General features: G+C 67.5%; 53 protein-coding genes, 1 pseudogene and 1 riboswitch (1 of these 55 cut by a window edge). Of the genes and pseudogenes, 29 read left to right on the top strand and 25 right to left on the bottom strand.

The genetic code is table 11. The features are described 5' to 3' along the window. Nucleotides 1-152 carry the final stretch of an acyl-CoA dehydrogenase family protein gene (locus tag AC1D1W_RS07705; protein WP_243181414.1) on the top strand. It extends 982 nt beyond the left edge of the window, so only the last 152 of its 1,134 coding nucleotides appear in the window; its start codon lies off the left edge, out of view; the stop codon is at nt 150-152. Here AC1D1W_RS07705 and AC1D1W_RS07700 read toward each other — a convergent pair. From AC1D1W_RS07700 to AC1D1W_RS07670, 7 genes are read right to left on the bottom strand one after another with little or no spacing between them, the layout of a single operon-like run. Further along, complete coding sequence (locus tag AC1D1W_RS07700; RefSeq protein WP_243181415.1) at nt 149-2,011, bottom strand: sensor domain-containing diguanylate cyclase; 1,863 nt, start codon at nt 2,009-2,011, stop codon at nt 149-151. The genes AC1D1W_RS07705 and AC1D1W_RS07700 overlap by 4 nt on opposite strands. Before the next feature lie 40 nt (nt 2,012-2,051). Next, nucleotides 2,052-2,726: a response regulator gene (locus AC1D1W_RS07695; protein ID WP_243181416.1), complete on the bottom strand. Its 675-nt coding sequence runs from the start codon at nt 2,724-2,726 to the stop codon at nt 2,052-2,054. Then, nucleotides 2,723-5,401, bottom strand: a complete 2,679-nt coding sequence (locus tag AC1D1W_RS07690; RefSeq protein WP_243181417.1) for a DUF4118 domain-containing protein — start codon at nt 5,399-5,401, stop codon at nt 2,723-2,725. The genes AC1D1W_RS07695 and AC1D1W_RS07690 overlap by 4 nt, the downstream gene beginning before the upstream one ends. 12 nt (nt 5,402-5,413) lie before the next feature. Beyond that, nucleotides 5,414-6,043 carry a K(+)-transporting ATPase subunit C gene (gene kdpC, locus AC1D1W_RS07685; RefSeq protein ID WP_476943357.1) on the bottom strand — a complete coding sequence of 210 codons (630 nt, stop codon included), beginning with the start codon at nt 6,041-6,043 and terminating at the stop codon, nt 5,414-5,416. Nucleotides 6,044-6,053: 10 nt separating this feature from the next. Next, on the bottom strand, nt 6,054-8,192 hold the full coding sequence (kdpB, locus tag AC1D1W_RS07680) for a potassium-transporting ATPase subunit KdpB (protein ID WP_476943356.1): 2,139 nt from the start codon (nt 8,190-8,192) through the stop codon (nt 6,054-6,056). After that, entirely contained in the window at nt 8,189-9,856 is a 1,668-nt protein-coding gene (gene kdpA / locus AC1D1W_RS07675) for a potassium-transporting ATPase subunit KdpA (protein ID WP_243181420.1), read from the bottom strand. The genes kdpB and kdpA overlap by 4 nt, the downstream gene beginning before the upstream one ends. Before the next feature lie 7 nt (nt 9,857-9,863). Continuing rightward, a complete protein-coding gene (locus tag AC1D1W_RS07670) occupies nt 9,864-9,962 on the bottom strand; it encodes a potassium-transporting ATPase subunit F (protein ID WP_476943355.1) in 99 nt (32 codons plus the stop codon). Nucleotides 9,963-10,378: 416 nt separating this feature from the next. On the opposite strand from AC1D1W_RS07670, the gene AC1D1W_RS07665 reads away from it, so the two are divergent. Continuing rightward, the gene (locus tag AC1D1W_RS07665; RefSeq protein ID WP_243181421.1) at nt 10,379-12,355 is read left to right on the top strand and encodes an APC family permease; all 1,977 of its coding nucleotides are present in this window, start codon (nt 10,379-10,381) and stop codon (nt 12,353-12,355) included. Nucleotides 12,356-12,569: 214 nt separating this feature from the next. Here AC1D1W_RS07665 and AC1D1W_RS07660 read toward each other — a convergent pair whose 3' ends face one another. The 8 genes from AC1D1W_RS07660 to AC1D1W_RS07625 form a co-directional block, all read right to left on the bottom strand. Then, nucleotides 12,570-12,773, bottom strand: a complete 204-nt coding sequence (locus AC1D1W_RS07660; RefSeq protein ID WP_009357211.1) for a cold-shock protein — start codon at nt 12,771-12,773, stop codon at nt 12,570-12,572. A gap of 147 nt (nt 12,774-12,920) precedes the next feature. Beyond that, on the bottom strand, nt 12,921-13,868 hold the full coding sequence (locus tag AC1D1W_RS07655; RefSeq protein ID WP_476943354.1) for an alpha/beta fold hydrolase: 948 nt from the start codon (nt 13,866-13,868) through the stop codon (nt 12,921-12,923). Nucleotides 13,869-13,955: 87 nt separating this feature from the next. Then, nucleotides 13,956-16,748 carry a PEP/pyruvate-binding domain-containing protein gene (locus tag AC1D1W_RS07650; protein ID WP_476943353.1) on the bottom strand — a complete coding sequence of 931 codons (2,793 nt, stop codon included), beginning with the start codon at nt 16,746-16,748 and terminating at the stop codon, nt 13,956-13,958. 165 nt (nt 16,749-16,913) lie between these two features. After that, a complete protein-coding gene (locus tag AC1D1W_RS07645) occupies nt 16,914-17,231 on the bottom strand; it encodes a hypothetical protein (RefSeq protein ID WP_079552423.1) in 318 nt (105 codons plus the stop codon). A gap of 144 nt (nt 17,232-17,375) precedes the next feature. Beyond that, nucleotides 17,376-18,431, bottom strand: a complete 1,056-nt coding sequence (locus AC1D1W_RS07640; RefSeq protein WP_243181424.1) for a zinc-dependent alcohol dehydrogenase family protein — start codon at nt 18,429-18,431, stop codon at nt 17,376-17,378. 132 nt (nt 18,432-18,563) lie between these two features. Further along, nucleotides 18,564-19,760, bottom strand: a complete 1,197-nt coding sequence (locus AC1D1W_RS07635) for an acetyl-CoA acetyltransferase (RefSeq protein WP_476943352.1) — start codon at nt 19,758-19,760, stop codon at nt 18,564-18,566. Beyond that, nucleotides 19,757-20,437, bottom strand: a complete 681-nt coding sequence (locus tag AC1D1W_RS07630) for a CoA transferase subunit B (protein WP_459383705.1) — start codon at nt 20,435-20,437, stop codon at nt 19,757-19,759. The genes AC1D1W_RS07635 and AC1D1W_RS07630 overlap by 4 nt, the downstream gene beginning before the upstream one ends. Nucleotides 20,438-20,519: 82 nt before the next feature. Further along, nucleotides 20,520-21,266 carry a CoA transferase subunit A gene (locus AC1D1W_RS07625; protein ID WP_459383706.1) on the bottom strand — a complete coding sequence of 249 codons (747 nt, stop codon included), beginning with the start codon at nt 21,264-21,266 and terminating at the stop codon, nt 20,520-20,522. 249 nt (nt 21,267-21,515) lie between these two features. Between AC1D1W_RS07625 and AC1D1W_RS07620 the strand changes: the two genes are divergently transcribed. Next, nucleotides 21,516-22,298 (top strand): IclR family transcriptional regulator, encoded by a 783-nt coding sequence (locus tag AC1D1W_RS07620; protein WP_476943351.1) that lies wholly within the window; start codon nt 21,516-21,518, stop codon nt 22,296-22,298. A gap of 136 nt (nt 22,299-22,434) precedes the next feature. Continuing rightward, nucleotides 22,435-23,340 carry an NADP-dependent oxidoreductase gene (locus AC1D1W_RS07615; protein WP_476943350.1) on the top strand — a complete coding sequence of 302 codons (906 nt, stop codon included), beginning with the start codon at nt 22,435-22,437 and terminating at the stop codon, nt 23,338-23,340. 52 nt (nt 23,341-23,392) lie between these two features. Here AC1D1W_RS07615 and nadE read toward each other — a convergent pair whose 3' ends face one another. Further along, a complete protein-coding gene (gene nadE / locus AC1D1W_RS07610) occupies nt 23,393-24,214 on the bottom strand; it encodes an ammonia-dependent NAD(+) synthetase (protein ID WP_243181429.1) in 822 nt (273 codons plus the stop codon). 128 nt (nt 24,215-24,342) lie between these two features. Further along, nucleotides 24,343-24,516: pseudogene (locus tag AC1D1W_RS07605) on the bottom strand (substrate-binding domain-containing protein); the annotation flags it as partial. Nucleotides 24,517-24,748: 232 nt separating this feature from the next. On the opposite strand from AC1D1W_RS07605, the gene AC1D1W_RS07600 reads away from it, so the two are divergent. The 5 genes from AC1D1W_RS07600 to AC1D1W_RS07580 all read left to right on the top strand — a co-directional run bounded on the left by AC1D1W_RS07600 (nt 24,749) and on the right by AC1D1W_RS07580 (nt 29,389). After that, the gene (locus tag AC1D1W_RS07600) at nt 24,749-25,996 is read left to right on the top strand and encodes an FAD-dependent oxidoreductase (protein ID WP_043436308.1); all 1,248 of its coding nucleotides are present in this window, start codon (nt 24,749-24,751) and stop codon (nt 25,994-25,996) included. A gap of 71 nt (nt 25,997-26,067) precedes the next feature. Further along, a complete protein-coding gene (gene pyrE, locus AC1D1W_RS07595) occupies nt 26,068-26,652 on the top strand; it encodes an orotate phosphoribosyltransferase (protein WP_223914541.1) in 585 nt (194 codons plus the stop codon). Between the two features lie 95 nt (nt 26,653-26,747). Beyond that, a complete protein-coding gene (locus AC1D1W_RS07590) occupies nt 26,748-27,557 on the top strand; it encodes a GAF and ANTAR domain-containing protein (protein ID WP_243181431.1) in 810 nt (269 codons plus the stop codon). Nucleotides 27,558-27,652: 95 nt separating this feature from the next. Beyond that, a complete protein-coding gene (locus tag AC1D1W_RS07585) occupies nt 27,653-28,198 on the top strand; it encodes a hypothetical protein (protein ID WP_243181432.1) in 546 nt (181 codons plus the stop codon). A gap of 162 nt (nt 28,199-28,360) precedes the next feature. Then, on the top strand, nt 28,361-29,389 hold the full coding sequence (locus AC1D1W_RS07580; protein WP_476943370.1) for a thioesterase domain-containing protein: 1,029 nt from the start codon (nt 28,361-28,363) through the stop codon (nt 29,387-29,389). A gap of 23 nt (nt 29,390-29,412) precedes the next feature. On the opposite strand, the gene AC1D1W_RS07575 is transcribed toward AC1D1W_RS07580, so the two are convergent. Next, nucleotides 29,413-30,243 (bottom strand): HAD-IIA family hydrolase, encoded by an 831-nt coding sequence (locus AC1D1W_RS07575; RefSeq protein ID WP_028277432.1) that lies wholly within the window; start codon nt 30,241-30,243, stop codon nt 29,413-29,415. 58 nt (nt 30,244-30,301) lie between these two features. Between AC1D1W_RS07575 and AC1D1W_RS07570 the strand changes: the two genes are divergently transcribed. The 4 genes from AC1D1W_RS07570 (at nt 30,302) to AC1D1W_RS07555 (ending at nt 32,953) form a co-directional block, all read left to right on the top strand. Continuing rightward, on the top strand, nt 30,302-30,979 hold the full coding sequence (locus AC1D1W_RS07570; protein ID WP_028277431.1) for a TrmH family RNA methyltransferase: 678 nt from the start codon (nt 30,302-30,304) through the stop codon (nt 30,977-30,979). Between the two features lie 113 nt (nt 30,980-31,092). After that, a complete protein-coding gene (locus AC1D1W_RS07565; RefSeq protein ID WP_476943349.1) occupies nt 31,093-31,362 on the top strand; it encodes a hypothetical protein in 270 nt (89 codons plus the stop codon). A gap of 143 nt (nt 31,363-31,505) precedes the next feature. Further along, the gene (gene fbaA, locus AC1D1W_RS07560; protein ID WP_018776137.1) at nt 31,506-32,525 is read left to right on the top strand and encodes a class II fructose-bisphosphate aldolase; all 1,020 of its coding nucleotides are present in this window, start codon (nt 31,506-31,508) and stop codon (nt 32,523-32,525) included. Between the two features lie 2 nt (nt 32,526-32,527). Then, on the top strand, nt 32,528-32,953 hold the full coding sequence (locus tag AC1D1W_RS07555; RefSeq protein ID WP_028277429.1) for a DUF3151 domain-containing protein: 426 nt from the start codon (nt 32,528-32,530) through the stop codon (nt 32,951-32,953). Nucleotides 32,954-33,043: 90 nt separating this feature from the next. On the opposite strand, the gene AC1D1W_RS07550 is transcribed toward AC1D1W_RS07555, so the two are convergent. Both AC1D1W_RS07550 and AC1D1W_RS07545 read right to left on the bottom strand, forming a co-directional pair. After that, complete coding sequence (locus AC1D1W_RS07550) at nt 33,044-33,676, bottom strand: uracil-DNA glycosylase family protein (RefSeq protein ID WP_028277428.1); 633 nt, start codon at nt 33,674-33,676, stop codon at nt 33,044-33,046. A gap of 185 nt (nt 33,677-33,861) precedes the next feature. Beyond that, nucleotides 33,862-35,070 carry a cobalamin-independent methionine synthase II family protein gene (locus AC1D1W_RS07545; RefSeq protein WP_476943348.1) on the bottom strand — a complete coding sequence of 403 codons (1,209 nt, stop codon included), beginning with the start codon at nt 35,068-35,070 and terminating at the stop codon, nt 33,862-33,864. A gap of 404 nt (nt 35,071-35,474) precedes the next feature. On the opposite strand from AC1D1W_RS07545, the gene AC1D1W_RS07540 reads away from it, so the two are divergent. Further along, nucleotides 35,475-36,764, top strand: coding sequence for an adenylosuccinate synthase (locus tag AC1D1W_RS07540; RefSeq protein ID WP_223983709.1), 1,290 nt, complete (start codon nt 35,475-35,477; stop codon nt 36,762-36,764). A 156-nt stretch (nt 36,765-36,920) separates the two neighbouring features. Here the strand turns inward: AC1D1W_RS07540 and AC1D1W_RS07535 are convergent, their stop codons facing one another. Further along, a complete protein-coding gene (locus AC1D1W_RS07535) occupies nt 36,921-37,583 on the bottom strand; it encodes a GntR family transcriptional regulator (RefSeq protein ID WP_243181436.1) in 663 nt (220 codons plus the stop codon). 101 nt (nt 37,584-37,684) lie between these two features. Between AC1D1W_RS07535 and AC1D1W_RS07530 the strand changes: the two genes are divergently transcribed. The 4 genes from AC1D1W_RS07530 to AC1D1W_RS07515 all read left to right on the top strand — a co-directional run bounded on the left by AC1D1W_RS07530 (nt 37,685) and on the right by AC1D1W_RS07515 (nt 41,003). Beyond that, the gene (locus AC1D1W_RS07530) at nt 37,685-38,695 is read left to right on the top strand and encodes a 1-aminocyclopropane-1-carboxylate deaminase (RefSeq protein ID WP_476943347.1); all 1,011 of its coding nucleotides are present in this window, start codon (nt 37,685-37,687) and stop codon (nt 38,693-38,695) included. Nucleotides 38,696-39,017: 322 nt separating this feature from the next. Continuing rightward, complete coding sequence (locus AC1D1W_RS07525) at nt 39,018-39,518, top strand: hypothetical protein (protein ID WP_476943346.1); 501 nt, start codon at nt 39,018-39,020, stop codon at nt 39,516-39,518. Nucleotides 39,519-39,648: 130 nt separating this feature from the next. Further along, nucleotides 39,649-40,197, top strand: coding sequence for an RNA polymerase sigma factor (locus AC1D1W_RS07520; RefSeq protein WP_028277422.1), 549 nt, complete (start codon nt 39,649-39,651; stop codon nt 40,195-40,197). Next, nucleotides 40,194-41,003, top strand: coding sequence for a hypothetical protein (locus tag AC1D1W_RS07515; protein WP_476943345.1), 810 nt, complete (start codon nt 40,194-40,196; stop codon nt 41,001-41,003). The genes AC1D1W_RS07520 and AC1D1W_RS07515 overlap by 4 nt, the downstream gene beginning before the upstream one ends. Before the next feature lie 123 nt (nt 41,004-41,126). On the opposite strand, the gene AC1D1W_RS07510 is transcribed toward AC1D1W_RS07515, so the two are convergent. Genes AC1D1W_RS07510 through acs form a run of 4 tightly spaced genes read right to left on the bottom strand, consistent with a single transcriptional unit; the run spans nt 41,127 to nt 46,405 of the window. Beyond that, a complete protein-coding gene (locus AC1D1W_RS07510; protein WP_476943344.1) occupies nt 41,127-41,621 on the bottom strand; it encodes a CoA-binding protein in 495 nt (164 codons plus the stop codon). Then, on the bottom strand, nt 41,621-42,961 hold the full coding sequence (locus AC1D1W_RS07505) for an O-acetylhomoserine aminocarboxypropyltransferase/cysteine synthase family protein (RefSeq protein ID WP_476943343.1): 1,341 nt from the start codon (nt 42,959-42,961) through the stop codon (nt 41,621-41,623). Before AC1D1W_RS07505 ends, AC1D1W_RS07510 begins: the two co-directional genes overlap by 1 nt. Continuing rightward, nucleotides 42,961-44,169, bottom strand: a complete 1,209-nt coding sequence (sfnG, locus tag AC1D1W_RS07500) for a dimethylsulfone monooxygenase SfnG (RefSeq protein ID WP_476943342.1) — start codon at nt 44,167-44,169, stop codon at nt 42,961-42,963. The genes AC1D1W_RS07505 and sfnG overlap by 1 nt, the downstream gene beginning before the upstream one ends. Nucleotides 44,170-44,179: 10 nt before the next feature. Beyond that, complete coding sequence (gene acs, locus AC1D1W_RS07495; RefSeq protein ID WP_476943341.1) at nt 44,180-46,405, bottom strand: acetate--CoA ligase; 2,226 nt, start codon at nt 46,403-46,405, stop codon at nt 44,180-44,182. Nucleotides 46,406-46,713: 308 nt separating this feature from the next. On the opposite strand from acs, the gene AC1D1W_RS07490 reads away from it, so the two are divergent. The 11 genes from AC1D1W_RS07490 (at nt 46,714) to AC1D1W_RS07440 (ending at nt 55,028) form a co-directional block, all read left to right on the top strand. Then, nucleotides 46,714-47,139, top strand: coding sequence for a CoA-binding protein (locus tag AC1D1W_RS07490; RefSeq protein ID WP_028277991.1), 426 nt, complete (start codon nt 46,714-46,716; stop codon nt 47,137-47,139). Nucleotides 47,140-47,236: 97 nt separating this feature from the next. Continuing rightward, a riboswitch (SAM riboswitch) is annotated at nt 47,237-47,327 on the top strand. A gap of 139 nt (nt 47,328-47,466) precedes the next feature. Next, complete coding sequence (locus AC1D1W_RS07485; protein ID WP_308197249.1) at nt 47,467-48,276, top strand: methionine ABC transporter ATP-binding protein; 810 nt, start codon at nt 47,467-47,469, stop codon at nt 48,274-48,276. Then, on the top strand, nt 48,269-48,934 hold the full coding sequence (locus tag AC1D1W_RS07480; RefSeq protein ID WP_018776122.1) for a methionine ABC transporter permease: 666 nt from the start codon (nt 48,269-48,271) through the stop codon (nt 48,932-48,934). Before AC1D1W_RS07485 ends, AC1D1W_RS07480 begins: the two co-directional genes overlap by 8 nt. Before the next feature lie 46 nt (nt 48,935-48,980). Continuing rightward, a complete protein-coding gene (locus AC1D1W_RS07475; protein ID WP_476943340.1) occupies nt 48,981-50,423 on the top strand; it encodes an LLM class flavin-dependent oxidoreductase in 1,443 nt (480 codons plus the stop codon). Nucleotides 50,424-50,455: 32 nt separating this feature from the next. Continuing rightward, on the top strand, nt 50,456-51,325 hold the full coding sequence (locus tag AC1D1W_RS07470) for a MetQ/NlpA family ABC transporter substrate-binding protein (RefSeq protein ID WP_223914529.1): 870 nt from the start codon (nt 50,456-50,458) through the stop codon (nt 51,323-51,325). A 27-nt stretch (nt 51,326-51,352) separates the two neighbouring features. Next, complete coding sequence (locus AC1D1W_RS07465) at nt 51,353-52,645, top strand: acyl-CoA dehydrogenase family protein (RefSeq protein WP_476943339.1); 1,293 nt, start codon at nt 51,353-51,355, stop codon at nt 52,643-52,645. Nucleotides 52,646-52,706: 61 nt separating this feature from the next. Then, nucleotides 52,707-53,117: an MmcQ/YjbR family DNA-binding protein gene (locus tag AC1D1W_RS07460; protein WP_028277995.1), complete on the top strand. Its 411-nt coding sequence runs from the start codon at nt 52,707-52,709 to the stop codon at nt 53,115-53,117. A 3-nt stretch (nt 53,118-53,120) separates the two neighbouring features. Beyond that, nucleotides 53,121-53,666, top strand: a complete 546-nt coding sequence (locus AC1D1W_RS07455; RefSeq protein WP_476943338.1) for a DUF1990 family protein — start codon at nt 53,121-53,123, stop codon at nt 53,664-53,666. Between the two features lie 14 nt (nt 53,667-53,680). Beyond that, nucleotides 53,681-54,283 (top strand): tetratricopeptide repeat protein, encoded by a 603-nt coding sequence (locus AC1D1W_RS07450; RefSeq protein ID WP_243181450.1) that lies wholly within the window; start codon nt 53,681-53,683, stop codon nt 54,281-54,283. Nucleotides 54,284-54,362: 79 nt separating this feature from the next. After that, a complete protein-coding gene (locus tag AC1D1W_RS07445; RefSeq protein WP_079555298.1) occupies nt 54,363-54,680 on the top strand; it encodes a putative quinol monooxygenase in 318 nt (105 codons plus the stop codon). Between the two features lie 54 nt (nt 54,681-54,734). Beyond that, nucleotides 54,735-55,028 (top strand): DUF503 domain-containing protein, encoded by a 294-nt coding sequence (locus AC1D1W_RS07440; protein WP_028277999.1) that lies wholly within the window; start codon nt 54,735-54,737, stop codon nt 55,026-55,028. The last annotated feature ends 221 nt before the right edge of the window (nt 55,029-55,249 follow it).

The raw sequence follows: 55,249 nt of genomic DNA, 5'->3' as shown, positions 1-55,249 counted from the left end.
GGTCCCTCATGGGCGGCAACGGCATCAGCAGCGACTATGAGATGGGCAAGCTCTTCGGCGACGCCGAGATTCTCTATACCTATGAGGGCAGCTACGAAATCAATTCACTGATCGTGGCGCGGGCCGTGACGGGAAAGTCCGCTTTCGTCTAGGCTCCGAGTGTGCCAGCGCCGTCCCGCGCCTGGCCGTTCCGTGCCTGCCCGTTCTGTGCCGGGCTGTTCCGTGCCTGCCCGGCCGGGGCAGGCTGAACCGCCGGGCTGGCGTGGCCGTAGCGGGACGTGCGGTTGCGGCCGCCGTTCTTGGCCTCGTACAGGGCCCGGTCCGCGCAGTCCAGGAGCGAGCCGGCCGCGGCGTCACTGTGCTCGCAGACTCCGGCAGAGATCGTCAGGAAACCCACTTCCCCGAACGGTTCGGACGCGATGGCCTTGCGGGCGCGTTCGGCGGCGCGCAGGGCCTCGGCGCCGTCCGTCGCCGGGAGCAGCCAAACGAACTCCTCGCCGCCGAACCGGGCCACGATCTCCTCGGCGCGGGCGACCGCCCGGAGCCTGGCCGCGACCTCCGCCAGGACCACGTCGCCCGTCAGGTGGCCGTGGGTGTCGTTGACCCTCTTGAAGTGGTCGATATCCAGGACGACGGCACTCAGGCTTGTCCCGCGGCTCAGGGCCAGCTCAACATGCTCGGCGAGGTGCCGTTCCAGGGCCCGCCGGTTGGGCAAGCCACTGAGGGCATCGGTAGTGGCCTGCTGTTCGAGGTCGGTCCGGGCCTCCGTGTTGCCGATGGCGATCTCGACGAGCTCCGCGAACTGGGCCAGCCGCTCCATCATCGCCTCCGTAACCCCGGTGCGCGACTTCGACGTCAGGCTCACGGCGCCCCACAGGCTGCCGCCGACCCGGATCGGCGCCGCCGCCGCGGACTGGAAGCCGCCGGCGCGCATCTGCTCCGCTGCCGGTCCACCTTCCGCCCGGTAGCGAACCAGGGCCGGCTTGCCGGTCACGGCCACCCGGACAGTGGCCGACTCGTCCGTCGGGGCGAAGATCTGCCGCCGGCTCAGCGTCGGCGGCAGCGTCGGCGCCATGGCGACGATTTCCGCCGACGACGCGCCCGTGAAACGGACGACGGCGGCGGAATCGACGTTGAACAGGTCGCGGACAATCGCGGCGACCCGCTCAGAGATGGCAGCGGGGGCCGCGTTGCGGGCAACTTCGGTGGCTATCTCGTGCAAAGCCTCCCAAACCTTTTGTTGCTGCAGGCGCTCGGTGATATCAACCGCCACCACCATGCCGGCCGCGGCCTCGTCGTCGGAGTAGACCGGCCCGGCGTTCAGCCGGTAGGTGCGGTGGCCGATCTGCCGGCTCCAGGACACCTCGCGGCCGGCGAGGGCCGCGAGATAGCGCGGCTCGAGCTCGCTGGCGAGATTGCCCTTGAGCACGTCCTGGATGCGCTGGCCTTCGAGCTCTTCCCTGCGGTAGCCGAAGGTCTCCAGCTCCTGGCCTTCGGCGATCAGGTAGCGCAGCTCGGCGTCGAAGAGGAGGACGAAGACGCCGGGGACGCTCCGCGCCAGGGCGCGGTACCGGTCCATGTCCCGCTGCCGGCGCCGGTCGGCCAGGACACGCTCGGTGATGTCCGTGACCAAGACGAAGAAGCCCTGCACCGCGCCGTCCTGGGTATCGGGGGTGTAGGTCACCTCGGTGAAGCGGGACTGGCCCGCGGCATCCACCAGGGTCCGGTCGAACTGCTGCCGCTTCCCGGCGAGCGCCCCCTCGATGTGCGGCAGGTTGGCCTTCAGGACGGTCTCGCCGAGCACGTCCCGGACATGCATGCCGTGAAGCTGCTGGGGTGCGAAACCGAACCACTCGCAGTAGGCGTCGTTGGCCAGGCGGTTGCGGAGTCCCGTGTCCCAATAGCCCACGAGTGCCGGGATTCCGTTCAGGACAGCCCGCAGCTGCGCCGGAATCTCAGGCAGTGGCGACGGACCGGCATCGTCCCTGTTCAGCGGGCTGCGATTAGTCATTGCCCCAGTATCCATTGCAGGCGGCGGCATCGGAAAACCATCAGGGCATGAACCTGTAGCCGATGCCGGCCTCGGTGAGCAGATGGCGCGGGCTGGCGGTATCCGGCTCCAGCTTGCGCCGCAGCTGCGCCATGTAAACCCGGAGGTAGTTGGTCTCCTTGGCGTAGGCCGGACCCCAGACCCTGGAGAGCAGCTGCTGCTGGGTGATGAGCTTTTCCGGATTGCGGACCAGAACCTCCAGAATCTTCCATTCCGTGGGGGTCAGCCGGACGTCCGCGCCGTCCCTGGTCACCCGGTGCTTGGCCAAGTCCACGGTGAAGGCATCGGTCCTGACCACTGTTTCGCGCTCCGGTTCGACGCTGCGGCGCAGCAGCGCCCGGAGCCGGGCCAGGAGCTCGTCGAGGCCGAACGGTTTGGTGATGTAGTCATCCGCGCCGGCGTCGAGAGCCTCGACTTTGTCTTCGGAGCCGTGCCTGGCGGAGAGCACCAGGACCGGCGCGCTGCTGAACCCGCGCAGCTCCTTGAGGACACGGGTCCCGTCAATGTCAGGCAGGCCGAGGTCCAGGATGATGAGTGAGAGCGGGTTCTGGGTGGCGGCCAGCAGCGCCGAGGTCCCGTCCACGGCGGTGGTGACGGTGTAGCCGTGGGCCTGCAGGGTGATGCGCAGGGCCCGCAACAGGTGCGGGTCGTCGTCGACGACCAGGACGGCCGTCATGCGGTGTCCGGTCCGGACGTAAGGGGCAGCGCATGACCGCGGCGCGCCACCAGCGACCGGGGCTCGAACGGGGCCTGGGCGCGGTGCCCGTCATATGGGGTTCCCGTGGACAACGGAAGCCGGATAATCATCGTCAGCCCTCCGCCCGGTGTGGCTTCTGCGGTCAGGCTGCCACCCATGGCATCCGTGAACCCCTTCGCCACCGCAAGCCCGAGCCCGATCCCGGTGGTTTGCGGGGTGTCGTCGAGCCGCTGGAAGGGCCGGAACATTTCCAGGACGCTCTCCGCCGGGATTCCCCGGCCGTGATCGATGACCCGAAGCTCCCCGGCAGGGCGCCCTTCGAGAGTCGCAGGGCTGAGGCCGCCAGCCGCCCCAACAAGGACGATGTCCGAATCTGGAGCGTATTTCACGGCATTCTCGACGATGTTCGCAATCACCCGTTCCAGCATGCCGGGGTCGGCGTCGACCTCCGGCATGTTCGGAGGCAGGTCCACGCGCACCCGGCCCGCGGTGACGGCGCTCAGGGAACCCGGTATGACCTCGTACCACCGCACGGGTTTGAGCAGGGGATTGACGGCATCCGAGGTGATCCGGGACATGTCCAGCAGATTGCCCACCAGCGCGTCCAACCGGTCCGAACACTCCTCGATCGTTGCCAGCAGTTCGTGTTCCTCTTCCTTGGTGTAATGGACGTCGTCGTGGCGCAGCCCGCCGACGGCAAGCTTGATCCCGGCCAAGGGGGTGCGCAAGTCGTGGGAGACTGCGCGGAGGATGGAGGTCCGCATCGTGTTGCTTTCGGCCAATCGCAGCATCTCCCGCCGGCTGGTCACCAACTGCTGGCGTTCCAGCTGGGCCGCCAGATGAACACCGAACGCGCCGAGGAGACGTCGGTCGCTGGCCGGCAGAATCCGTCCGAAGAGCACCAGGCGCGTGGAAGCGTCGATTTCTTCGACGTTGTCGCCGGTGGCATCGTCCCCTGGCGCGCCGGCGGGCAGGGCCGGAATTTCTCCCACGGCGGCCTGAAGTTGCCATCGCCGGTCTGGTCCTGCGCCGCTGTCGCCGTCCGCGAGGCCGTAGCCAAGGCTGAAAACAGCAGCACCGCGCACCTGGAAGACGCTCAGGGCTTGCTCCAGCAATGCCTGAACCGTGTCATCCGAGCCGACGGCACTGCGCGTCAGGTCACCGAGCGTCGTGGCTTCGGCGCGGGCCCGCGCGGCCTCTTTGGAGCGGCGGGCCGATAGGTCCACCACAACGGCAACGGCGGCTGAGACGCCCACAAACACCAGCAGGGCCAGGAAGTTCTGGGGATCGCTGATGGTGAGGTTGCCCAACGGCGGGGTTGAAAAGTAGTTCACCAGAAGGCTGCTCCACAGTGCGGCCAGGATGGCCGGCCACAATCCGCCGATCAGCGCCACCGCCACTGAACCGGTGAGCTGGACCAGCATGGCCGCGGCCACGTTCCGCTCCGGGTTCAGGAGCGACAGCAAGAGTTGCAGGACCACCGGGAGCAGCACCGCAAAGCCGAACCCGACGGCGACCCGGACCCGGCCCAAGTCGCGCTGCCGTGACGGGCGGGTTCCGCGGCCGCCGAGGGGGTGGGAGACCATATGGACATCGATGTCGCCTGAATCGCGGACTACCCGGGTGCCTACTCCGCCGCCGAGGAGGTTTCCGATCAGCCCGGCGATCTTCTTGTGCCGGGAGATGCCAACGACGATTTGGGTCGCGTTGACGCTGCGGGCGAAGTCCAGCAGGGCGGCGGCCGGATCCTCCCCGGTCACGATGTGGTAGCTGCCGCCCAGGTCCAGGATGAGATGGCGCTGGGCCTCAAGCGCCTGGGGGGATTCGCCGGCAACGCCGTCAGCGGCACGGACGTGGACCGCCAGCAGGTCCCCGCCGTTGACCCGGTTGAGGATGCGGGCCCCCCGGCGGATCAGGACTTCCCCTTCCGGGCCGCCGGTCAGCCCGACGACGATCCGCTCCCGGGCTGGCCAGCTTTCATCGATGCCCTGTTCGGCCCGGTACTTGGCGAGGCCCTCGTCCACCCGGTCGGCCAGCCACAGCAAGGCAAGTTCGCGCAGCGCCGTGAGGTTGCCCAGCCGGAAGTAGTTCGAGAGGGCCGCGTCGATCTTGTCGGCCGCGTAGATCTTGCCGTCGCCCAGGCGCTGGCGGAGCAGCTCGGGGGAGATGTCCACGAGGTGGATCTGATCCGCTCGGCGGACAACGTCGTCCGGCACCGTCTCCGCCTGGCGGACGTCGGTGATGGCGCTGACGACGTCCCCCAAGGACGCCAGATGCTGGATGTTGACCGTGGAGAGAACATTGATGCCGGCGTCGAGGAGCACGGCAACGTCCTGCCAACGCTTGGGATTCCGGCTGCCCGGGACATTGGAATGGGCGTATTCGTCCACAACCGCGGCCCCTGGCGCCCGGACCAGGACCGCGTCAAGATCCATCTCCTCAAACTCCGTGTCCCGGTAGGGCAGCCTCCTGGGCGGGATGACTTCGAGTCCCTCCAGCAGCGCCCGCGTCTCGCTGCGGCCGTGGTCCATGGCGAACGCGACGACGACGTCCTCGCCGCGCTTGCCGAGCCGGTGGGCTTCTTCGAGCATCTCGTAGGTCTTGCCCACACCCGGCGCGGCGCCCAGGAAGATCCGCAGCGTTCCACGTGCCATGCCGTCATTCTCTCACTTGGATTGTGCCGGCTGCGACGGCCGTGCGGCCGCCGCCACGGCGAGGTTGAGGGCAGTCACGTTGACCGACGGCTGGCCGAGAAACGCGACTAACCCACTGCTGGTGTGCTGCTCCACCAGGGAGGCAACGGCGTCGGCGCCCAGGCCGTTCGCTGCCGCCACCCGCGCCGTCTGAACCCTGGCGTACTCGGGTGAAATGTCCGGGTCCAGTCCGGAACCGCTGGCGGTCACGGCGTCGGCGGGCACCGTTGCCGGATCCACGCCTTCAGCCGCGGCGACGGCGGACCGGTTGGCGGTCACGGCCTCGAGCAGTTTCGAATCGTTGGGGCCCAGGTTGGACGGCGAGGACGACGCCGGATCCCACTTCGCAGCTGAAGGGCGGGCGTGGAACCAGCGGGGGTCCTGGACACCGGAATCGTTGGCCGCGGCCTGGACAATCAGGGCGGACGCGGCCGGGGCGCCGGCGCTGTCTTTGAGGATGGAGCCGTTGGCCTGGTACGGGGCGATCAGTTGTCCGGTTCCGAAGACGGCGAGCGGGTACGCAAGGCCGAGGACCAGGGTGGCGAAGAGCAAGAACCGAAGGGCCGTGCCTGCCTGCCGGAGGTAGCCAGCGAGAGTGTTCATAGGGATTTTCCTAGCCGATTCCTGGGATGAGGGAGATCAACAGGTCGATGATCTTGATGCCGATGAAGGGTGCAATCAGGCCGCCGAGCCCGTAGATCAGCAGGTTCCGGGCCAGTGCCTGGTTGGCGGAGACGGCACGGTATTTGACCCCCCGAAGCGCGAGCGGAACCAACGCGATGATGATCAGGGCGTTGAAGATCACCGCGGACAGGATGGCTGAAGACGGGGTGGCCAGGCCCATGATGTTCAGCAGCCCTAGCCCCGGGAAGGCGGCGGCAAAAAGGGCCGGGACGATCGCGAAGTACTTGGCGACGTCGTTGGCGACCGAGAAGGTGGTCAGGGCGCCGCGGGTGATGAGCAGTTGCTTGCCGATGCCGACGATGTTGATGAGTTTGGTGGGGTCGGAGTCGAGGTCCACCATGTTGGCAGCGTCCTTCGCGGCGGGGGTTCCGGAGTTCATGGCGACGCCCACGTCCGCGGCGGCCAGCGCCGGGGCGTCGTTGGTGCCGTCCCCGGTCATGGCCACGAGCCGGCCTGCGGCCTGCTCCTTCTTGATGACCGCGAGCTTGTCCTCCGGGGTTGCTTCGGCCAGAAAGTCATCGACGCCGGCCTCGGCGGCGATCACCTTGGCGGTGATGGGGTTGTCGCCGGTGATCATGACGGTCCGGATGCCCATTTGCCGCAGTTCGGCGAAGCGGGCATGCATGCCGGGTTTGACGACGTCGGCGAGGTGGATGGTTCCAAGGACGTCGGCGCTGCCGTCCTTGCCCACCTGGGCGACCAGGAGAGGTGTGCCGCCCTGGGCCGAGATTTCCGTGACCCGGTGCTCGACCTCCGCCGGGGAGTGCCCGCCGTACTCGGCAACGAAGGCCGCAACCGTGGAGGCGGCGCCCTTGCGGATCTGCCGGCCGTCAAGGTCCAACCCGCTCATGCGCGTGCTGGCGCTGAAGGGGACGACGGCAAAATCGCTGGCGCTGTGTTCAAGGGTGGTCAGATCGGCCCCGGTCACGCCCTTGTCCGCGGCGAGGTCCACGATGGAGCGCCCCTCGGGGGTTTCGTCGGCCAGGCTGCAGACCCGGGCCGCTTCGATGAGTTGGGTCCGGTCCACATGATCGGCGGGGAAGAAATTGACGGCGCGGCGGTTGCCGTAGGTGATGGTTCCGGTCTTGTCCAGCAGCAGGGTGGTGATGTCTCCGGCGGTTTCCACGGCACGGCCGGAGGTGGCGAGCACGTTGTGCTGGACCAGCCGGTCCATGCCGGCGATGCCAATGGCCGGGACAAGGGCCCCGATGGTGGTGGGGATCAGACAGACCAGCAGTGCGACCAGCACGATCGGGGACGGCGTGGCGCCGGCGAGGGCGGCGAACGGTGCCAGTGACATGGTGACGGCCAGGAAGACGATGGTCAGGGACACCAGCAGTACGTGGAGCGCGATTTCGTTGGGAGTCTTCTGCCGCACGGCGCCCTCGACAAGCCTGATCATCCGGTCGATGAAGGTTTGGCCCGGCTCTGCGGTGATGCGGATGACGATCCGGTCCGAGAGGACCTTCGTGCCGCCGGTGACGGAGGACCGGTCTCCGCCGGATTCGCGGATGACCGGGGCTGATTCGCCCGTGATGGTGGATTCGTCGACGCTGGCCAGGCCTTCGATGATTTCGCCGTCCGAGGGAATGACGTCCCCGGCCTCGCAAACCACGACGTCTCCGCGCCGCAACTCCGTCCCCGGCAGGTCCCGGGTGGCGCCGCCGGGCTGCCGGAGCCGGGCCTGGACGCCCTTGCGGCTGGCGCGCAGGCTGTCGGCCTGGGCCTTGCCCCGGCCCTCGGCGATGGATTCGGACAGGGTGCCGAAGAGGACGGTGAGCCACAGCCAGGCCGTCACGGCGATGCCGAACACGGACGGCCGGTACACCGAGATCGCGGTGCACAGGCCGGCCCCGACCAGCACGATGAACATGACCGGGGAATGGATCATCTGCCGCGGGGAGAGTTTCCTGACCGCGAGGGGCAGGGCGGCTATGACGGACGTGAGTGTCAGTTTTGCCGGGGCTTTGGTGTGGTGCTTGTGCTCGCCGGGGGTGCCAAGGGGGTTTCCGTCGGCGTAGGTCAGGGCTTCGGTGTCCGTGGCTAACGCCGTGTGGGACCGGGTCATTTGAGGAGTCCTTCTGCGAGGGGGCCCAGGGCAAGGGCCGGGAAGTAGCTCAGGGCGGTCAGGATTACCGTCACGCCGAGCAGCAGCGAGCCGAACAGCGGGCCGTGGGTGGGGACGGTGCCGGCGGACGTGGGAACCTTGCCCTGACGGGCGAGGAAGCCGGCCAGGGCGATCACCAGGACGATCGGGAGAAAGCGGCCCAGCAGCATCGCCAGGCCCATCATGACCGAAAGGTATGGGCCCGACGTGGTGATGCCGCCGAACGCGGAGCCGTTGTTGTTGGCCCCGGAGGTGAAGGCGTAAAGCGCTTCGCTGAACTGGTGCGGGCCGGTGGCTGGGGCGTTGGCCATGGCGTCCGGCAGCAGGACGGTGATGCCGGCGAGGGCCAGCACCAGGCTCGGGGTGACGAGGATGTACATGGCGGCGAGTTTCATTTCCGTCGGTCCGATCTTCTTGCCCAGGTACTCCGGGGTGCGCCCGACCATGAGGCCGGCGATGAAGACGGAAATGATGGACAGGATCAGCAGGCCGTAGAGCCCGGACCCGGTTCCGCCGGGGGCGACTTCGCCGAGCATCATGTTCACCATGGCCACTCCGCCGGCCAGCGGCGGCAGGGAATCGTGGGCGGTGTTGACGGCGCCGGTGGAGGTCAGGGTGGTGGACGTCGCGAAGATCGCGCTGGGCACGGGGCCGAAGCGCTGTTCGAAGCCTTCGCCGAGGCCACCGGCGGCGGCCGTCGCGGTTCCCTGGCCGGCAGCGACGGCCCAGCCCATCAGCGAAATCGAAGCCAGCCACAGGGTGCCCATCACGGCGACGACCGTGTAGCCCTGCCGCTGGTCGCCCACCATCCGGCCGAAGGCATACGGGAGGGCGGAGGGGATGAGCAGGAGCAGGAACACCTCAAAGAGGCTGATGAAGGCGTTGGGGTTTTCAAACGGGTGGGCGGAGTTCGCGTTAAAGTAGCCGCCGCCGTTGGTCCCGAGCTCCTTGATGGCTTCCTGGGAGGCGACGGGGCCGCCGGGAATGCTCTGCGAAAGGCCCGTGGCCTGGTTGGTGACCTCGGTGGACCAGAAATTCTGCACCACTCCGCCGAGGACCATCACCACTGCCGCGACGAACGCCAGCGGCAGCAGGACCCGGAACGTCGTCCGGGTCAGGTCCACCCAGAAGTTGCCCAGCCGCTGTGTCCGTGTGCGGGCAATGCCCCGGATCAGGGCGACGGCGACCACGATGCCGACGGCGGCGGAGAGGAAGTTCTGCACCGCCAGCAGACACATCTGCACGAAGATGCCTACCGTGGTCTCGGGGACGTAGGTCTGCCAGTTCGTGTTGGTCACAAAGGAAATAGCGGTGTTCATGGCCACCCACGGGTCGACGCCGGGCAGCGAACCGCTGCCGGGCAGGACGCCCTGCAGCCGTTGGAGGCCGAACACGGCCAGGATCGAGACGGCCGAGAACGCTAGAACGCTGCGCAGGTAGACCGGCCAGGTCTGCTCGGTGCCGGCGTCGACCCCGGCCAGCCGGTAGAAGAGGCGCTCGGCCCGGGCTGACGTCGTGCCCTCGAAAACCCGGGCCAGGTAGATGCCCAGAGGCTTGTGCATGGCCGCCAGGACAATGAGTAGCGCCGCCACCTGGACAGCAAAGGACGCAGGGTTGAAGGTCATGATCCGTTCACCACTTTTCCGGATGGATCAGGACGGCCAGCAGGTAGCCGAAGAGGCACAGCCCTGCCAGCAACAGAACGAGCCACATCGCCGCATCGGCGCTCACTTGCCACCCTCCGGCCGGTCATCGGCACTGCCGACCATCCCGGCCAGGACGTGGCCGATCCACATTACGAATCCCATCGACAGCATCAGGATTCCGATCACAGCCAAATCAGCCATTGGGCATTCCTTTCCTCGGTGTCCCCGTTGGGAGACAGCTCCAGTCAAACCCCGTCGCCGGCCCGAACCGGCGGTTTTAACGCTTCCTTGATGGTTGCGGCCTGGATCTTGATGCCGCATTAGCGGTGGCGGGTCCGGCGAGGCCGGCGACGCGCGGGAACCCGGACGGGCACCCGAAGCGCCGGTTTGAGGGCCGCGTTAAGGAACCATCAGGATTGTTCGCCGGACGGTAGCGGCGGCCTCCGGGGCTGGTAGCGTCTCGGACGGAAGCGGCGCGGTGTGCCGCGTGGAAAGGACATCATGACCACCCTCAGCCGGCCCCCGGCAGACCCCTCCGCGCCGCGGCCCGGCGCCGGGGAACACTTCAGGAACTGGCTGCTGTTCGGCCTCCAAGACGCCAAGGGAATCCACCAGGGGCCCGGGGCCGTGAGCGACAGCCACCTGAAAAAGCACTCGTGGTGGCAGGTCATGTGCCTGACCGGCGTGGACTACTTCTCCACCCTGGGCTACCAGCCCGCCATCGCCGCGCTCGCGGCCGGCGTGATTTCGCCGCTGGCCACCCTGGTCCTGGTGGCCGTGACCTTGCTGGGCGCACTGCCCGTGTACCGCCGGGTGGCCGGTGAAAGTCCGCGCGGTGAAGGGTCCATCGCCATGCTGGAGCGGCTGCTGCCACGTTGGGGCGGGAAACTCCTGGTCCTGGTGTTGCTGGGGTTCGCGGCTACCGATTTCATGATCACCATGACGCTTTCTGCCGCGGACGCGACCGCGCACGCGCTCGAGAACCCGTTCGCCCCCGCCTGGATGCAGGGCCAGAACGTCGCGGTCACGCTGTTCCTGCTGGCTCTGCTCGCCGCGGTGTTCCTGCGCGGTTTCAAGGAGGCGATCGGCGTCGCCGTCGTCCTGGTGGGCATTTACCTCGGGCTGAACGTCGTCGTGGTCATCACAACGATCATCGAGGTCCTGCAGCACCCGGTGGCGGTCGATAACTGGTGGCTGGCCCTGACCACCCAGCACGGGAGCCCGCTGATGGTGGTGGGCATCGCGCTGCTCGTGTTCCCCAAGCTGGCCCTGGGCCTGTCCGGCTTCGAGACCGGCGTCGCCGTGATGCCGCAGATCCGCGGCCACGCCACGGACACCGAGGAGAACCCTCAGGGCCGGATCAAGGGTGCGCGCCGGCTGCTGACGACGGCGGCCCTGATCATGAGCGCGTTCCTCGTCACCACGAGCTTCACCACAGTGGTCCTGATCCCGGCGCAGGAGTTCCAGCCCGGCGGGCAGGCGAACGGCCGCGCCCTGGCTTATCTGGCGCACGAATACCTGGGAAACGGATTCGGCACCGTCTACGATCTGAGCACCATCGCCATCCTGTGGTTCGCCGGCGCCTCCGCCATGGCCGGGCTGCTGAACCTCGTGCCGCGCTATCTGCCCCGGTACGGCATGGCTCCGGAATGGGCCCGGGCGGTCAGGCCGCTGGTTTTGGTGTTCACCCTTGTGGGGTTCCTGATCACCTGGCTGTTCGACGCCGACGTCGACGCCCAGGGCGGCGCTTACGCCACCGGTGTCCTGGTTTTGATGACGTCGGCGGCGATTGCCGTGACGCTGTCCGCACGAAGCCACCGGCAGCGCAAGCGCAGCATCGGCTTCGGCATCATCGCCGTCGTGTTCATCTACACCACGGTGGCCAACATCTTCGAGCGGCCCGAAGGCATCCGGATCGCCGCGTTCTTTATCATCGGGATCATCGTGATCTCCCTGCTCTCGCGCATCCGGCGCTCGTTCGAGCTCCATGCCACGCATGTGCGGATGGACACCCCGGCCCTGGAATTCCTGGCCGCCAATGAATCCGGACCCATCGCGATCATCGCCCATGAGCCGCTGCGGCTCACTGCCCAGGCGTACCTGGACAAGCTCACGTCCGCGATCGAGGTCAGCCACCTCCCGCTGGACTCCCAGGCGCTGTTCCTCGAAGTCGTGGTGGACGACTCCTCGGACTTCGAGACCGCGCTCGAGGTCCGCGGGGTCAGCCGGCACGGGTACCAGATCCTGGAGGTCCACGGGCCTGTTGTTCCGAACACGATCGCCTCCGTGCTGCTGCACATCCGCGACGTCACCGGGCTGATGCCGCACATCTACTTCCGCTGGACGGAGGGAAACCCGTTCACCAACCTCCTGCGGTTCCTGGCTTTCGGCGAAGGCGAGATCGCCCCGGTGACGCGCGAAGTGTTGCGCGAGGCCGAGCCGGACGTCACCCGGCGTCCGTGGGTCCACGTCGGCTGACACCACGCCCGGCGGCAGGGGGGGGGCGGCCACCAACGCCTCGAACACCAACGCCTCGAACACAAGCGCCTCGGCCACCAACGCCTCGAACACAAGCGCCTCGAACACCAACGCCTCGAACACAAGCGCCCCTCCGGAGGAATCCTCCGGAGGGGCGTTTGTGGTCTTCGGGGAAAGTGTCCCGGCCAGGCGGCCGGGGCTTTTTCCGGAGTACTTAGAGCGGGCGGATGTTCTCAGCCTGCGGGCCCTTCGGGCCCTGCGTGACGTCGAATTCAACCTTCTGGTTCTCGTCCAGCGAGCGGTAGCCGCTGGTAGCGATTGCCGAGTAGTGGGCGAAAACGTCGGCCGACCCGTCATCCGGGGCAATGAAGCCAAAACCCTTTTCGGCGTTGAACCATTTAACTGTGCCTGTAGCCATGCCTTTATCCTTCTGAAATGCTGCTGATCTCCGGCGGCCAAAAGGCCAACGGCTGCGGAGACATTCGTCCGCTGTCCCCAACGTACGGTGCGACGGGCCGCGGTGCAAGGGTCTGACGGGGGTCTTCGTCTCGGCCGGCCGCTTTCGTCAGGCCGAGACGGTGGCGTCGAAGAGCGCAATCAGGTCCCGGCTGATCTGGTACGGCGAGGTCTCGGACGGGCTGTGGCCCGCGCGGTAGACCGAAATCCGCGCACCGATCGACTGCGCGAAGCTCCGGTGCAACGCCAGCGGCCAGAGGTCGTGTTCGCCGACTGCGACAAGCTTTGGCAGCGTCGCGGCCGCCAGCACCCGCCGCAGATCCGGGGTGTGCTTCATAAGGCCGATGATGTCGACCACCGAGGCGCGGCGCGTGAACGCGAACCGGCTCCTGACGAACCGCAGCCGCTGCGGCGCCACCCGGGCAATATTGCTGCGGATGCCCCAAATCATTATTGCGGTGCCGACCTTGGAGGTGACCCAACAGCTGACCCAGCCTGCCAGGCGCACGTAGCGGAGGCTCTGTCCCGGCTCCGGCGGGCAGCTGATGAGGGTCAGGCTGCGGAACTTTTCTGGCCGCTGGACGAACGCCAGTTGGGCAACCAGCGCCGCGAAGGAATACCCCACGACGTGCACGGCGCCTTGATCGGTGTCCAGCATGGCCAGGAGGTCGTCGCGGAACAGCTCGTAGTCGTAGCAGTTCCGGGGCGGAACGAGGTTTTCGGGCCCGGCCTGGGCGGATTCATACTGCCCGGCGATGTCGCAGCTGAGGACGAAGTAGCCGGCCGCGGCGAGCTCGGGCAGCATGAGGATGAAGTCTTCCTTGGAGCCGGTTGCGCCCGGGATTAGCAGGACGCGCGGCTTCCCGGGGTCTCCGGCAGCGATCGTCGCCAAGGTCCCGCTCGGTGCCTCGAACTGACCGCGCATCACGCCTGCCGGAAGGACGGCCCAGTCGAAGTCGGGCAACGCGGCGTCCCGGCGGGCGGCATCGTCCACCAGCCCCGAACCAAAGCCCTCGGGAACCGGGCCGCCCTGTGCGTTAATGCCGGCAGACGCCATCTATCTAACATAGCCCCCTGCCGGCGGCGTGGCGGAGGTCCCGTTGCAATTCGACGGCCCGGCGCCGGCCGGTCCGGAGGTTCACGCTCAGCCAGCCAGGCTGCCGGCGGCCGTGGCGGGGGAGAGCGGGGAATCCACCTGCCGCACCGTTCCGGCCGATCCGTCCACGGTCACGGTCTCACCGGTCCGCAAACGGGTGGTCGCGTCCGGCACGCCCACCACCGCCGGGATGCCGTATTCGCGGGCCACCACGGCGCCGTGCGAGATCACCCCGCCCATTTCCATCACCAGGGCGCCGGCCGTCATGAACAGCGGCGTCCAGCCGGGGTCGGTGGAGGGCGCCACGAGGATTTCCCCGGGCTCGAGGTGCGCGCCCACCGGATCCAGGATGACCCGGACCATTCCGGTGGCGGTGCCGGCCGACGCCGGTGTCCCGGCGAGGGCGCCGGAAGCGGGGGACTTGGCCATCACGGCCGCCTCCACATCCGTGCCGTCGGAGAGCAGGAGCCGGGGAATCCGGCGCCGGCGCAGTTCGACGTCGTAGATCCGGTGGCGGCCCGCGACGATGCCCTTGAGATCGGCACCCCGCAAACCCACACGGACCTCGTCGAATTCCAGGAAATACACGTCGTCCGCGGCGGCGATCGCACCGGACCGGGCCAGCTCGATGCCGATCGCGTTGAGCTGGCGGTGCATTTCCGCGAGGGCGAGGATGATGTAGAACTTGGGCAGTTCGCGCAGTCCGGACAGCTGGCGGGTCCGGCGCAGGCAGAATTCCACCAGCTGGGCACGGATCCGGCTCCGGACCCTGGTCCGCTCCACCAGGCTGCGGATCCTGGCCTCGGCATGTTCCTCGGCGCGGGCGAACTGCCGGTCGGGCGCTTGCTCGGGGTCGGCCACATGAAGGTAGTTCGAGATCATCCCGAGGATATGGTCCGGCTTCTCCGACCACCGCGGCATGCCAAGGTCGATCTCCGCCACGGCGCGGTGGCCGTAGCGGTCCAGGAACCCGTGCAGGCCGGTCTGTGCCACTGCGGGCAGCGAGCCGGCCTTGTACAGGGCGGCCAGTTCCCTTGGCCCGTGGGCCAGGAACACCTCCCGGGACGCGGCGTTCGCGCCGACGGTGACGGCCAGTTGCCAGAGTTCGAGGTCCATCTCAGTGGTGACATTGTTGGGCAGACCCCGCAACACGGCCTCGAGTTCCCGCGGTGCCGCGATGCCGCGCAGCAGCCTGCGCGCCCCGGCCAGCATGAGGTAACCAACGGACGGTCCGGGCAGCGTCGCCAGGATCAGTCCGTCCACGGTGTTCTCCAGGATGCGCTGGGCGTGATCGAGCCGGCCAAAAGTGGTGGCCGGTTCCGGCAGGACAAGTTCGGATTGAAGGCGATCTCCGTAATCGAAGGCGCGGCGCAGTTCGGCGGACGGCCGCACCGCGGCCCGCAGAAGGGACGGAAGCAGCCGGACCGTCAGGCCCAGGCCGGCCATGGTTCCGGGATCGCGCCCTGCGCTATTGCCCGCTGCGCCGCTGCCGGTCCCCGGCCGCCGGGGGGCCAGCCTGCCCGCCGCGCCGTGCCGTGGCCGCCGGGACGGCCGTTTGCGCACTCCGAACCGCGGGTCATCCAGGAGTGCCGGAAAAACCGCGCCGGACCTGCCGTCCGCCAGCGGAAGCATCCGCAGCAGGTAGCGGCGGCCGTACCTGTTGCGCACCATGGGCGTCACGTCCACATACATCCGCAATCCCGGGTTGACGTACCGCCACGGCCCGTTGCGGTTCCGCATTGAGCCCAGCACGGAGAGCCCCATGGGGGTCAGGGGCCTGGTCAGGCCCTGGAGCAAGGTGCCGCACAGGTAGACGTGGGGGTCGACGTCGGCCCCTGCCTCCGCGCCCAGCGGTTCGGCGGCCGCAGGCTCCGGCAGCGGATACAACGTGGTGATGGGCCGCGACTGGGTCACCCAGATCCTGCCCGCGGCGTCGATCACCCATTCCACATCCTGGGGTGCCCCGAACAGCCCCTGGACGGTATCGCCGAGGGCCGTGAGTTCGCGGATCCGGGCGTCGTCCAGGCTCGGCCGCCGCCGGACTGACGTCCCCTTCGGTGAACGGAGGAGGATGCGTCCCGTGGCCGTATCCACGACGAAATGGTCCGGGTTGACGCTGCCGGAGACCACCGCCTGGCCGGGCCCGGCGCTCGCATCGATGACCGTTTCGGTCCGGGTGCCCGTCACGGGATTGGCGGTGAAGAGCACGCCGGCGCTGGTGGCGGTGATGAGGTCCTGGACGACGACGGCGAGGCCCACCTCACGGTGGCTGATCCCGTTGGCGGCGCGGTAGGCCACGGCCCGTTCGGTCCAGAGTGAGGCCCAGCAGCGCCGGACCGACTCGACCACGGCGTCGGCTCCGGAGATGTTCAGGAAGGAATCCTGCTGGCCGGCGAAGCTGGCGAAGGGCAGGTCCTCGGCGGTGGCGGAGGATCTGACCGCCACTGTGGCCCGGCTGCCGAGCGCGGCATACGCGCCGCGAAGCGCGGCATCGACGTCGGCGGGAATCGGCGCGGTCACGATCATTTCCCGCGCCTGCCGGGCCAGTTCACCCAGATCCGGTCCGGGCCGGGCCAACCCGGGGCGGCCTGGCTGGCGGGAGTCGCCGTCGCCTATGTCGCCTATTTCGCCGTTGTCGCCGTTGTTCGACGGGTGGGGCTGCGCGGCGTCCAGCCGGGCCGCCAGCGCGTCCAGTTCGGCCGGGGCCGCCTTTCGGTAGGCAACCGTGGTGAGGCAGAATCCGCGGGGTACACGGAACCCGGCGGCCGTGAGCTTGCCGAGGTTCAGGGCCTTTCCGCCCACGAGCGGCAGGGGAGCGGAACCCAGTGCGCTGAGATCCATGACGAGACTTTCCGGTGCCCTGCCATCTGCAGAACCCATTTCCTGCTCCCACGTCCTGTCCGCGTCTTCAAGCCATGTGTTCACGCCACGTATTCAAGCCGCGGGCGGCCTCCGGGTCCTGAGTCCGGCGGCGCGGCGGCCCCTCTGCCAAGCGAGCCTGCCGGCCTACTGGCCGGCGTCGGCCTCGCCGGTGTCTTCCCACATAAGATCCAGGTTGCGGAAGACCGGAGGGCCGTCGCACAGGGCGGCCATCTGCGCGGCGAATTCGGAGGTCTCGGGCCGGTTGGAGTTCTCCATGGCCGACTCGTAGGAGTCGAACTCCACGATCGTGAGATAGGTTCCGGGGCGGTCGCGGTCTGCGGTGGCCATGATGCGGCGGAAGGTCGGGGCAGTGGTTCCCTCCGTTCTGGAGGGCCGGCCGAGTTGCTCGATCTCCTCAATGCGGGAGGTCTGAAATTCGATGATCTGCACGAACCTGGCCATGACGGCTCCCTTGACGGCGGCGGATGCTGATGCGCTTCACGCTAGACCCTCGTCCTTGCCCGTGCAAGGGCGGGAGCTAGCAGTACAGCCAGGCCGGCGCGGGCGGCCGCGCGGGTGTCAGCGCGGCCGCCGTCGAGAGCCCGGCTACGGGGTCAGGAGGACCTTGATGGCGCGCCGTTCGTCCATCGCGCGGTAGGCCTCGGGTGCCTCTTCCAGCGGCATGACCGAGTCGAACACGCGGCCCGGATTGATGGTGCCGTTCAGCACGTCCGCCAGCAGTTCCGGGATGTACGTCCGGGCCGGGGCCATGCCGCCGCCGATCGAGATGTTGGTGTCGAACAGAAAGCGCAACGGGGCTTCGGCGCCGCCGGTGGGGACGCCGACAAAGCCGAGGGCGCCGCCCGGGCGGACGCTGTGCAGGGCCTGTTCCATGGATTCCTTGGTCCCCACGCACTCCAGCACGGAGTCGGCCAGGACGCCGCCGAGCAGTTCGCGGACCTTGGCGACGCCCTCGTCCCCGCGTTCGGCGACGATGTCCGTGGCCCCGAATTCGCGGGCGATCGCCTGGCGGTCGGCGTGCCGCGACATGGCGATGATCCGCTCCGCGCCGAGGCGCTTGGCGGCCAGGACGCCGCAGAGCCCGACGGCGCCGTCGCCGACCACCACGACCGTCCGGCCGGGACCGGCCTTGGCCGCGAGTGCTGCGTGGTGGCCTGTGGCCATAACGTCGGAGAGCGTGAGCAGGCTGGCGCGGAGGGCGTCGTCCGGGTCGGTGACGCCCGGGACCTTGACCAGCGTGGACTCGGCGAGCGGTACTCGCACGGCCTGGCCCTGGCCGCCGTCGATCCCGTGGCCGGTGTCATCCTTGCCGCCCCAGCCGGCGAGGTGGTCGCAGGCCACCGTGACGCCGTCGAGGCACTGCGGGCACGCGCCGCAGCTGACCACGAATGGAGCGATCACGAAGTCGCCCACGGCGAGGTCTTTGATGTCGTCGCCGACGCTTTCGACCGTCCCGATGAACTCGTGCCCGATCGCGGACGGCTTGTGGGTGGGCTTGACCCCGCGGTACGGCCAGAGGTCCGAGCCGCAGACGCAGGAGGCGGTGACCTTCACGATGACGTCGGTGGGCAGCTGGAGGGTGGGGTAGCCGCGGTCTTCGACTCGGATGTCGCCGGGACCGTGGATGATGGTGGCGCGCATGGGTGCTCCTCGCATTGTGGTGGATGGGCTGGGAACGAGTTTAGTCCCGTGGCATCCCGGCCACGCAGGCGAGGACAAACAACGCGGGGTCAGATCCGGCCCATTAAGGGCCGTTTCTGACCCCGCGTTGCTTTAGAGGGCTTCGAGCACGCTGACGTAGTTGGCGATGCCCACGCCGCCCATGTTCTGCACCGCGGCCCGGCGCGGGTTGGCCAGCTGCATGTCGCCGGCGGTCCCGGTGAGCTGCATGGCGGCGATGACGTGCTGGGAGACGCCGGTGGCGCCGACGGGGTGGCCCTTGGCCTTGAGCCCGCCCGAGACGTTGACCGGCAGCTTGCCGTCCTTGAAGACCCAGCCTTCCTCGAGCGCCCGGGCGCCCTGGCCGCGTTCGGTCAGCCCCATGGCCTCGTACATGAGCAGTTCGGCGATGGTGAAGCAGTCGTGGACTTCCGCGAAGTCGAGCTCCTCCAGCCCGACGCCGGCCATCCCCAGGGCCCGCTGCCAGGAGGCCCGTGTGGCGGCGAATTCGGTCGGGTCCCGGCGCTCGGCGGGGAAGAAGTCGTTCGCCTGGCCGAAGCCGGCGAGCCGCACCGGGGCCGTGGCGCCGCCGGTAGGGGCGACGGAGAGGACGACGGCGGCGGCGCCGTCAGAGACGGGGGAGCAGTCGGTGCGGCGCAGCGGGTCGGCCACCATCGGGTTCTTGTCCGAGACGGTGCGGCAGAAGTCCTCGCCGAGGTCCTTGCGGAGCTGGGCATAGGGGTTGTCGACGCCGTTGCGGTGGTTCTTCGCCGCGATGGTGCCCAGGACGTCGCCGAGCTTCCCGTTGCTGTCGCCGTAGCGCTTCCCGTAGTGCTTCGCCACCTCGGCGAAGAGGCCGGTGAACCCGGTGGTGGAGGCCTTGCCGGCCATGTCGTAGTCCGCGCCGAGCAGGGCCGCGCCCACGACGTCGGCCCCGGCCTGCGTCATCTTCTCGGCACCGATCACCAGGACGGTCTTCGCGGTGCCGGCCAGCAGGGACTTGGTGCCCTGCTGGAACGCGGCCGAGCCGGAGGCGCAGGCGTTCTCCACCCTGGTGGAGGGCACGTTGGCCAGCTGGTCCGAGACCTGCAGTGCGAGGGAGGACGGGAAGGCCAGCGGCATCATGCCGGAGTTGAACTGGCCGAGGTAAATCTCATCGATCTGGCCGGGCTCGATCCCGGCGTTGCCGATCGCCTCGGTGGCGACCTGCACGATCAGGGACTCCAGGGTTTCTTCGCTCAGCTTGCCGAACCGGCTGTGGCCCCAGCCGGTGAGCAGGACGTCCTTGCCGAACTGGTCTTTGAGGCTCATGCCGTCGCTCCTTCAAATTCGAGCGCGACATCGAAGTCGGCTTCGGTTTTTTCGCGGATTTCCTCCACGGTGACGCCGGGCGCGAGGCGCGTGAGCGTGAGCTTCCGCCCGCCGTCTGCTTTGTGTTCATTCTTCACAAGGTCGAAGACCGCGAGGTCGCTGATGATGCGGTCCACGCAGCTGAGCCCGGTGAGGGGCAGCGTGCATTCCTTGACGATCTTGGCGGTGCCGTCCTTGGCGTTGTGCTCGGTGAGGACCACGACGCGCGGGGTGCCGGCCACGAGGTCCATGGCACCGCCCATGCCCTTGACCATCTTGCCGGGGATGGTCCAGTTGGCGAGGTCTCCGTTCCCGGAGACCTGCATGGCGCCCAGGATCGCGACCTTCACGTGGCCGCCGCGGATCATGCCGAAGGACGTCGCGGAGTCGAAGATGCTGCCGCCGGGCAGGACCGTGACGGTCTGCTTGCCGGCGTTGATCAGGTCCGCGTCTTCCTCGCCCTCGAAGGGGAACGGGCCCATGCCGAGGAGGCCGTTCTCGCTCTGCAGGACAACGCGGACGCCGTCGGGCAGGTTGTTGGCCACCAGCGTGGGGATGCCGATGCCAAGGTTGACGTAGTCGCCGTCGTTCAGTTCTTCGGCCGCGATTGCGGCCATTTCATCTCGGGTCCAGGCCATGGTGGTTCTCCTTGGAAAGTCAGGGTGCTGAGGGTGGGGCGCCAATGCCGGCGCGCCCGGGGTGGGCGGCGCTCGGGCCGGATTAGACGGTGACGGCGGAGGCGGCCTGCGCCGGCTCTGCTTCCGCTGCGGGCCGCGGGCGGACGGTGCGCTGTTCGATGTCCTTGACGCGGCCGCTGGCCTGGACCAGGCGCTGGACGAACACGCCGGGGGTGATGATGTGATTCGGGTCCAGCTGGCCGGGCTCGACGATCACTTCGGCCTCGGCGACGGTCACGGCGCCGGCCGTAGCGACCACGGGGTTGAAGTTCTGCGCGGTGTACCGGTAGATCAGGTTGCCGTCGGTGTCGGCCGTGTGGGCGTGAACCAGGGCGACGTCGGCCTTGATGGCGCGTTCCTGGACATAGGTCTCGCCGTCGAACTCTGCCAGCGGCTTGCCTTCGGCGACGAGGGTGCCCACGCCGGTCTTCGTGTAGAACGCCGGGATGCCGGCGCCGCCGGCGCGCAGCCGCTCAGCAAGGGTGCCCTGTGGGGTGAACTCCACCTCCAACTGGCCGGCGAGGTACTGCTCGGCGAAGAGCTTGTTTTCCCCAACGTAGGACGCGATGACCTTGCGGACCTGGCCGCCTTCGATCAGGACCCCGAGGCCCTTGCCGTCCACGCCCATGTTGTTGGAGACGACCGTCAGGTCCTTCACCCCGGAATCCCGCACCGCCTCGATCAGGTCAGCGGGGATCCCGCTGAGCCCGAAACCGCCGACGGCGAGCGTCATGCCGTCGCGCAGTACGTCCTGCAGAGCGGCCGCTGCCCCGGATTTCACCTTTGACATTGCATCTCCTCATTGAGCTCGTCTTGCTATCCACTCCGGCAATCCACTTTGTGGACTCCTTGCCTGAAGAAGGAGCCTATGGTGTGTCACAGACCACTGTCAACGTGGAGTTTCCCCGCAAATTGGCGGAGTTTATAGTGTGGACGCTACCCTTGGCACCATCCATTATGTGGATACCTGATGGTAAAATCGGGTAAAAGCAACGTGGGTGAAAGCATCACCCAGTTCCGGGCCGACGTGAGGCAAGCAATGAATACAACCCCCGTCCAGGGCGCCCAGGTGGTCAGCCGGGCAGCCGGCCTGCTGCGCCTGGTCGGCCGGAAGCCGGAGGGCTGCCCCCTGGTGGAGCTCGTGCGCGAATCCGGCCTGACGCGGCCCACCGTGCACCGGCTGCTGAGCTCACTCGCGGCCGAGGGGCTGCTGGACCAGGACCCGGGCAGCGGCAACTGGGTCCTGGGTCCTGAGATCCTGCTGCTGGGGTCCGTGGCCTCGGCGCGCTTCCCCCTGGAGGACATCGCGAGGCCGAGCCTGCGCCGCCTGACCGAAGAGACCGGCGAAAGCGCTTTCTTCTCCATCCGCCGCGGCAACGAGACCGTGTGCCTGCTCCGGGAAGAAGGCAGCTTCCCGGTCCGTTCCTTCGTGCTGCACGAGGGGGTGCGGTTCCCGCTGGGCGTCGCCTCCGCAGGCACCGCCATCATGGCCTTCCTGCCGGCACAAGAGCAGGAAGAGCTGCTCGCCAACTGGGCAGCCCACGCCGGCAGCTTTGCGGCCGCGCACACCGCAGCACTGGTCAGGGAGAACCTGGAAGCGACGCGGCAGGCCGGCTATTCGGTCAATCCGGGGCTGGTCCTGGAAGGCAGCTGGGGGATGGGTGCGGCGGTCTTCGACCAGCGGGGCCGCCCCGCCTGGGCGCTGTCCCTGACCGGCATCGAACCGCGCTTCCGGGAGGACCGGCGTCCGCAACTGGGGCGGCTGCTCCTGGAAGAAGCGCACCGGATCTCCACGCTGCTGACCCGCTCGCCAGGCGCCTGACCCTCGTCAAGGGCCCCGGTTCGGCTCAGGCCGCCTCGGACAATTCAACTTGCCGGGCGACTCTTGCGCAGCCGCCGCTTGTGCCAGAAGCTGGCAGCACAGGCCGCATCGCGTCGAGCCGAAGGAGCAAAGCCTCATGAAAGACATCAAGATCTCTTTCGATCACTATGGCAGCCCGGACGTCGTCACCGTTGGCGAGGAGGAACCGCCGGTTCCGGGGGAGAACGAGGTCCAGGTGGGGATCCGCGCCGTCGGCGTCAACCCGATGGACTGGAAAGTCGTTGCCGGCTACCTGGAGCCCTACCTTGCCCTGGACTTCCCTGCAGTTCCCGGCTGTGAGGCGGCAGGAACCGTGACCGCCGTTGGCCCCGGCGTGACCGGCCATGAGGTGGGCGACGACGTGATCTGGAATGGCATTTCCGGGGCCTACCGTGCCGCGGCCAATTTTCCGGCCAGCCAGCTGACGCCAAAGCCCGCGGGCATCGATTTTGAGCAGGCGGCGTGCGTCGCGATAGCTGGCGGCACAGCGTATTCGGCGCTGCTTCAGCTTGGCATTGGCGTGGGGGACACGGTCCTCATCCACGGTGCGGCGGGCGGGGTCGGCTCGGCGGCAGTCCAGATCGCGCGGCACCTCGGCGCCCGGATCATCGGCACCGCTTCAGAGCAGAACCACGACTATTTGCGCGGCCTCGGCGCCGTGCCGGTGGCCTACGGCGAAGGGCTCGTGGAACGCGTCCGCGCACTGGGCACCATCACCGCCGTCCTGGACACCTTTGGCGGGGAGGAGACGACGACGGCGACGGTCCATTTGCTCGGCGGCCACGGCGCCGCGGTGACCACAGTGCCTGGAAAGGCGGCCAACGCGGCCGGAATTGCACCGGTCAGGCTGCTGGACGGACGGGTCGCGGAGGCGGCCCGGCTGTCGGCCGGGGGAAAGCTCCGCTTCAGCATCCAGGAGCGGATTCCCCTCACCGATGCTGCCAGGGCACTGGGCATCAGCCGCGCAGGCCATGTCCGGGGCAAACTCGTGCTGATCCCGTAAGTGGAACCCCGCGGGGCCGCCCGGCAGCCCCGCCCGGGGCTCTCGGCTCAGGCTATTTCCACCAGGTGTCGAAAATCGTCACCGGGACCGTGCGCTTGTGGCGGGTCCGCAGGTACATCGCCTCGATCCGTTCGGACGCGGCATCGGGTACGTCACGGCCCTCGAGGTAGTCATCGATCAGGTCGTAGCCCAGGCCGAGTTCGTCCTCGTCGGTGCGGCCCGGCTTGCCATCCAGCAGATCCGCCGTCGGAACCTTTTCCCAGATCCGGGCCGGTGCGCCGAGTTCCGCCAGCAGGGCGCGGTTCTGGCGCTTGTTAAGGCCGAACAGCGGCAGGATGTCCGCGCCGCCGTCGCCGAACTTGGTGAAGAATCCCGTGACGGACTCGGCGCCGTGATCCGTGCCGATCACCAGGTAGTTGTGCTCGCCGGCCAGGGCGTACTGGGCAATCATCCGGGTCCGGGCCTTGGTGTTGCCCTTGTGGAAATCGGAGATCTCGGTTCCTACGGTCTTCTCGAACTCGTCCTCGAAGCCATCTACTGCGGCCGAGATGTTGAACGTCCATTCGGTCTTGGCGCGCACGAAGTCCAGGGCCGCCTGGGCGTCGTCCTCGTCATGCTGGACGCCGTAGGGCAGGCGCACGGCCACAAAGTTCGCCTCGGTGCCCTCGGCCTCGAGTTCCTCGACCGCCAGCTGGGCCAGCCGCCCGGCCAGGGAGGAGTCCAGGCCGCCCGAGATGCCCAGGACGAAGCCCTTGGTGTGGGTGGCCGTCAAGTATTCCTTCAGGAACGTCACGCGTTTGCGCACCTCCCCGGCAGGGTCGATCCGGGGCTGCACGCCCATTTCCTCGATGATCTTCGCCTGGAGTTCACGCATGCCTCACAGCCTAGTCAGCGGTGTCAACAACGCTCAACTGTTGCAGCCGGACCGGCGGCTGGCGCGCGGATCCGGCGTCGAAATGGCTTCGGTTCCGGACGGCGGCTACGGTTTCGGACCGTTGCGACTTAGATGAGATGGGTGGGCATCACGGACCGGCTTCGTGTGCCACCGCCGGCGAGCGGGTTCAGCTGGGCCAGCAGCATGGACACCGCCATGCGACCGGCCTGCTCGATCGGGGAGGCCATGGTGGACAGCGGCGGATTGCAGAAGTCGGCGCCAAAGATGTCGTCGCAGCCCAGGGCAGGTCGGAGTTCCAGGGCACGTTCAACGAGAACGTCTTCTGCGACTCCTTCGACACCCGGCTCTAAACTGGCGCGGCGGGGCTGCGGGCGCCTAGGTTTCGGCTCGCCGCTACGGTTTCGGGCCGGTGCTGCGCGGATCCCCGCCGCGCCGGTCCGAAGCCGCGGCGCGGGTCCGAAACGTGCGCGAAAAACCCTCCCGCGGCACCCCGCGCAGGCGTAGCGTGGGGCCATGGAGAAGACCGGATGCGCGGTGGTGGGCGGTGGACCTGCGGGGATGATGCTGGGCTTGCTCCTGGCACGCGCCGGGGTGCGGGTGACGGTGTTGGAGAAGCACGCCGATTTTCTGCGCGACTTCCGCGGCGACACCGTGCACCCGTCCACCATCCGGCTCATTGACGAACTTGGGCTCGGCCAGGAGTTCCGCCGGCTGCCGCAGAGCCGCCTGAAGAACGTCGTTTTCCCGGTCCCGGGCGGGCCGTCCGTGACCATGGGTGACTTTGACGCCCTGCCGCCGCCGTACAACTACATCGCCATGATGCCGCAGTGGGATTTCCTGAGCTTCCTCGCCGACGCCGCCGCACAGGAACCGGGGTTTACGCTGCTCATGAGCCACACCGCCACCGGCCTGGTCCGCAACGGGGGCCGCGTCCGCGGAGTCCGCTTCAGGACTCCCGACGGCACGCAGGACGAGCTGCTGGCGGATCTGGTGGTTGCCACGGACGGCCGCCATTCCGCGCTGCGCACTGCGGCCGGGCTGGCGCCAAAGGAGTTCCCGGTGCCCTTCGACACCTGGTGGTTCCGGTTGCCCCGCTATCCCTCCGAAACGGGTGAGGTGGCCGGGCTTGTGCCGGCGTTCGGGCCCGGCGAGGCGCTGCTGGCCCTGTTCCGCAACGACTACTACCAAATGGGCTACCTCGCCGCCAAGGGCGCCGACGCCCGGATCCGTGCGGAAGGCGTTGAGGGCTTCCGACGGCGGGTCGCAGGGCTCCGCCCCGATCTCGCGGACCGGGTGGACGCCATCAAATCCCTCGATGACCTTCACTGGCTGGACGTGCGCCTGAACCGGCTGCGCTCGTGGCACATCAACGGGCTGCTGTTCATCGGGGACGCCGCGCATGCGATGTCCCCGGCCGGCGGCGTCGGAATCAACCTCGCCATCCAGGACGCGGCCGCCGCCGCCGAGTACCTTGCCCCCGCACTGCTCCGGGGCCGGGTAACCACGGCGGACCTTGAGAAAGTGGAACGACGGCGCCGGCTGCCGACCGTCATTGTGCAGACCGTCCAACGGATCATGCAACGCGCGATCTTCGTCCCGGTCATGACCGGGAAGCGGACAAAATTTCCGGCCGCGGCACTCTTCTTCGCCCGGCACGTTCCGGCGTTCCGCAAGATCATTCCCCGCTTCATCGCCTTTGGTCCGCGGCCCGAGCACGCACCGGCCTTCGCGCGGCGTGCCGAACCCCAGCCGCAGCCCTAGCCCTGACCCGGGACCGACATACAGCTCACCGGCTGGGAATCTGCGGCGGACCAGCCACTAAACTGGGAGCCATGACTGCCACCCGTGACTTCGCAGCCGACGCTGCCGCTGCCCGTGCCCGACTCCTGGAACTGATCAAGGAACTGGCCGTAGTCCGCGGCAAGGTCATCCTCTCCAGCGGCGCCGAAGCCGACTACTACATCGACCTGCGCCGCATCACCCTGCACCACGAGGCGTCCAAACTCGTCGGACAGGTCATGCTCTCGCTGATGGAGGACGCCGGGATCGATTTCGAGTGCGCCGGGGGACTCACCATGGGGGCGGATCCGGTGGGCACCGCCGTCATGCATGCCGCCGTCGACGCCGGCCGCCCGGTGGACGCTTTCGTGGTCCGCAAGGCGCAGAAGTCCTACGGCATGGGCCGCCAGGTGGAAGGCCCCTCGGTCGAGGGCCGCAAGGTCCTGGTCCTGGAGGACACCTCAACCACCGGCGGGTCCGCGCTGACCGCCGTCGAGGGCGTCCGCAAGGCCGGCGGCAACGTGGTGGCCGTCGCCGTGATCGTGGACCGCGACACCGGGGCCAAGGAAAAGATCGAGGCCGAAGCCGGTGTTCCGTATCTCTTCGCCTTCGGCAAGGACGAACTCGGCCTTAGCTAGGGGTTCGACGCCGGACGGCAGAGGTGGACGGGGTATGGGCCGTGACCTATCATTTGTCCCATACCCGTCCATCCTTTATCTGGAGAACACGCGCCATGCTCCCGTCCGAAAAGTCCCTGAACAGCGGTGTGAACCGCGGCCCTGAGGGGCAGGGCGCCGACATCTCGGTGGGAACGGTCGACCAGATCCAGAACCTGATCCTGGACAGCGCGGACTTCGAAGAGTTCCTGAACGAACTCGCGCGTTTTTCCGCGCACCAGGTGGCCGGCTCCGGCGACGACGCGCTGTGCGGAATCACCCTGCTCCGGGACCGTAAGGCCGCCACGATCGGGTGGAGCAGCGACTCCGCCCGCGAAGTGGACGAGATCCAGTACTCACTGTCCCAGGGCCCCTGCCTGACCGCCGCCAAGGAGGAACGGGAGGTCTACGTCCCGGACCTCTTCGACGAGGACCGCTGGGGTCCTGACTACGCCTCCGCCGTCGCCTCGCACGGCCTGCGCTCGGTGTTGTCGGTGCCTTTCCACCTCCAGGGCGAAGCCCAGGCGGCCCTGAACCTCTACTCCGATGTCCCGCACAAGTTCGACGGCGACGTCGCGGTCCGGGCCCGCGGCTACACCCGCGAAATCTCCCAGGCGCTGCGGCTGGCAGTCCGGTTCTCGCTGCACACGGACAGTGCCACAAACCTGCGCGCCACGCTTGAATCCCGGACCGTGATCGACATGGCCATCGGGATCGTTATGGCGCAGAACCGTTGCGACCAGGAAACCGCCGTCCGGATCCTCACCGACGCCTCCAGCAACGGCAACGTCAAGCTGCGCGACATCGCCAAATCCCTGGTGCAGTCTGTCGGCGGAACGGCAACCCGGACGCACTACGAGGAGCCGGATAGGCGGCAGGCCGGCTGAACCGGCAGCCGCCTATGACTTGTGTGCGACCACAAGCGCGGATACGCTGAATGCGGTTGAGCCGTCGGCCATAGACATCCTTATTTGGAGTACCTATGGACCAAACACTGCAAGCCCACGTCAAACTCGATGTCGTTTCCGACGTCGTCCGGATTAGTGTCCGGGGGAGCCTCACACAGGCCTCCCGCCCCTCCCTGATGCACATTATCCAGCGCGTCCGCCGCATGGGAATCATCTCGCACATCCGCGTTGACCTCGGCCTGGCCGCATTCGTGGAATCAGTGGCGCTGGCCGGCCTGCGCAACGACCTCAACGCGATCGACGGCGGGGCCTCCGGTTCGGAGGTCGCCGGCATGCCGGCTCCCGGCGGAGTCTCCCTGGAACTGACCGCGCACCGCGACGATTCCGCCGCCTTGCCACCCCTGGACATGGCCGGGGAATTTACGGCCTCGATCGATCCCTCAGGCACCCGGAAGCTGCACCGATTCTCCGACGACGAACTCTTCGCCGCGAGCGACTCTGTGTTCGGCCTTCTCGATGATCCCGCTGACATGGCCCGGTCGGAACTCCTGGCGACCTATGACGAGATCGGCATGGAAATCAGCCGCCGCGAGGTCGGCCGCGAGCCCGAACCCGCGTAACCGGCAACGGCGCTCCAACGGCGCTCCAACGGCGCCAACCGCGCTCCAGCGGCCCGCCAACGGCGTGCCAGCGGCGCTTCCACGCTGGGCTTCGGGACCGCTGTATGGTCCGGTTTCTCATCCCCGCCGAAGCGTGGATACGGTAGAGATGTGCCGGCCGAGATGGATCCGAACCATCCGCGAGGCCCCGGTGCTTCCGAGGCCCGCATGCTCCGCCGCGCCGTCGAGCTTAAACGGGTTTCCCGGCGATCGTTCCTGATCGGCGCCGGGTCCGCGTCGCTGCTGGCGGCGGACATGCTGTTCACTCAGCGCGTGCAGGCCGAGCGGCGTGTCAGCCGGATCCTCGAAGTACCTGACGACGTTGCCGAACGGTATTACCCCCACGCCAGCTGGATCCTGTTCCCCGGCTACAAAACGAGCTGGGAAGAAGCCCTGTGGATCCTGAACGCGCTGCGCGGCTCCCTGAACAAGAGGGGCCAGCTCGCCGCCGTCGGGTATTCCAACGAAGGCCTGGACATCGACGAGGTGGTCATCGCCGTGATCGAGCACGTCCGCGCCCACAATCTCACCAGCCTCTACTTCTACGGCCATAGTTTTGGCGGCATGGTGGCTACCCAGGTGGCGGCCCGGCTGCGCGAACTGCACGGAGTCGAAGTGGCGTTCATCCTCCTCGACTCCAGCCCGGCGAGCCGGCACGACGTGCTGGACCAGAGCTGGTTCGAGGGCGTGGTGCTGCTCTACGAAAGCGGGTTCCGCTTCCCCACAGTGCTGCGCGGCGGCTACGAGCTCGGCGAGAGGATGCTGCACAAGAATGAACGCAGTTGGGGCCAGGTGGTGGACCAGACACTGGAACAGCTGTCCCCGATCGCGCCGTCCAGCGTGCTGATCCAGTCCGAATCCGCGTACATCTTCCACTTTGAGGCCAGCCGTTTCGTCGGGAAGCTGGGCGAAACGAAGATGGCGTTCATCGGCAACCCCCGGGACAAGACGGTTGATTACGAGACCGCCCGGGACACCTGGTCACTGTCCTTCAAAACCAACATGGTCTCGGATGACCTGCGCACCGACGGGGCGAGGCCGGAGCACGCGAGCCCTGGCTGGAGTCCGTTCATCTACCGGCCCATCATCGAGAAACTCCAGGACGATCTCTTCCCGCTGCCCGGCGGCGGCGGGAAGAAGACCGCGTTCTGAGGTATCGCGTTCCGGGGTGTTGCTCAGATCTGGTTCTTGAGGTCCGCCACGGAATTCAGGATCTGGTTCGGCCGGAACGGATACGCGGCGATATCGTCCCGGTGGGTGATGCCGCTGAGCACCAGCACCGTGTGCAGGCCCGCCTCCATGCCGGCGATGATGTCGGTGTCCATGCGGTCACCGATCATCGCCGTGGTTTCCGAGTGCGCGTCGATCTGGTTCATTGCAGACCGGAACATCATCGGGTTGGGCTTGCCCACAATGTACGGTTCGCGGCCCGTGGCCTTGGTGATGAGGGCGGCGATGGCCCCGGTGGCAGGCATGGGGCCGTCCTTCGAGGGCCCGGTGGCGTCCGGGTTGGTGGCGATGAAACGCGCGCCGGCGAGGATCAGGCGGATGGCCATGGTGATGGCTTCAAACGAATACGTGCGGGTCTCGCCGAGCACCACGAAGTCGGGGTTCTGGTCGGTGAGGATGAAGCCGGCCTCGTGGAGCGCCGTCGTGAGTCCTGCTTCGCCGATCGTGTAGGCGCGGTTTCCCGACTCCGAGCCGCGGACCTGGTCCTTGAGGAACTGGGCCGTGGCCAGGGCCGAGGTCCAGATGTTCTCCTCCGGGATTTCCAGCCCGGAAGAGCTCAGCCGGGCCGCGAGGTCCCGGGGCGTGAAGATTGAGTTGTTGGTCAGCACGAGGAACCGCTTGGAGGTGTCCACCCAGCGCTGGATCAGCTCCGCCGCGCCCGGGATGGGCTGGTTCTCGTGGACCAGCACACCATCCATGTCCGTGAGCCAGCACTCGATTTCCTGGCCGCTGCGGTATACCGACGCCGATGAACGTACTTCGTCTGACTCTGCCATGGGGGACCTCCGCCGCTGGTGATGTGCTGCTTACTGGCTCCCAGTCTAATGTTGAGGAGTGACTGAACAGCCCGATAGCCCCGCCCCGTCCCTTCCCGCCGCAGAGGAAGGGCCGGAACCGAAGGCGGAGGTCGGCGTCGGCCCCTGGGAAGGCGAACTTCCACAGGGCGGGCACTGGGATCCTGACCTCCTGGCGGACGGCGACCGGCGCAACGTGGTGGACAAATACCGCTACTGGAAGCACGAGGCGATCGTGGCCGACCTGGACTCCAAACGCCACAATTTCCACATCGCGATCGAGAACTGGCAGCACGACCTCAACATCGGCACCGTGGTCCGGACCGCCAACGCGTTCCTGGCCAAGGAAGTCCACATCATCGGACGACGCCGGTGGAACCGCCGCGGGGCCATGGTCACCGACCGCTACCAGCACGTCCGCCACCACCCCACCGTTGAGGACTTCGTGGCCTGGGCGCAGGGGGAGGGGCTGGCGATCATCGGGATCGACATCTTCCCGGACTCGGTGCCGCTGGAGACCTACGAACTGCCCAAGGACTGCGTCCTGGTCTTCGGCCAGGAAGGCCCGGGCCTGACCCCTGAAGTCCACGAAGCGGCGCTGGACACCCTGTCGATCGAACAGTTCGGCTCCACCCGTTCCATCAACGCAGCCTCCGCCGCCGCGATCGCGATGCACGCCTGGATCCGCCGCCACGTGTTCGGCCAGCTCCCGGGCTAAAGCCACTCTTAGGCATCCGTGGCCCCGGGGGTTCCGTACCGACAAGCGAGCCGTTGACTTGGATCGCTAACCAGCAGACGCTGTCGGTGCAAGGCGAACGCGCGAGGAGAAGGATGTGGACCAGAACCGGAGACATCACCGTTGCACGTCGGATGAAGCCGTCCCGTTCGGCAGGGGAGCGGAAACCCGGTGAACGGGTTGTGGACGGCGTCCTGAATGTCGACCCGCTGCTCGCCCTGATCATCATGGGCCTGCTGGTCTTCGCCGAGGACGCCCTCTTCGTCGGCTTCGTTGTCCCCGGTGAGACCGCCGCGGTTCTGGGCGGGGTCGTGGCCAGCCGCGGGGCCGGCGCCGGCCAGTCCGCTGGCAGGCCGGAACCATGACCGAAGCGCCCGGCCGCGAGTGTTACAGGGGCCACGTGACCGGAAACACGGCCCCGGCGCAGGAATGGCTAGGATGGTTCCTAGCCGACGAGGTTCCCTCCAGGATCACCAGCCCGTAGACGAAATTCACATTAGGAGTCAGCATGCCCATTGCAACCCCAGAGATCTACTCCGAGATGATCGACCGCGCAAAGACGGGCGGCTTCGCCTTCCCGGCGGTCAACGTCACGTCCTCCCAGACCCTGAACGCCGCCCTGCGCGGCTTCGCCGAGGCCGAGTCCGACGGTATCGTCCAGGTCTCCACCGGCGGTGCAGCTTACTGGTCCGGCGCCGCCACCAAGGACATGGTTGCCGGCTCCCTCGGCTTTGCCGCGTTCGCCCGCGAAGTCGCGAAGAACTACGGCGTGAACATCGCCCTGCACACGGACCACTGCCCCAAGGACAAGCTGGACGGCTTTGTGCTCCCGCTGCTCGCCGCCTCCGAGGCCGAGGTCAAGGCAGGCCGCAACCCCCTCTTCAACTCGCACATGTGGGACGGCTCCGCCGAGACCCTGCAGGAAAACCTGCGGATCGCCCGTGAACTGCTCGAGCGCACCGCCGCCGCCAAGATGATCCTCGAGGTCGAGATCGGCACCGTGGGCGGCGAGGAAGACGGCGTCGAGAACGCCATCAACGACAAGCTCTACACCACGGTCGAGGACGCCCTGGCCACCATCGACGCGCTCGGTTCCGGCGAAAACGGCCGCTACATCACGGCGCTGACCTTCGGCAACGTGCACGGCGTCTACAAGCCGGGCGGCGTCAAGCTCCGCCCCGAGATCCTCAAGGACATCCAGGAGCAGGTCGGCGCCAAGATCGGCAAGGCCAACCCGTTCGACCTCGTGTTCCATGGCGGCTCCGGATCCTCGGACAAGGAAATCGCGGACGCCGTCTCCTACGGCGTCATCAAGATGAACATCGACACCGACACCCAGTACGCCTACACCCGCCCCGTGGTGGACCACATGTTCCGCAACTACGACGGCGTGCTGAAGGTCGACGGCGAGGTCGGCAACAAGAAGCTCTACGATCCCCGCGTCTGGGGCGCTTCGGCGGAGGCCGGCCTGGCCGCCCGCGTGGTCGAGGCCGCCCAGCAGCTGGGTTCCACCGGCAAGACCTTCTAGCCATGTCCGACGAGTTCCGGAAAAACCTGATGGGTCCCGAGCCCACGCTCCTGCCTGCCGAGAGCGAGATCTACCAGCATCTCGCGCTCGGCCAGGAAGCCGTGGACCTCGTGGCGAAGCACCCCACCTCCTCGCTCCTGTGGGCCATCCTCGCCGAGGAGGCCTGGGACGAGGGCCGCACCATCGATTCCTACGCGTACTCGCGGGTCGGCTACCACCGCGGCCTGGACTCGCTGCGCCGCAACGGCTGGCGCGGCGTCGGCCCAATCCCGTGGGAGCACGAACCCAACCGCGGCTTCCTGCGCTCCCTCTACTCGCTTGGCCGTGCGTCCGCGGCGATCGGCGAGGCTGAGGAGCCGGAGCGGATTGAAAAGTTCCTGAAGGATTCCGATCCCGGCGCGAAGGCGGCCATCGAAGCCGAGGGCTGAGGCGGCACCAGGCAACGCGTTGCGGTTTAACAGACGACGGCGGGCTCCCACCTTGAGGTGGGRGCCCGCCGTCGTTTGTGCGTGCGTGGGTCAGCTGGCCTTGGCCAGGCCCGTGCGGGCCATGGCGTCCGCGTACGCGGTGTGCATCTCCGCCAGGTACTCTTCCTGCCGGGCCGGGGTGCCGGCGAACGCCCGGCCGCTGAGCGAGCGGACCTTGTAGGTCTTCAGGCCGCGGCGCCAGATCATGGGCACTTCGGTCTTGAGCAGCAGGTTGGCCAGGCGGTTGGCCTCGGTGCCGTGGGCGACGATCACGGAGGCGCGGGGAACGAGGGCCAGGAACTTCAGCAGCGGCTTCAGGCCCGCGGAAATCTGGTCCGGCGTGAACTTGCCGTTCGGCTCGCCGGGGACGTGCCACGGGTGGACGTTCCAGGGCATGACGAATTCGGGGCGCAGGCCGAGTTTCCACTGGATGCCCAGCATGCGGGTGGCGGCCTCGTCGTCGCCGGCGGTGATGAAGCCTGACGCGTCAGCGGTGCCGATGTTGGAGTACAGGCTGATGATCCGGCACTCGTCGACGTCGTGCATGGGGTCCACGTAGGGGACAGCGGTGCCAGCTTTGGTTGCCTGGAGGACGTCAAGGAGCTCGTTGACGGGGGCGACGTTAGGTTCGTACCGGCGGCTCAGAAGCTCTTCGCGGAAATTTTCGGTGGCCAGGGCTGTCATATGTTGCTGGGTCTCCTGCGGGATTGGCAAAGCTGCCACACCGGATGCAGGCACGCCGAATACGGGCATGCGGAGCAATGGTGTGGTTTGAAAATGTGGTGTGGACCGATTCCTGGTCGATCCTTATCAGTCTATCAAGCCCCGCGAAATGCGGCACCGGGCCGGACCCCGCCGGCCCGGTGCTGCTACCAGAGCCGCTGGGTGGCGCGGCGTGCGCCTTCGCCGAGGGCCTCCAGCTTGGCGTACGCGATTTGGGGATGCACCCTGCCGCCCAGCCCGCAATCGGTGGACGCAATCACGTTTTCCCGTCCCACGAGCTCGGCGAAGCGCACGATCCGGTCGGCCACGAGGTCCGGATGCTCCACGACGTTGGTGGCGTGCGAGACGACGCCGGGGATGATGACCTTCCCCTCGGGGAGCTTCGCATCCTCCCAGACGCGCCATTCGTGCTCGTGCCGGACGTTGGCCGCCTCGAAGGAGTAGCCGCCGGCATTGACCTGCAGGACTGAGTCGACGATGTCTGCGAAGGGGATGTCCGTGGTGTGCGGGCCGTGCCAGGAACCCCAACAGACATGCAGCCGGATCTGCTCCGGGGGAAGACCGCGCAGCGCCCAGTTCGTTGCTTCGACCCGGAGTTGGATGAACTTCAGGTAGTCCGCCAGGCTCGGCTCGGGGTTGATCTGGTCCCAGCTCTCGGCCAGGGAGGGGTCGTCGAGCTGGACTGTCAGGCCGGCGTCGATGATGGCCTTGTATTCCTCTCGCATCGCGTCGGCGCAGGCGTAGAGGAGTTCCTCGTCGCTGCCGTAGTATTCGTTGGCCACCCGGGCGCACGAACCGGGCGAGAGGGAGGCGATGAACCCCGCGGCGAGTCCGGCCGCGGCCAGGCCGGTCTTGAGGTTGGCAACGTCCGAGGCCACGAGCTCCTGGCCCGTGTACGTCAGCGGCCCGGCGACCTTGGGCTGCGTGACGGCTTTGCGGTGGGCCAGGATCCCGGAGGAGGGGTCGTTGTAGGCGTCATCGAACTTCTCCCGGTCCCGGCGGTCCGGGAAGGAGGTCAGGACGATGTGGCCGGGCGAGGAACGGTGCACCGTGGCGTCGGCCCAGYGGTCCACGTCGGTCGGTTCCAGGCCGCCGAGCCGTGAGAAGGAGTAATTCCACCAGGCGCCGTAGTCCACGGAGCTGGACATCGTGTGCCCGTACTCGCCGTCATTGGGGATGTCGATGCCCAGCTCCTTCTGGCGCTGGACGACGTCCACCACCGAGGTTTCGAGCAGGTCCAGGAATTCGGGCGTGATGCCGTCCGTTTCCTTGGCCTCGTTCGCGGCGATCAGCTCCGGCGTGCGGGGCAACGAGCCGGCATGGGTCACACGGATGTGGTCAGTGGTCCGGGGCATGGCGCGGTTTCCTTTCGGCCGCTCGGGATTCTCACTCCCACTCAATTCCACCCTGCGCCGTCCCGCAAGTGGTGCCCGCTATGTGTCGGGCCTGAGCCGGCGGATGATGCAGCAATGGCGAACGCCATGAAAAAAGAACGGCTCGTCCGCCGCGGCGGACGCGTGGCCCTCCCTCGCGGAAGCCGCCCCGGCGTTCACCACCGTCGGGACGGCGCGTCCAAGCAAGGACCCAAGGCGATGCCGGGCACCGATTTCGGCTAAACTTGGGTGGTAAGAGCCCCGGAACTCTGGCGTTGGATACGAACACAGCGATAGATTCGGGGCATTCTCATGAACGGCGCTGAGCTGCGGTGACCGCCTGGTCATTAAACGCAGTTCGGCCCGAACGAATGGGGGAGGATCCCATGCCAGCAATCGTGATCGTCGGAGCCCAATGGGGCGACGAAGGCAAAGGTAAGGCCACTGACCTGCTTGGCGGCCGCGTCGACTATGTCGTCAAGCCCAACGGCGGCAACAACGCCGGGCACACCGTCGTCGTAGGCGGTGAGAAGTATGAGCTCAAGCTCCTTCCGGCCGGCATCCTGAGCCCGAACGCGGTTCCGATCATCGGCAACGGCTGCGTGGTGAACCTGGAAGCCCTGTTCCAGGAGATCGACGGACTGGAGGCCCGCGGTGCGGACACCTCCAAGCTGCGCGTCTCCGCCAACGCGCACCTCGTGGCGCCCTACCACCAGGTCCTGGACAAGGTCACCGAGCGGTTCCTCGGCAGCCGCGCCATCGGCACCACCGGCCGCGGCATCGGCCCGGCCTACATGGACAAGGTGGCCCGCCTTGGCATCCGCGTCCAGGACGTCTTTGACGCCTCGATCCTGCGCCAGAAGGTAGAGGGTTCGCTGCGCCAGAAGAACGAGCTCCTGGTCAAGGTCTACAACCGCCGGGACATCGAGGTGGACGAGATCGTGGAGTACTTCCTGTCCTTCGCCGAGCGCCTCCGTCCGCTGGTCATCGACAGCACCTACGTCCTGAACACCGCCCTGGACGAGGGCAAGGTGGTCCTCATGGAGGGCGGCCAGGCCACCTTCCTGGACGTTGACCACGGCACCTACCCCTTCGTGACGTCCTCGAACCCGACCGCGGGCGGCGCCTCCGTGGGCTCCGGCATCGGCCCCACCCGGATCTCGCGTTCCATCGGCATCATCAAGGCCTACACCACCCGCGTGGGCGCAGGGCCGTTCCCGACGGAGCTGTTCGATGAGATGGGCATGTACCTGCAGAAGACCGGCGGCGAGTTCGGCGTCAACACCGGCCGTCCCCGCCGCTGCGGCTGGTACGACGCCGTGCTGGCACGCCACGCCTCCCGGGTCAACGGCTTTACGGACTACTTCGTCACCAAGCTGGACGTGCTGACGGGCATCGAACAGATCCCGGTCTGCGTGGCCTACGACGTCGACGGCGTGCGGCACGACGAAATGCCCATGACCCAGACCGAGTTCCACCACGCCAAGCCGATCTTCGAATACTTCGAAGGCTGGACCGAGGACATCACCGGCGCCCGCACCCTGGAGGACCTGCCGGAGAACGCCCGGAACTACGTCCTGGCCCTGGAAAAGCTCTCCGGTACCCGGTTCTCCGCGATCGGCGTCGGCCCGGACCGCGACCAGACGATCGTGGTCAACGACCTCATCAACGATTAGCACCCGTTGACGCAACACTGACCGGCGTACGACGGCGGCGGGTCGCCCTTGCAGGGGCGGGCCGCCGCCGTCGCGGTTAGGGCCGCAGCCAAGGCCGCAGCCAAGGCCGTAGCCACGTCTGGGTCCCGCCTAGGCCTAGGCGGGACCACAACGTTCCTAGGCGGGGTCTTCCGCGGACGTGAACCGCAGCGAGAGCCAGTTCTCCCGGCACGCTCTGGCGGCGGCCTCGGCGTCGCCACGGCGGGCGAGCCGGATGATTTCAGCGTGCTGCGCCACCGATTCCCGGGCGGCAAAGGAGCCGAAGCGCATCCGCTCCACCCGGCGCAGGACAGGGGTGGTTTGTTCCAGGAGTTCCCGGAGCACCGGGTTGCCGCTGACCGTGACAAAGACGGCGTGGAAATCGTCATCGGCCCGCAGTGCCGACTCGACCTCCGCCGCCTGCAGGGCCTGTTCGAAGCGTACATTGGCCCCGGCCATGGCGGCGAGGTGCTCCTCCGCCAGGAGCGGGACGGCCAGGCGTGCGGCCAGCTCGTGCAGTCCCGCCACCACCTGCTGCGTGCTGAGGGTCGACGCCGGGTCGCACGGGGCCACGATGGTCGCCTTGCCCGGCAGCGCAACCACCAGGCCGGCGCGTTCCAGCCGCAGCAGCGCCTCGCGGATGGGTGTCCGGCTCACGCCGAGCCACGCTTCCAGTTCGGCGTCCTTCAGCCGTTCGCCGGGCTCGAAGGTGCCGTCGACGATCGCGTTACGGATCGATTCAAAGACGTTGTCCCGCAGCAGCGGCCTCTTGTGGACTCCGGCGAGCGAGGGTACGGGCATGCAACATATCGTATATCCCTCTTGCCCTTCCGGAGCCTGTATCCGACAATGCAATATATTGCATGCTGTGACCGTTTCCCACCGCGAGCGAAGGACCGACGATGGCCATCACCGATTTCGAACGCTACCCCCTGATGTTTGGCCCGAGCCCTATCCATCCGCTGCCGCGGCTCAGCGCACACCTGGGCGGGGCGCAGATCTGGGCGAAACGCGAGGACGTCAACAGCGGCCTCGCGTTTGGCGGCAACAAGACGCGCAAGCTGGAGTACTTCGTCCCGGAGGCCCTGGCACAGGGCGCGGACACCCTCGTCTCGATTGGCGGCTACCAGTCCAACCACACCCGCCAGGTCGCGGCGGTGGCGGCGAAACTCGGCCTCAAAGCACGCCTGGTTCAGGAAAACTGGGTCGACTGGCCCGATCCGTTGTCCGACCGGGTAGGCAACATCCTGCTCTCGCGGATCATGGGCGCCGACGTGCGGCTGGACAGTGCGGGCTTCGACATCGGCATCCGCAGCAGCTGGGAGACCGCCATCGAAGAGGTCAGGGCCGCCGGCGGCACGCCCTACGCGATCCCGGCCGGCGGGTCCGACCACAGGCTGGGCGGTCTGGGCTTCGCCAACTGGGCCTACGAGGTGGAAGAGCAGGAGCGCGAGCTCGGCATCTTTTTCGAGACGATTGTCGTCTGCACCGTCACGGGCTCCACCCACGCCGGGATGATCGCGGGTTTTGCCGGCCAGGACAAACCGCGCCGCGTGATCGGCATCGACGCGTCGGCAACTCTGGCGAAGACCCGTGACCAGGTGGAACGCATCGCCCGGAACACCGCCGAGCTGATCGGCCTGGGCAGGGAACTCCGGGACGAGGAAATCAACGTCATGGAGGGCTGGGCCGGGGACCTCTATGGGATTCCCGTCGATTCCACCCTGGAGGCCATTCGGCTGGGCGCCTCGCTCGAGGCCATGATCACCGATCCCGTCTACGAGGGAAAGTCCCTCGCCGGGCTGATCGACCTCGTGAAAAGCCGGGAAATTCCGGCCGGCAGCAATGTCCTCTACGCCCACCTCGGCGGCCAGATCGCCCTGAACGCCTACAGCGGACTCTTCCGCTCCTGACCCGGCGCACCACGGCGGCGGGTTCCCTGGCGGGGTCCGCCGCCGTCGTCGTTAATCCCGGCAGCGCCGGCTCAAAAAGAAATCAAGAAAATTTCCGATTGGTGCGTAACCTTTCGGGCCCGCCCAGCGATTACTCCTTTGTAAGCGCCTCCGGAGTCTTGGACCCCCCACCAGACACCGGCTGGCCTTCCACCGTAAGTGCCGGCCGGCGCCTGCCCCCATGGGCGCCGGCCAGCCTTTTCTGGCGAGAGTGGGCTGTCAACTGCCCCCGTGAGGCCTCAGCCCGCCTTCAAACCAAAAAAACAAAGGATGTACGTCTGTAATGAAGAGTGTTAGCAAGACCACCAAGATCGCTGTCGGCGCCGCCATTCTGGCAGTCGGAGGTTTCTCCGGCATCGGACTGGCCAATGCCGCTCAGATGTCCAGCACCGAGCAGGCTGAAGTGAGCCACGCTACGCCCGCCACACCGGCTGTCCCGGCCACGCCTGCGCTCCCGGCAAAGCCGGCCGTCCCCGCAGTTCCGGCCGCGCCGTCGACTGACGGCAAGGCCAAGGGCGACGCCGAAGCCGACGTGGACGGCACCGAAGGTGCCGTCGACGGCTCCGCCGACGCAAAGGACGGAGCCACCGTCAAGGGCGACGCCAGCGTCAAGGGTGCTGCCGGTGAGGCACGCGCCAACGCCAACATCCACGCCGCAGTTCCGGCGACCCCGGCGACACCGGCCGTGCCCGGTGCCAAGGGCGTTCCGGCAACCCCTGCTATTCCGGCAACCCCGGCTGTTCCGGCCCAGCCGTCCGTCGAGCTGCCCCAGCACGACAAGTAAATTCCGGCTGTTTGGCCTGGACCCGGCATGGGTCTGAAAGCAAGGAGGGAGCCCTTACTTTGGAGGGCTCAGGGGTGCGGCCGCTAGACTTGCGGGGGCCGCACCCCAGCAGTAACGGAAGGACAGCCTCTTGGCACAGCAGCTAAGCGATGACGAATTGTCAGCCGCCTTAGCTGGTGACCCTTCAGGTTTCAGCGCGGTGTACACGGTTATTTCCCCGGCCGTGTTGGGCTACTTCCGGGCCCGGGGCGTGGACGACGCCGAGGCCCTGACCCAGGATGTGTTCGTGGACGTCCTGCCAAAGCTGGCCGGCGTCAGCGGCGGCCACGCAGGTCTAAGGACCTTCATTTTCTCCGTCGCCCACGCGCGGCTGGTCGACTACAGGCGGCGGGCAGAACGCACTCCGCATTTGGCCGAATACGATCCCCTGAACGACGCCAGGTACTCGGCATCCGCCGAGGACGAAGTGCTCGGATCTCTGGGCGGTATCTCGGACACTCTCGCGAGGCTCAATGAGGAGCAGCGCGAAGTTCTGGTCCTGCGGATCGTCGCGGACCTTTCCATCGAACAGGTGGCCGGCATCATGGACAAGACGCCGGGTGCCATCAAGCAGCTTCAGCGCCGCGGGCTCAGTGCCCTGCGCGAGCTCGTAACCGAAAAGGACCACGCAGCATCATGACCGGCACCCGCGACCCCCAGCAGGATGGCACCATCCAGGCGATGCTGGGCGACTCCGGCCTCGAATCCGAGGCCGAGCTTCGGAGCGCGCTGGAACAGCTCCGCGCTGTGGTCCCGGATGCGGCTCCCGCGCCCCGCGCCGACCTCGCGGCCCTGCTCGCGGCCGGGACAGCCGGAGCAGCCGGTGTTGCCGCCGTCCCTGACGCAGCCACGACGACGGCGCTGCCCACCGTCGCGTCCGCGAAGAATGACGCCGATGAATCGCTGCCGGCCGGGGTCACCAGCCTGGCCGAGCGCCGCGGCCGGAAGCGCCGGCTGGCAATCGTCGGTGGCGCCGTCGTGGGTGCCATGACCCTTGGTGCCGGCGCCGTGGCGGCATCCAGCGAGGACTTCCGGCACAGCGTCAGCCACACCGTCGGGGTCATCTTCCAGACTCCGGGCCACGGTACACCGGCCCCCGAGCATGTCCAGCCGTCGCCGTCCTCAGTCCCGGCCCTTCCCGCGCCCGCCGCGACGCCGGGTCACGGCACGCCCGGAACGCCGGGTGCTGACCCGTCCGGAGCATCGACGCCCACCACCTCCAGCACCCCGGCGGCCGGACACGCGCTCCCCGCCACGCCTCCCGCTGTCGGCCGCGACGGCATCCTGCCGACCCCCGGGCAGCGGCCCGGGGCGCCGGGGCTGCCCGGATCACCCGACCTTCCGGGCGGCGGCGGAAACGCAGGCAAGGATCTGCCGCGCGTTCCGGGCCACATCACGCCAACCCTGCCGGGCGTCGTTCCGACCAAGGCCCCCGGCCAGCCATAAGCCGCCCTTAAATTCCTTTGTTAACCCGGTTGCGCTATCACTTAGGGCGGTTCTGAACGCTCAGAATGACCCAAAGTGATAGCGCAACGGGTTGAGTGGCAGGTGGGTTGGCGGCGGCTGGAGTTAGGCCAGGACCTGCCGCTTCGAAGAGATGACGCCGGTGTTGAATCCGGCCAGGTGCAGGCCGCCGTGGAACCGGGCATGCTCGATCTTCACGCAGCGGTCCATCACGACGTCGAGTCCGGCGGCCTCGGCCTCCTTGGCAACGTCCTCGTGCCAGGAGCCCAGTTGCAGCCAGAGGGTCTTGGCGCCGGCGGCAATGGCCTCGTCCAGGACGCCGGGCAAGTCGCCGTGCTGGCGGAACACGTCCACAATGTCCGGGCTTTCCGGCAGGTCCGCGAGCGACGCATACGTCGGCTGACCCAGGATTTCCTTCACCACCGGGTTCACGAAATAGACCTTGTACCGGGTGGAGGACTGTAGATAGGTGGCCACGAAATAGCTCGCGCGCGAAGGCTTGTCGGAAGCGCCCACAATCGCGATCGACTTCGCCTGCCGCAGCAGGTTCAGGCGCTCCGGCGCCGAGGGGCCGGTCCAGGTCCGTTCTTCAACACTCATCAGTTCGCTCCGATCGTGCAGGCTTCAGCCTCTGGGGATGCATCCGGGGCTGCTGCTTCCGAGGCGGCGTCCAGCGCCTGGTCCAGGTCCCAGAGGATGTCATCGATGTCCTCGAGGCCCACGGAGATGCGGACAAGGTCCTCGGGGACACCTGCCGACTCGAGCTGTTCGGGGCTCAGTTGCTGGTGGGTGGTGGACCCGGGGTGGATGACCAGGGTCCGGGAGTCGCCCACATTGGCCAGGTGCGAGGCCAGCTGCAGGGACTCGATGAACTTCTGCCCCGCGGCCCGGCCGCCCTTGACGCCGAAGGAGAACACCGAGCCCGGACCCAGCGGCAGGTACTTCTGCGCCCGCTCGAAGTGCGGGTGCGAGGGCAGGCCGGAGAAGTTCACGTACGCCACGCGCTCGTCCGCTTCCAGCCATTCGGCCACAGCCTGGGCGTTCTTCAGGTGCTCGTCGAGGCGCTGGGGGAGCGTTTCCACGCCCTGCAGCAGCTGGAACGCCGACTGCGGGGACAGTGCGGGTCCGATGTCGCGCAGCTGTTCGCAGCGCAGCTTGGTGAGGAACCCGTACTCGCCGAAGTTCCCCCACCAGGAGACGTTGCCGTAGGAGGCCACGGGCTCGGTCATGGTCGGGAAGTTGCCGTTGCCCCAGTCGAAGCGGCCGCTTTCGACGATCACGCCGCCGAGGGTGGTGCCGTGGCCGCCGAGGAACTTGGTGGCGGAGTGGATCACGATGTCCGCCCCGTGCTCGATCGGCCGCACGAGGTAGGGCGTGCTCAAGGTGGCGTCGACGACGAGCGGGACGCCGGCGTCGTGCGCCACCTTCGCGAGTGCCGCAAGGTCCTGGACTTCCGAGGACGGGTTGGCCACCACTTCCACGAAGATCGCCTTCGTGTTTTCCCGGACTGCGGCGGCGTAGTCCGCCGGGTCGGTGCCGGCGACGAATGTGGTGTCCACGCCGAAGCGGCGCAGCGTGACGTCCAGCTGGGTCACCGTGCCGCCGTAGAGCTGGGAGGCGGCCACGATGTGGTCCCCGGCCTGGGTCAGCGCGGCAAAGGTGATGAACTCCGCCGCCATGCCCGACGACGTCGCCACGGCGCCGATTCCGCCCTCCAGGGAGGCGATGCGCTCCTCGAACGCGGCCACGGTGGGGTTGCCGATCCGGGAATAGATGTTGCCGTATTTCTGCAGCGCGAAGAGGTTCGCGGCGTCCTGGGTGTCCTTGAACACGAAGGAGGTGGTCTGGTAGATCGGCACGGCGCGGGCGCCGTGCTCGGCGTCGGGGGTGCCGCCGGCGTGCAGCGCACGGGTGCGGAATCCGAACTTGCGGTCAGCCATTACGCGTTCACCAGCTTGCTGGTAGTGCCGGCGTTTGCCGCCGGGGTCCGGGACAGGTCCAGTTCGGTGCCGTTCTTCCGGGCGAGGTCGGCCTCGAGTTCGCGGACGATGGGCAGGATGTCCTGGCCGAACGCGGCGACTTCCTCCTGGAAGTGCAGGTAGCCGGTCAGGAACAGGTTCACGCCGATCTTCTTGTACGCCACGATCCGCTCGGCGATCTGCTCCGGGGTGCCGATCAGCTGCGTCTTGAAGCCGTCGTTGTACTGAACCAGGTCCTCGAAGCTCGAGTCGGCCCACATGCCCTTGCCGTCCTTGGTGGACGCCCCGGCTTCCTGGACGGCGGCGCGGAACCCCTCCACGGCGGGCTTGTGCGCCTTCTCGACGATCTCGCGGAGGGTGTCGCGGGCTTCTTTCTCGGAATCCCGGGCGATCACGAAGCCGTTCAGGCCAAACTTGGGGGAGGGGAGGGCACCTTCCGGGCCGCGACCGGCGGCACCTGACGCCGCCACCACACCGGCGATGTTCTCCTTGAACCCGTCGAGGTCCTTGCCGTTGGAGAAGTACCAGTCAGCCACCCGTCCGGCGGTGGCCTGCGCGGCCGTGGAGTTGCCGCCGAAGAAGATCTCCGGGTGCGCCCGGCCCGGCACGTCCACCGGTGCCGGGTTCAGGGTGAAGTCGGTGATGTTGTAGTACTTGCCGGACTGGCTGTAGTCCTGCTCGGTCCAGAGCCCGCGGAGGACCTTGATGAATTCCTCGGTGCGGACGTAGCGCTCGTCGTGTTCGAGCCATTCGAGGCCGAAGTTGGTGAATTCGTCCTTGAGCCAGCCGGAGACGATGTTTACGGCGGCGCGGCCGTTGGAGATGTGGTCCGCGGTGATGATGTACTTCGCCAGCACGCCGGGGTGCCACATGCCCGGATGGACGGCGGAGATCACCTTGAGGCGCTCGGTGGCGGCCAGCAGCGCCAGGCTGAACGAGGTGGCCTCGTGCTGCTTGTCCGCGCCGTAGGAGGCGGCGTACCGGGTCTGGGTCAGGGCGTATTCGAAGCCGGAGTTCTCCGCGATCCTGGCCAGCTTCTTGTTGTAATCGAAGTCCCAGCCGGTGCGCTGTTCGATGGTGGACACCACCAGGCCGCCGGAGACGTTGGGGACCCAGTAGGCGAACTTGAGCGGTTCGGAAAGACGGGCGACGTTGCTGATCTCAGTCATGGGTGTTCCTTTACTTCCGGGTGGGGCTTGCTGTTGCCAGGAATTCCGCGGCGCGGTCGCGCAGCACATCCTGGATGCCCGCGATGGATGGTTCGTTCTGCAGCGAGGTGGTGTCGCCGAGCGTTGTGCCTTCGAACAGCTGGGTCAGCAGCCGGCGCATGATCTTGCCGCTGCGGGTTTTCGGCACGTCGGGAACGACGACGACGTCCCGCGGCTTGGCGATCGGCCCGATCTGCTTCGCGACGTGCGCCTTCAGCACACCCTGGATGTCGGGGGTGGCCGCCGAATCCTTCAGCACCACGAACGCGACGATCGCGTGGCCGGTCTTCGGGTCCGCGACCGGGCAGACGCCGGCCTCCACCACGTCCGGGTGGGTGACGAGCGCCGATTCGACCTCGATGGTGGAGAGCAGGTGTCCGGAGACGTTGAGGGTGTCGTCCACCCGCCCGAGGATCCAGATGTCGCCGTCGTCGTCATACTTGGCGCCGTCACCGGCGAGGAACCAGCCCTGCTCGGCGTATTGGCGCCAGTACGAATCGAAGTAGCGGCGCGGGTTGCCCCAGACCGTCCGGGCGATCGCCGGGCCGGGGGAGTCCACCACGATGAAACCCTGGACGCCGGGCGGCACCGTATTGCCGGCGTCGTCCACGATGCGCGTGCTGACGCCGGGCAGCGGGCGGGCCGCGCAGCCGGGCTTGAACGCGGCGTCCGTCGGTGCCGGGGAGAGGATGGTGGCGCCGGTTTCGGACTGCCACCACGTGTCCACCACGGGGGCGGTGCCGGCGCCGATATTGGTCCGGAACCAGCGCCAGGCCTCGGGGTTGATGGCCTCGCCCACCGTGCCGAGGAGACGGATGGAGGAGAGGTCGTACGTGTCCGGGACGCCGTCCGGGAACCAGCCCATGAGGGAGCGGACCAGGGTGGGCGCGGTGTAATACTGCGTGACCCCGTACCGTTCGATGATCTCAAAGTGCCGGCCCGGGTGCGGGGTGTTGGGCGTGCCCTCGAAGATGACCTGCGTGGCGCCGTTGGAGAGCGGGCCGTAGAGCTCGTAGGTGTGCGCGGTGACCCAGGCGAGGTCGGCCGTGCACCAGTGCACGTCCTTCTCCCGCAGCGCAGGGTCGGGGTTGCTGAACAGGTGCTCGAAGCTCCATGACGCCTGTGTGAGGTACCCGCCGGAGGTGTGGACCAGGCCCTTGGGCTTGCCGGTGGTGCCGGAGGTGTACATGATGAACAGCGGCGTCTCGGCGTCGAACGCCTCGGCTTCGTGAGTTTCGGAGGCCCGCCCGACGGCGTCGTGCCACCACACGTCGCGGCCGGCGGTCATCGGGACGGTGTCCAGCTCGTCCGCGGGAGTGGTCCGGTTGACCACCAGGACGTGTTCGATGGCGTTGTCGCCGGCGACGGCGGCGTCCGCGTTGTCCTTGACCGGCACGGCGGTGCCGCGGCGGAACTGGCCGTCGGTGGTGACCAGGAGCTTGGCGCCGGTGTCCTCCACCCGGAACTTCAGGGCCTCGGCGGAGAACCCGCCGAAGACCAAGGAATGGATCGCGCCGATCCGGGCCACTGCGAGGGTGATGATCACGGTTTCGGGGATGACGGGGAGGTAGATGACCACCCGGTCGCCCTTGGTGATACCGAGATCCAGGAGGGCATTGGCGGCTTTGGAAACCTCGCGCTGGAGTTCGGCGTAGGTGACGGCGCGGCGGTCGCCGGGCTCGCCCTCAAAGTGCAGGGCCACCTTGTCTCCACGCCCCGCCGCTACGTGGCGGTCGACGCAGTTGTAGGCGACATTGAGCCTGCCCCCTTCGAACCAGGTGATCTGCGGTCCGGTGCCGGCCACGACGTCGGCAGGGACCCGGCGGTGCGCGGTGTGCCAGGGCTTGGTTTGCTCCGTTGCGCCGCCAGGCAGGTCCGCCCAGTCGAGGCGGAGAGCCTGGGTTTCCCAGAACGCAACCGTCTCTGCCTGGACAGTACCCGCGGTCGCGGCGGCGCCGTGCCGGGGAGGGTGGTCTCCGGAGGTGGTGCTGCGGTGACGCGCCGGCCCGTCGGCGGGGACGCCGTGCACTGCGCCGTCCGTGGGCTCGTTCAGGGACCATCCCGAAGAGCCGCGAGAGGAGCCGGGCGCGTCACGCAGCCCTGCTTCGTTCGCCGTCGCGTCCGAAGTGGTTTGTGGGAATGCCTCGGACGCAGTCCGGGCAAAGGTGGGCAGAGCGGAAGAATTCTCAGGGGTCATTGCTGCACTCCATCGGTCCTGGCAGTAGCACCCCTTGGTTGCTCCGGCGCCCTCGAATATCACCGAAGGAGGGCGGAGCGGTTGCGTGGGAATGGTCGTCTCACGTCACCGGGGGGTTGCTGCGGCGTCATCGATCCAGGTCTCTCGGCCGCTCGGGATGGTCACTACCTACTAGAACTTCAGATGCACGATTCCGCAAAATCGGCGTGCGGGAGCGCCGTAATATTCGTTCACCCGGCATGCGTCCGGCCCAAATCATTCATTTATTCGACAATTGTCCGGAAAGGTCGCAGGAGTATGGTTGATGCATGGCCCATGTTAACGATCCGGCAGTCATTGACCGCCTCATGCGAACCAAAGGCACGTGGGCGGTGGTCGGCCTCACCACCAACGAATGGCGCTCGGCGTATGAGGTCTCCCTCTATGTCCGGGACCGGATGGGCATGGAAATCATCCCGGTCAACCTGCCCGGCGACGACGTCCACGGCGAGAAGGGGTACCGTTCCCTGACTGACATCCCGGCGGAGAAGCACCCGATCGACGTCGTGGACTGCTTCGTCAACTCCCACAGGGTGGGCGCAGTCATAGACGAGGCCATCGCGGTAGGTGCCAAGGCCGTCTGGCTGCAGCTGGGCGTCTTCGATGACGCCGCGACGGACCGCGCGAAGGCCGCCGGGCTGGACGTCGTCGTGAACGCGTGCCCCGCCCGCGAAGGCTGGCGCGTGGGCATCTGACGGCCCGGGAATGACGATCAACAGATCGGGAAGAGTCGGTTACAAAATGTGACCGGCTTTTTCCGTATCCGGCCTCATGCCGTGTGAGATGGACTCGTAACCATCCCGAGCGGCTGAGAGATCTGGCTCCGTGACGCCGCAGCAACCCCCTCCTTTGAGGACGGTGCTACCGCCAGGACCGATGGAGAACCACTGTGTTCTGAGGCTCCCCGGCTTCGCTCAGCGCTGCCCGGAAGCCAGGACCCAGGGCTTTCCTCGGGCGAGCCCGGAGGAAATCATGAACACGCAGACAGCGGCAGCGCCGCGGCCCCGAGCAGGTGGGGGCCTGTGATCGAGATCCAGAACGTCAGCACGTCATTCGCCTCGGCCGCGGGACCTTTCACGGCCGTCGATGACGTCAGCCTGCACATCAGGCGGGGCACCATCCAGGGCATCATCGGGTTCTCCGGCGCCGGCAAATCCACGCTGCTGCGCAACATCAACCTCCTCGAGCGCCCGACGTCGGGCCGCGTCCTGGTGGACGGCGTGGACCTGGTGACCCTGTCCGACGCCGAGCTGCGGACCAAGCGGCACGACATCGGCATGATTTTCCAGCACTTCAATCTCCTCAACAACCTCACAGCCCAGGAAAATGTGGAGCTGTCCCTGAAGTTCGCCGGCGTGGGGAAGGCGGAACGCCGGCGGCGGGCCGCCGAAACCCTGGAAATCGTGGACCTCGCCGACAAAGCGGGAACGTATCCGGCCAAACTCTCCGGGGGCCAGAAACAGCGGGTGGCGATCGCCCGCGCCCTCGCCACCGGGCCCAAAGTGCTGCTCTGCGACGAGCCGACGTCGGCCGTGGATCCCCGGACGACGTCATCGGTCCTGCAGTACCTGGCCGACGTCAACGCCGAATTCGGCATCACAATCGTGGTGGTCACCCACGAGATGAATGTCATCAAGGCCATCGCGGACAACGTCGCGGTCATGGAAGAAGGCCGGGTCGTGGAGCAGTTCGACCTCGCCGAACTCCAACGCCCCGGCTTCCACCCGGCGACGTCGATCGGCCGCTACCTGGTCTCCGATGAGATCCAGCTGGACCGCTCCGGGAGGGGCGCCCACACCACAGCCGCGTCGGAGGGCCTGATCAATGTTTGACCGCATCCTGGAAGTCCTGCCCGAAATCGGCGTCGCCATGGGGCAGACCCTCACCATGCTGCTGGTGGCCATCCCGCTGGCGGTGCTGCTCGGGACACCGCTGGGTGTCCTGCTCTACACCATCGGTCCCAACGGGCTCAAGCACAGGCCAAAGCTGCACCGGGTCCTGGACGGGCTGGTCAACCTGCTCCGCTCGTTCCCGTTCCTGATCCTGCTGATCGCAATCATTCCCGTGACTAGGTTCATTGTCGGCACGACCATCGGCACGGCCGCCGTCATTGTCCCGCTGACCCTCAACGCCATTCCGTATTTCGCCCGCTTCGTGGAACAGAACCTGAGCCAGCTCGGCGGCGGAGTGGTCGAAGCGGCACGGTCCATGGGCGCCAGCCGGTCCCAGATCGTCCGGGACGTCCTGATTGTGGAGGCGAAGCCCGGACTCGTCAGCTCCATCACCATCATGACCGTCAGCTTCATCTCCTACTCGGCGATGGCCGGCCTGGTGGGCGGCGGCGGAATCGGCGACTTCGCCATCCGGTACGGCTATTACCGCTACGAGACACCGCTCATGATCACCGCCATAGTCCTGATGATCCTGCTGGTCACCATCGTTCAGCTGGGCGGATCCTATGTTGCCCGGCGCCTGGACAAGCGCCTCTGAGCGCCGGCAGCACCATCGTCCCACCTCCCACAGCGGAAAGCACCCCATGACTTCAACACCCAGTACCCGTTTCGACGGACCCCGCCCCCGCCTGCTGATCAGCGCCTTCGTGATGAACACGTCCAGCCACATCATGGGCGGCCAGTGGCGGCGCCCGGAAGCCCAGCAGCACCGGTTCAACGAACTCCAGCTCTGGATCGACCTGGCCCGCCAGCTCGAAGACGCCAAGTTTGACGCGATCTTCTTCGCCGACGTCGTCGGTCTCTACGGCGACTACGACGGCGGGTGGGCATCGCTGCTGAAAAAGGGCCTGCAGGTGCCGTCCAACGACCCCCTTATCCTGCTCTCCGCGCTCGCGACCGGAACGCGGGAGATCGGACTGGCCGCGACGTCGTCGGTGATTCAGAGCCACCCGTTCCAGTTCGCCCGGCAGATGTCCACCCTGGATCACATCAGCGACGGCCGGGTGGCCTGGAACATCGTCACCAGCGTGCTGGAAAACGCGCACCGGAACTTCAACGCCACCGAGCTGACCAGGCATGACGAACGCTACGACTGGGCGGACGAATACGTCGAGGCCGCCTACAAATTGTGGGAAGGATCCTGGGAGGACGACGCGCTGCTCCGGGACAAGGCGACCGGAGTCCACGCGGACCCGGAGAAAGTCAGCAAGATCTACCACCGCGGACCCCGGTACTCGATCGACGGACCCCACCTCGCGGCCCCTTCGCCGCAACGCACCCCGGTGCTTTTCCAGGCCGGGAGCTCCGGCCGCGGCCAGCAGTTCTGCGCCGCCAACGCCGAGGCCACCTTCACCCTCGCGCCGAGCACCGAGGTGGCCGCGAAGTACACCGCGGCAGTCCGGGAACAGGCCGTTGCCGCCGGCCGCCATCCGGATGACGTGAAGTTCCTCCAGGGCATGCACTTCGTGGTGGGCGGCACCGAAGCCGAGGCGCACCGCAAGGCCGATGAGCTCGAGGACAGCCTGGACATTGAGGCCCTGCTGGCCCACGTGGGCGGCGGGTTCGGCGTCGACCTCGGCGGCCTGCCGCTGGACACCCCGCTCGGGGACCTTGAAACGGAAGGCAGCCAGGGACATCTCACGGCCATCCGCGCCTCCGTCCGCGGCGGCAACCCCACCCTCCGCGACATTGCGCTCTACCGCAGCCGGGCCAACCGGGTGGTGGGAACGCCGGACCAGATTGCCGACCGTCTCGAGCAGTGGCAGGACGCCGGAATCGACGGCATCAACATCATCAACCAGACCATCCCCGGCTCCTACACCGACTTCATCGACGGGGTGCTGCCGGAACTGCGCAGCCGAGGCCTCGTCCAGACGGGCTACGCGCCGGGAACCCTGCGCGAGAAGCTCTTCGGCGCCGGGCCGCGGCTCAACGGACGCCACCCCGCCGCGGCCTTCCGGGGAGCCTTCACCGAATTCTCCGCGGCGGCCGAAAACCAGCCCGCCAGCGTTACCGCCCAGTCATAGCTCAGCGCGAATCACCACAAAGGACCAAGACCATGCAGCGTAGAAATTTCCTCAAATATGCCCTCGCCGGCGCCGGCGCAGTCTCCGCCGCGGCACTGACCGGCTGCGGCCTCACCAACCCCGGCGGTGCCGGCGCCAGCGGCGGCAAGACGATCAAGATTATCGTCACCGAGTCCGCCCCGTACCAGGAACCGACCAAGCTGGCCCAGAAACTGCTCGCGGCCCAGGGCTGGACTCTGGAGCCCACGTACGTCACGGACATCATCCAGCCCAACCTGGCCGTGGCCAACGGCGAATTCGACGCCAACTTCTTCCAGCACAACGCCTACCTGAAACAGTTCAACCAGGACAAGGGCCTGGAGAACGTGGGACTGTTCTACGTCTACAGCGCCCCGGGCGGCATCTGGTCTGACAAGTACAAGTCCCTGAACGAGCTCCCGGACGGCGCCAAGATCGGCATTCCCGTGGACCCGGCGAACAACGGCCGTGCCCTGTTCATGCTGCGCGACGCCGGCCTGCTGGAGCTGTCGGACGCCACCGTGATCCACACCTCGCAAAAGAACATCACGGCCAACCCGAAGAAGCTGCAGTTCGTGGAAGTGGACCAGCAGTCCCTCGCCAAGACCCTTCCCGATGTCGACGCCGGCTTCCTGGTCGCCCGGATGGCCGCCGATGCCGGGCACAGCAAGGACGACGCACTGGCCTTCGAAACGGATGCGGACCAGGTCCCGTTCCGGATCGTGGTTGCCGGGCGGAAGGATTTTGCCGGGTCGGAGAAGGCCGCGGCCCTCAAGGCCGCCTTCCAGTCCCCGGAGGTCAAAGCCTGGTTTGCCAGCTACCAGAAGGGCATCCTGCCCACCCCCTGGGACCAGGACCCCGCCGCCGACGCCGCCAAGCTCTAGCCCGGCCAACAGCAACCAAGGGAACGCATGTCCTACGCAGCAGAGACCACAGCCCCCGMAGCACACTCGGCACCACCAGCACCATCGGCCGCAGCCGCCTACATCGAGGCGCCGTCGGCCGAAGCCGCCTACGAGAGGTTGGCGCGGCGTTTCCGGCCCGTCTTTGCCCGGATCGCGGAGGGCGCGCTGGCCCGCGAACAGGACCGGGTCCTGCCCTTCGAACAGGTCCGCTGGCTGAACGAGGAAGGCTTCGGCCGGCTGCGGGTGCCCACGGAACACGGCGGCGACGGCATCGGCTTCGAGCCCTTCTTCCGGCTGCTCATCGAACTCGCCGAGGCGGATTCCTCCGTGGCCCACCTCTACCGCTCGCACTTCGCGTTCGTGGAAACCGTCGGCCTGGAATCCGAGGGCTTCCGGAACCGCTGGTACCCGAAAGTGGTGGCCGGCGAGATCTTTGGAAACGCCGCCACGGAGAAATCCGGCAATGTCCTCGGCACCACCGGAACCAAGCTGACGCGCCACGGCGGGGACTGGCTCCTGAACGGCAGGAAGTACTACACCACCGGCACCATCTTCGCCGAGTGGATTGCCGTCATGGCCAGCACCGAAGGCGTGGAGGGCCGCCAGTACGCCGTGGTCAGCACCACCCAGCCCGGAGTGGAAATAATCGACGACTGGGACGGGTTCGGCCAGCAGCTGACCGGCACCGGCACCACGATTTTCCGGGACGCCGTGGTGCCGGACACCAACATCATCCGGCGTTCGGAATCCACCACGCACGAGCCGGCCTTCTTCCAGCTGGTCCTGCTCGCCGTCCTGGCGGGCATCGGCCGGGCGGCGCTGGCCGACGCGAGGGCGCTGGTCCGCGACCGCAAGCGCACCTTCAACACCGGCTCCGGCGAACTGTTCCGCCACGACCCGCTGATCCTGCAGCTCGTCGGCCAGCTCTCGGCCAAGGTCTTCGCGGCGGAATCCGTGGTGCTGGCCGCCGCCCGGGAGCTCGACGCCGGCGCGGACCAGAACCTGGACCTCACCCCGGAACAACGCTACGTCCGCGGCGAGATCGCGGTGGAAAAGGCGCAGCTGCTGGTGCCGGAACTCGTCCAGTCCGCGGCCCAGCAGCTCTTCGACATCACCGGGGCATCCGCCACGTCGAAGTCGAAATCGCTGGACCGGCACTGGCGCAACGCCCGGACCGTTTCCACCCACAACCCCGCCGTGTTCAAGGCCCGCACCGTGGGCGACTACGAAGTCAACGGCACGACTCCGGAAGGACTGCACAGCATCGGCGACGCCCGCACCGCCGCGCAGGCAGGGTGAGGCAGGCCGCAGCCGGATAGCCCGCGCAGCCGGGCAGGCCGCAGCCGGATAGGCTCGTGCCATGGACGTTGCCACCCTCCGCGAGATCTGCCTGAGCTTCCCCGGTGCGTTTGAGGACTTTCCCTTCGGGCCGGAGACATCGGTCTTCAAGGTGCGGGCACGGATAGCCGGCGGCACGAGGCAGGACGCCAAGATGTTCGCGGCGTCGGCCATGGACCCGGCCGACTGGTCCGTCAGCCTCAAATGCGAGCCGGCCCTGGCCGAACAGCTGCGGGCCATCCATCCGGAAATCACCGGCGCCTGGCATATGAACAAGACGCACTGGAACGGGGTCCGGCTGGACGGATCGTTGCCGGACGACATGATCCGGGACATGGTGGAGGATTCGTACGACCTGGTGGTCGCCTCGTTCAGCCGGAAGCAGCGGGAACAGCTGGGCTGGGCGGGACTCGCCAGGGGCGAGGACACATGAGCGGTGATCCCGGTGCCGGCGCGGGACGGGCTGAACTATCCGGGCATTGGCTCCACTGAGCACGGCCAGGCGCCGGCGGGCTTTCCCTGCCTGGTGTCCCGGGCATACCTCGGCGACGGCCCGGCACTGTACCGGAGGGTGGCGCAGGGGATTCTGACCTGGCAGCTGCAGAAACGCTCCGGGCTGCGCGTCCACACCGACTCCGACGCCGTCGTGCCCGGCGCGCGCGTGGTGAGCGGATTCGGCGTCGGACCCTTCCGGATCAACGCGCCCTGCGAGGTGGTGTGGGTGCGCCGGCCCGTGCCCGGCGACGGGCCGCAACGAGCCGGGTTCGGGTACGGCACACTGCCCGGTCATCCCGTGCGGGGCGAGGAGGCCTTCGAAGTGGAGATCGACGCCGCCGGGCGGGTGTTCCTGAAAATCACGGCCTTCAGCCGGCCGTCCAACTGGTTCTACGCGACCGGCCGCGCCCTCACGGGACGGGCACAACGGCATGTCACTTCCCGCTACATTGGGAGTGCACACGAACTGGCCGCAGGTGAAAGCTGATCAGGAGCCGAAGGATGCTGGAACAGAAAACCCTTGACCAATTGTGGAACTTCGACGACCCCGCCGGGTCCGAAGCCCGGTTCCGGGCGGCGGCCGCAGATGAACGCTACGACGCCGACGAACGTGCCGAGCTCACCACGCAGCTGGGACGGGCCATCGGGCTACAGGGCCGCTACGAGGAAGCCGACGCCCTGCTGGATGCGGTCGATGCCGACGAGCCCACCGTGGCCGTCAGGGTGCTACTGGAACGCGGCCGGGTGCTCAATTCCAGCGGCCACCCCGAGATGGCCGTGCCGCTGTTTGAACAGGCGGCCGAACTTGCTGACTACCTGGTCGAGGAATTCCTGGCCGTTGACGCGCTGCACATGCTCGCCATCGCCGACTCCGCCCACGCCGAGACCTGGACCAGAAGCGCGCTGGAGTACGCCTCCACGGTCCACGATGAGCGGACCAAACGGTGGGTGGTTTCGCTGCACAACAACCTCGGCTGGACGCTGCATGACGCCGGCCGGTGCACCGAGGCGATGGTGGAGTTCCAGCTCGCCGAACAGTGGGCCGACCGGATCGGCACGCCGCGGCAGCAGGAACTGGCCCGCGAGGCCATCAAGGCCTGTTGACGCGGCAAATGCCATGTGGCCCGGCGTTGTCATTCTGGAAGAATGGAACCTCCGGAAAACCAATGAAAGGCTTCAACAAATGATCTTCATCGTCGTCAAATTCAAGGTCAAGCCGGATTGGTCGGAGCGCTGGCTGGGACTCGTGAACGATTTCACCCAGGCCACCCGCCAGGAGCCCGGCAACCTGTGGTTCGACTGGTCCCGCAGTGTGGAGGACCCCAACGAATTCGTCCTGGTTGAGGCCTTCAAGGATGACGCCGCCGGGGCCCACGTGAACAGCGCCCACTTCAAGCAGGCTATGGCGGACATGCCTCAGGCCCTGGCCGAGACGCCCCGGATCATCAGCCGGCAGCTCGACGGTGACGGCTGGGACCGGATGGGCGAGCTCACCATCTAACCCCGTCTCACCCCGGCGAGGGGGCCGGTGGCGAGCAATGGATAGGCTTATGGCATGTGGATCGGCTGGATTGAGTTCGACATCCTTCTGGGCGACGTTCACAGCCTGAAGGAGAAGCGCTCTGTGGTGCGCCCGCTCCTGGCGGAGCTGAAGCGCCGCTTTGATGTCTCCGTGGCCGAGGTCGGCGATCATGAGCAGCACCGGCGCACGCAGTTGGGCGCCGGCCTGGTGGCAGCAGACCGGGCACACGTCGTGGAGGTGCTGACCGGCGTCGAACGCTTCGTGGCGGCCCGGCCCGAACTCGAACTCCTCAGCGCACGGCAACGGGAGCTCCGCAGCGACGACTGACCCCGCGGATTGCTCCGCCAACCCCCGTCGATTGCTCCGTAGTCGCCCTTTTGAGGCTCCATAACGGCACTTATGGAGCAGTCGATGGGCGTTGTGGATAACTTCTGCAGCGTCGACGCCGAACTGGTCTGATGAAGCCATGAAGACCGCGCGTCCGCTGCCGGTCGTTTTCCAGCGACGACCCTTTACCGTCGTCGAAGCGGCAGCGGCTTGTGTGTCAC

The organism is Arthrobacter sp. P1_B4 (assembly GCF_056406555.1).
Note: the sequence above shows the minus strand (reverse complement) of the source record. Positions and strands in the feature narration are given on the sequence as shown.

Excerpts from the sequence above, each read along its gene's own strand:
- AC1D1W_RS07700 (WP_243181415.1), bottom strand. The coding sequence starts at position 2,011 with ATGACTAATCGCAGCCCGCTGAACAGGGACGATGCCGGTCCGTCGCCA.
- AC1D1W_RS07695 (WP_243181416.1), bottom strand. The coding sequence starts at position 2,726 with ATGACGGCCGTCCTGGTCGTCGACGACGACCCGCACCTGTTGCGGGCC.
- AC1D1W_RS07690 (WP_243181417.1), bottom strand. The coding sequence starts at position 5,401 with ATGGCACGTGGAACGCTGCGGATCTTCCTGGGCGCCGCGCCGGGTGTG.
- kdpC (WP_476943357.1), bottom strand. The coding sequence starts at position 6,043 with ATGAACACTCTCGCTGGCTACCTCCGGCAGGCAGGCACGGCCCTTCGG.
- kdpB (WP_476943356.1), bottom strand. The coding sequence starts at position 8,192 with ATGACCCGGTCCCACACGGCGTTAGCCACGGACACCGAAGCCCTGACC.
- kdpA (WP_243181420.1), bottom strand. The coding sequence starts at position 9,856 with ATGACCTTCAACCCTGCGTCCTTTGCTGTCCAGGTGGCGGCGCTACTC.
- AC1D1W_RS07665 (WP_243181421.1), top strand. The coding sequence starts at position 10,379 with ATGACCACCCTCAGCCGGCCCCCGGCAGACCCCTCCGCGCCGCGGCCC.
- AC1D1W_RS07660 (WP_009357211.1), bottom strand. The coding sequence starts at position 12,773 with ATGGCTACAGGCACAGTTAAATGGTTCAACGCCGAAAAGGGTTTTGGC.
- AC1D1W_RS07655 (WP_476943354.1), bottom strand. The coding sequence starts at position 13,868 with ATGGCGTCTGCCGGCATTAACGCACAGGGCGGCCCGGTTCCCGAGGGC.
- AC1D1W_RS07650 (WP_476943353.1), bottom strand. The coding sequence starts at position 16,748 with ATGGATCTCAGCGCACTGGGTTCCGCTCCCCTGCCGCTCGTGGGCGGA.
- AC1D1W_RS07645 (WP_079552423.1), bottom strand. The coding sequence starts at position 17,231 with ATGGCCAGGTTCGTGCAGATCATCGAATTTCAGACCTCCCGCATTGAG.
- AC1D1W_RS07640 (WP_243181424.1), bottom strand. The coding sequence starts at position 18,431 with ATGCGCGCCACCATCATCCACGGTCCCGGCGACATCCGAGTCGAAGAC.
- AC1D1W_RS07635 (WP_476943352.1), bottom strand. The coding sequence starts at position 19,760 with ATGAGCCTCAAAGACCAGTTCGGCAAGGACGTCCTGCTCACCGGCTGG.
- AC1D1W_RS07630 (WP_459383705.1), bottom strand. The coding sequence starts at position 20,437 with ATGGCCTGGACCCGAGATGAAATGGCCGCAATCGCGGCCGAAGAACTG.
- AC1D1W_RS07625 (WP_459383706.1), bottom strand. The coding sequence starts at position 21,266 with ATGTCAAAGGTGAAATCCGGGGCAGCGGCCGCTCTGCAGGACGTACTG.
- AC1D1W_RS07620 (WP_476943351.1), top strand. The coding sequence starts at position 21,516 with ATGAATACAACCCCCGTCCAGGGCGCCCAGGTGGTCAGCCGGGCAGCC.
- AC1D1W_RS07615 (WP_476943350.1), top strand. The coding sequence starts at position 22,435 with ATGAAAGACATCAAGATCTCTTTCGATCACTATGGCAGCCCGGACGTC.
- nadE (WP_243181429.1), bottom strand. The coding sequence starts at position 24,214 with ATGCGTGAACTCCAGGCGAAGATCATCGAGGAAATGGGCGTGCAGCCC.
- AC1D1W_RS07600 (WP_043436308.1), top strand. The coding sequence starts at position 24,749 with ATGGAGAAGACCGGATGCGCGGTGGTGGGCGGTGGACCTGCGGGGATG.
- pyrE (WP_223914541.1), top strand. The coding sequence starts at position 26,068 with ATGACTGCCACCCGTGACTTCGCAGCCGACGCTGCCGCTGCCCGTGCC.
- AC1D1W_RS07590 (WP_243181431.1), top strand. The coding sequence starts at position 26,748 with ATGCTCCCGTCCGAAAAGTCCCTGAACAGCGGTGTGAACCGCGGCCCT.
- AC1D1W_RS07585 (WP_243181432.1), top strand. The coding sequence starts at position 27,653 with ATGGACCAAACACTGCAAGCCCACGTCAAACTCGATGTCGTTTCCGAC.
- AC1D1W_RS07580 (WP_476943370.1), top strand. The coding sequence starts at position 28,361 with ATGGATCCGAACCATCCGCGAGGCCCCGGTGCTTCCGAGGCCCGCATG.
- AC1D1W_RS07575 (WP_028277432.1), bottom strand. The coding sequence starts at position 30,243 with ATGGCAGAGTCAGACGAAGTACGTTCATCGGCGTCGGTATACCGCAGC.
- AC1D1W_RS07565 (WP_476943349.1), top strand. The coding sequence starts at position 31,093 with ATGTGGACCAGAACCGGAGACATCACCGTTGCACGTCGGATGAAGCCG.
- fbaA (WP_018776137.1), top strand. The coding sequence starts at position 31,506 with ATGCCCATTGCAACCCCAGAGATCTACTCCGAGATGATCGACCGCGCA.
- AC1D1W_RS07555 (WP_028277429.1), top strand. The coding sequence starts at position 32,528 with ATGTCCGACGAGTTCCGGAAAAACCTGATGGGTCCCGAGCCCACGCTC.
- AC1D1W_RS07550 (WP_028277428.1), bottom strand. The coding sequence starts at position 33,676 with ATGACAGCCCTGGCCACCGAAAATTTCCGCGAAGAGCTTCTGAGCCGC.
- AC1D1W_RS07540 (WP_223983709.1), top strand. The coding sequence starts at position 35,475 with ATGCCAGCAATCGTGATCGTCGGAGCCCAATGGGGCGACGAAGGCAAA.
- AC1D1W_RS07535 (WP_243181436.1), bottom strand. The coding sequence starts at position 37,583 with ATGCCCGTACCCTCGCTCGCCGGAGTCCACAAGAGGCCGCTGCTGCGG.
- AC1D1W_RS07530 (WP_476943347.1), top strand. The coding sequence starts at position 37,685 with ATGGCCATCACCGATTTCGAACGCTACCCCCTGATGTTTGGCCCGAGC.
- AC1D1W_RS07525 (WP_476943346.1), top strand. The coding sequence starts at position 39,018 with ATGAAGAGTGTTAGCAAGACCACCAAGATCGCTGTCGGCGCCGCCATT.
- AC1D1W_RS07515 (WP_476943345.1), top strand. The coding sequence starts at position 40,194 with ATGACCGGCACCCGCGACCCCCAGCAGGATGGCACCATCCAGGCGATG.
- AC1D1W_RS07510 (WP_476943344.1), bottom strand. The coding sequence starts at position 41,621 with ATGAGTGTTGAAGAACGGACCTGGACCGGCCCCTCGGCGCCGGAGCGC.
- AC1D1W_RS07505 (WP_476943343.1), bottom strand. The coding sequence starts at position 42,961 with ATGGCTGACCGCAAGTTCGGATTCCGCACCCGTGCGCTGCACGCCGGC.
- sfnG (WP_476943342.1), bottom strand. The coding sequence starts at position 44,169 with ATGACTGAGATCAGCAACGTCGCCCGTCTTTCCGAACCGCTCAAGTTC.
- acs (WP_476943341.1), bottom strand. The coding sequence starts at position 46,405 with ATGACCCCTGAGAATTCTTCCGCTCTGCCCACCTTTGCCCGGACTGCG.
- AC1D1W_RS07490 (WP_028277991.1), top strand. The coding sequence starts at position 46,714 with ATGGCCCATGTTAACGATCCGGCAGTCATTGACCGCCTCATGCGAACC.
- AC1D1W_RS07480 (WP_018776122.1), top strand. The coding sequence starts at position 48,269 with ATGTTTGACCGCATCCTGGAAGTCCTGCCCGAAATCGGCGTCGCCATG.
- AC1D1W_RS07475 (WP_476943340.1), top strand. The coding sequence starts at position 48,981 with ATGACTTCAACACCCAGTACCCGTTTCGACGGACCCCGCCCCCGCCTG.
- AC1D1W_RS07470 (WP_223914529.1), top strand. The coding sequence starts at position 50,456 with ATGCAGCGTAGAAATTTCCTCAAATATGCCCTCGCCGGCGCCGGCGCA.
- AC1D1W_RS07460 (WP_028277995.1), top strand. The coding sequence starts at position 52,707 with ATGGACGTTGCCACCCTCCGCGAGATCTGCCTGAGCTTCCCCGGTGCG.
- AC1D1W_RS07450 (WP_243181450.1), top strand. The coding sequence starts at position 53,681 with ATGCTGGAACAGAAAACCCTTGACCAATTGTGGAACTTCGACGACCCC.
- AC1D1W_RS07445 (WP_079555298.1), top strand. The coding sequence starts at position 54,363 with ATGATCTTCATCGTCGTCAAATTCAAGGTCAAGCCGGATTGGTCGGAG.
- AC1D1W_RS07440 (WP_028277999.1), top strand. The coding sequence starts at position 54,735 with ATGTGGATCGGCTGGATTGAGTTCGACATCCTTCTGGGCGACGTTCAC.